The organism is Photobacterium sp., from assembly GCF_033720175.1.
Taxonomy (GTDB): Bacteria; Pseudomonadota; Gammaproteobacteria; order Enterobacterales; family Vibrionaceae; genus Photobacterium.
In genome coordinates, this window is record NZ_JAWWDA010000018.1 from 1 (window position 1) to 57671 (window position 57671).

A 57671-nucleotide genomic window follows, 5' to 3' on the forward strand; every position below is an offset into this window, starting at 1 on the left:
GGATTCGAACCTCCGACCGCCTGGTTCGTAGCCAGGTACTCTATCCAGCTGAGCTACGCGCGCACAATAAATTTGGTTTACAACAACAAGCTGTCAAAAACATCTCATTGCTTTTAAATGATGGTGCGCGCGGGAGGATTCGAACCTCCGACCGCCTGGTTCGTAGCCAGGTACTCTATCCAGCTGAGCTACGCGCGCACTGTAAAACTGTTTCCGCAATCCTTAACAAGGAATGGCGGTGAAGGAGGGATTCGAACCCTCGATACGGGATAAACCGTATACTCCCTTAGCAGGGGAGCGCCTTCAGCCTCTCGGCCACCTCACCGTCTTGCGGGGGGTCATATTACTGCCAAGCCAAAATAAGTCAAATACTTTATTGCCCAAAAACGACAATCGCAGCACGCATGGATACTTAATAGTCAATACGACAACTAAACCAACGTAACTACCGAAATATCTGGCGTATTTTCAGTAAATCAGGATTGGAGGATGGAGGGTTACTGGATTTCTTCAGACACAAAAAAGGCCAGCGAGAATAGCCGACCTTTCTTTATTAGTAGTTACCAGAACCTTGAGTACCAGCTTCTTTTTCCGCTTGAATTCGCATATAGATTTCTTCACGGTGAACAGATACTTCTTTCGGTGCATTAACACCAATGCGAACCTGATTACCTTTAACGCCTAGTACGGTGACAGTTACTTCGTCACCAATCATTAGCGTCTCACCTACGCGACGAGTCAAAATTAGCATTCGTGTGCTCCTTGAGTTATCTCGATTTTATAAGAATTTAACGTTTATTATCCAACAATATTTACGAGCCCGTTTTAATAAGCCCGTAAATGGTCACTGCTCAAGAAACAGCGAGAAGTGGTCGATTATCCAGACTTTCTGGCTCAACCACAAACCTTTTGTGGACCACATCTACAGCTAATTGATGATCACCCTCATTTATCAACAGAGAAAGACAATGAGCAGATCGTTTTTTCTGATGAACCAGAACGCCAGCTTCCGCGAGTACAGTACAAACATGATCAACTTTGTCCTGCACGTTATCGCCGACTACCGATAAGGTAGAAACGGCTGCCACCTGGTGCATCTTTTTATCCAGCACGAGTTTTAGGCGCGCCAAATCTTCATTTGCTGTAACGATTTGTGTTAAATCCGCAGTAACCGCCTTACACCAGCACTGCATACCGAACAGGTTAAGCTGTTCCTGTAATTCAGAGATTGGCATATCAACATCAAGCAGCGTCTGCTGATTTTTCAGCGCTATCCCCACGACATCAGATGCAGCAGAGGACTCGAAACTTACCAGTGTTCCCTCCCCTTCTTCAAACGAAGAAAGTACCCTGAGTGGAACACCATGCTGTCTTGCATATTCAACTGACTGTAATTGTAGCACTTTCGCACCGTTTCGCGCCATTGATGTCATATCATCGAAATGAACGACATCCAGGCGACGAGCTTGCGGTACTAAACGCGGATCGCATGTATATACGCCATCCACGTCGGTAAAGATCTGACACTCATCGGCGTTTAAAGCGCCTGCCAGTGCAACAGCCGTGGTATCCGAACCTCCGCGGCCTAGGGTTGTTATATCCCCTTCATCAGTAATGCCTTGAAAGCCAGCGACTATCACAATCTGGTCTTGCTCAAGCAATTGTTGAATATGACTAGGATCAATATGGATAATGTTCGCATCATTATATTGACTGTCAGTTTTTATTCCTGCCTGCCAACCGGTCAACGATACCGCACTATGACCCATTTTATTCAACATCATTGCGAGCAAAGCCATTGAGACTTGTTCACCCACTGACATGAGAACGTCAAGTTCTCGCTCTGCAGGCACAGCATCGATCTGCTGTGCAAGGCCTAGGAGACGATTAGTCTCGCCAGACATGGCAGAAACAACCACAACCAGTTGCTTGCCTTCTTCTTTGGCTTCAATGACTCGTTCGGCCACAGCTTGGATACGTTCTATCGATCCAACTGATGTTCCACCAAACTTTTGCACTATCAGCGACTTACACGCGTTCTGCGTCACTTTACTTCACCGTCCTGGGGCTAATACCCCGTTACCATACATATTGCTAAAGGGCGCCTTACAGGCGCTCAGCGATCCATGTCTGTGCTGACTCTAGCGCAGCAGGAAGAGCACTTGCATCAGTACCACCTGCCTGTGCCATGTCCGGACGACCGCCACCTTTACCACCTACTTGCTGGGCTACCATGTTGACAAGCTCACCGGCTTTTACTTTGCCGATCAGGTCTTTGGTGACGCCTGCGATTAAACCAACTTTGTCGCCACTGACGTTGCCCAATACAACAATACCGCTACCGAGCTGGTTCTTTAGATCATCAACCATGCCTCGTAGTGCTTTGTTGTCGGCACCGTCCAATTTAGAGATCAGTACTTTTACGCCGTTGATCTCTTGCGCCTGATTGATAATGTCTGCACTTTCTTGCGCAGCCAGTTTATCTTTCAGTTGCTGAATTTCTTTTTCCAGTTGCTTGCTATGCGTAACCAGCGCGCTCACTTTGGTTACGACGGATGACACGTCTGACTTCACTAAGCCAGCCGTTTCAGAAAGCAATGCTTCTTGCGCATGCAGAGCATCAATTGCCGCCGCGCCAGTGACTGCTTCAATACGGCGGATACCTGCCGCAATACCACCTTCAGAAGTGATCTTGAACAGGCCAATATCGCCGGTATTCTTCGCGTGAATACCACCACAAAGCTCGGTCGAGAAATCGCCCATGCTCAGTACGCGTACTTCATCATCATACTTTTCGCCAAACAGGGCCATGGCGCCTTTCTGTTTCGCCGATTCGATATCCATGATGTTGGTATCAATACGGTGGTTCATCCGAATTTGTTCGTTCACCACGCGTTCAATCTCACGCAACTGCGCAGGCGTTACCGCTTCAAGATTTGAGAAATCGAAACGCAATGATTCCGGCTTCACCAGAGAACCTTTCTGAGCAACATGCTCACCAAGGAGGTTACGCAGTGCTGCGTGCATCAAGTGCGTCGCTGAGTGGTTCAGGCTAATCGCCATACGGCGCTGCGCGTCAACGTGCGCCGTTAGCTTATCGCCAACCTTCAGGGCACCTTCAACCATTGCACCTTTATGACCAATCGCTGTACCAAATTTCTGGGTGTCAGCGACGTTAAACTGTGTGCCTTCAGCCGTCATAACACCAGCATCACCACACTGACCACCAGCCTCGGCGTAGAATGGTGTGTTATCGAGTATAATCAGTGCGTCATCACCGGCATTAATACTGTCAACAGCTTCACCGTCACGGTAAATCGCAATAACGCAGGCTTGGGCTTCGGTGGCGTTGTAACCACAGAACTCAGTTTCAACATCAACTTTGATTGCGGTATTGTAATCGACACCAAACTGTCCCGCTTCACGCGCGCGCTGGCGCTGAGCTTCCATCGCATCGTTAAAGCCATTTTCATCGATCGTAAAGCCACGCTCACGAGCGACATCGTTGGTTAAATCTGCCGGAAAACCGTAGGTGTCATACAGTTTAAACACCGTTTCACCATCAAGCTCTTTGCCGCTTAAACTATCTAAAGCGTCATTCAAGATTGTCAAACCACGGTCAAGTGTGCGACCAAAGTTTTCTTCTTCAATTTTCAGTACTTTTTCAACAATCGCTTGCTGCTTCTTCAGCTCTTCACCGGCAGTGCCCATGATTTCAGCTAATGGACCCACCAGCTTGTAGAAGAAGGCGCCGTTAGCGCCCAGCTTATTACCGTGACGTACCGCACGGCGAATGATACGACGCAGAACGTAACCACGGCCTTCATTTGACGGCATAACACCATCAACAATCAGGTATGCGCAAGAACGGATGTGGTCAGCAACCACGCGAAGAGATTGGTTAGACAGATCCTCATAACCAATCACTTCAGCCGATTTTTTAATCAGGGTCTGGAAGATGTCGATCTCGTAGTTCGAGTGGACGCCCTGCATAATTGCAGCAATACGCTCGATACCCATACCCGTATCAACAGAAGGCTTTGGAAGCGGCTCCATCGTGCCGTCAGCCTGACGGTTGAACTGCATGAATACGTTGTTCCAGATCTCGATGAAACGGTCACCATCTTCTTCAGGAGTGCCTGGACGGCCACCCCAAATATGTTCACCATGATCATAGAAGATTTCAGTACAAGGACCACATGGTCCCGTATCGCCCATTTGCCAGAAGTTATCTGACGCGTACGGTGCCCCTTTATTGTCGCCGATACGGACAATTCGATCGGCTGGAATACCCATTTGTTTATTCCAGATCTCAAACGCTTCGTCATCAGTTTCGTAAATGGTTACCAACAGGCGATCCTGAGGCAACTTTAGCTCTTCCGTTAAGAACTCCCAAGCATACTTAATGGCATCTTGCTTGAAATAATCACCAAAACTGAAGTTACCCAGCATTTCAAAAAAAGTATGGTGGCGGGCAGTAAAACCTACATTCTCAAGGTCATTGTGCTTACCACCGGCACGTACACAGCGCTGAGCTGTCGTCGCTCGAGTGTAGCTGCGCTTTTCAAGCCCCAGAAAAGTATCTTTAAATTGGTTCATACCTGCATTGGTGAACAACAGTGTTGGGTCGTTCGCAGGTACAAGAGAAGAGCTTTCCACGATTTGGTGGCCTTTGCTCTCAAAAAACGCTAGAAACGCACGGCGAATCTCATCAGTGCTCATGTACATTGGGAAATCCTGAATAGATGCTTTTATAGAAACCAGAAAAATCGCATTTACGCGACTGTATCGGACTAAGATAAATTTTTTGGCGGCCATTGTAAAACAACCACAGCGAATACAGGAAATGTTATGTTACGAATTAAGGAAAATTACTCGTCTGTGGCAGCCAAAGCATAGTTGATTTGGTCAAAATCGAAGCCGCGATACTGCAAAAAACGAAATCGACGTGCTTTTTCTTTCGGAGAATCGATGACCGTTTCACCAAATTTTCGCTGCGCGACCTCTTTACCGTGTTCGTACCAGTCAATATCGGACTCATCAATAGCATGATTGACGATATCTTCCCCGACCCCCTTCATTTTCATTTCTTGTTTGATCCGCAATGCACCCCAGCCTTTGGCAACACCGTTACGCACCATCATGGCGGCATACCGGGTATCGTTAAGCCAGCCATATTCCTGACAATGGCTGATCGCCAGATCTATTTCCTGAGCCTCAAAACCGCGGGTTGTCAATTTACGGCGTAATTCAGTTTCGGCATGATCCCTGCGTGACAGGTAACCAACCGCCGCCTCTTGGGCTGATTGCTTATTCGTTTTATTTCTCATGCAGACTATTCTCCAACGGAAAAAACGGGCCTTGTACCTAGTACAAAGCCCGTTTTTAAATTCTTTTCACATTCATCGCATGCTGATGCAGCGGCTACTCTAGGTAATTAAAATGCTTCTTTTTCTTCTGCGGTCTCTTCTTTTTTGCTGTCAGCAGATTCCAATGTTGCCGGTGCTAATAACATCTCGCGCAACAGTTTATCGATTTCTTCTGCAATTGCCGGGTTTTCAACCAGGTGCTTGCATGAGTTTGCTTTACCCTGGCCAATCTTATTGCCTTTATAGCTGTACCAGGCACCGGCTTTTTCTACCAGCTTGTGCTTCACACCTAAATCAATCAGCTCGCCATTGCGGTTGAAGCCTTGGCCGTAAAGAATTTGTGTCTCAGCCTGCTTAAACGGCGCCGCAATTTTATTCTTAACCACTTTGATGCGAGTTTCATTACCGACCACTTCATCGCCATCTTTAATCGCGCCGGTACGGCGAATATCCAGACGTACAGAAGCATAGAATTTCAGGGCATTACCGCCTGTGGTGGTTTCAGGGTTACCAAACATCACACCGATCTTCATTCGGATTTGGTTGATGAAAATACACATGCAATTTGAGGTCTTTAAGCTACCCGTGAGCTTACGCATGGCTTGGGATAGCATTCTCGCTTGCAAGCCCATGTGCGAATCGCCCATCTCACCTTCAATTTCTGCTTTTGGCGTTAGAGCAGCAACGGAATCGACCACAATCACATCGACAGCACCTGAGCGAGCTAGGGCATCAACGATTTCTAAAGCTTGCTCACCAGTATCTGGCTGAGAAACCAAGAGCTGGTCGATATCAACCCCCAGCTTTTGAGCATAGATTGGGTCTAGAGCGTGTTCAGCATCGATGAATGCACAGGTCTTGCCTGCTCGTTGCGCAGACGCAATGGTTTCCAGCGTTAATGTCGTTTTACCCGATGATTCTGGACCGTAAATTTCAACTACGCGACCCATTGGCAAACCGCCAGCACCCAGCGCGATATCCAGCGACAGGGAGCCAGTTGAAATCGTATCGATATCCATCGTACGGTTATCGCCCAACTTCATGATGGAGCCTTTACCGAACTGCTTTTCAATCTGGCCTAACGCTGCGGCAAGAGCCTTCTGTTTGTTGTCGTTCATTCGACTCTCCAACGGATGCTTAAATTAAATACTGAAGTAAACTTATGTCGGTTAGTATACTGTCTATTCATACAGTGTCTAGCACTGTATGAAAATTTTTTCTCTTGCTGTCTGTACCCCGCTCACCCGGAGATTTGCTTAGCCCAGAGCCTGTAAACGCTGCAGCATGCCAGATAAGGATTTTTCAATCGCTTGCTGCCTAACGGCATTGCGATCGCCGTCAAACAAACAGGTCTCAAGCTGCAACCAACCGGTACTGTCCGCCCAGGCGAAACAGACCGTCCCTACCGGTTTGGTTTCTGTGCCGCCGCCAGGACCGGCAATACCGCTGATCGCCACACTGATCGTGGCATTAGAATTGTTCAGTGCCCCAGTGGCCATTTCCCTGACCACGGCCTCGCTGACGGCCCCATGTTCAGCCAGTGTTTCACCCTGAACTCCTAGCATTTGCTGTTTGGCTTCATTGCTATAGGTGACAAAAGCGCGATCAAACCAGCCTGAGCTGCCGGCAATATCGGTGATGGCGGTCGACACGCCACCACCGGTACATGATTCAGCCGTTGTCGCAACCCAACCTCTGCGTTCTAACGCTTCGCCCAAACGCTCAGCAAGCTGCTGTATTTTTTCCATATATCGCTTCCCTTTTTCTAACAATAGAATCGAGTATAGAGAGACCAGAAACCAGAATCGAGAAACTTGAACCTCGCCACTCGCGATTCATATCTCGATTGCTACTTTGCCACCCTGCCCGATTCACGTATCCTTAGCTATCAGAATTTAACCCGGCAATTTTTGACCCAGCATCAACAGCAGGTTAATCCGGCACCAACAGCAGGCAATATCGTGACAGTGAAAGGTTTAGAGACACACACTCCAATGATGCAGCAATTTTTACGAATTAAGGCTGAAAACCCTGATATTCTGTTGTTCTATCGTATGGGCGATTTCTACGAACTATTTTTTGATGATGCTAAGCAAGCCTCTCAATTACTCGATATTTCTCTGACAAAGCGCGGCTCCTCCAACGGCCAGCCAATTCCGATGGCCGGTGTGCCTTACCATGCTGTTGAAGGATATCTGGCAAAACTGGTTCAGCAAGGCGTTTCTGTCGCGATTTGTGAGCAAATCGGCGATCCGGCAACCAGCAAAGGGCCGGTTGAACGTCAGGTAGTCCGTATTGTTACGCCTGGTACGGTCAGTGATGAAGCGTTATTAAATGAACGCCGGGATAACCTGATTGCCGCGATTTACCACAACAGTCAGGGCTTTGGCTACGCCACCCTGGATATCACCTCCGGCCGCTTTATGCTTTCAGAGCCGGATACAGAAGAAGCCATGCAGGCAGAGCTACAACGCACCAGCCCTGCCGAGTTGCTCTACCCGGAAGACTTTGCCCGACCACAAATCGTTGAGCCGATAAAAGGCACGCGCCGTCGCCCGGTGTGGGAATTTGACCTCGCTACCGCGCGCCAACAGCTGACCATGCAATTTGGTACCCGTGACTTAGTCGGTTTTGGCGTCGAGCCGGCTGAACGCGGTCTCTGTGCTGCCGGCTGCCTGCTGCAGTATGTTAAAGACACCCAGCGCACCGCGCTTCCTCATATTCGCGCGATCACCTTAGATCGCAAAGATCATGCCGTGATCCTGGATGCGGCAACCCGTCGCAATCTGGAGCTGACCCAAAATCTGGCGGGGGGATTTGACAATACATTGGCTTCGGTACTCGATCATACCGCTACCCCGATGGGCAGCCGCCTGTTAAAACGCTGGCTGCACCAGCCAATCCGCGATCCTCAGCAGCTCAACAACCGCCTCGATGCCATTGCCGAATTTAAAGATAGCGGGATGTTTGCCGATGTCGCGGGCGTGCTACGCCATATGGGCGATCTGGAACGTATTCTGGCTCGCCTGGCACTGCGTTCTGCACGCCCTCGCGATTTGGCCCGTATGCGTACCGCGCTTCAGCATCTGCCGGAACTGGCCGATCTATTGACTGAAATTGACCAGCCCCGGATCGGTGAATTAGCCCAGTTTGCCGCCCCCATGGATGAGCTGTGCGGGCTGCTGGAACGTGCCATCATCGAAAATCCTCCGGTTATCATCCGAGACGGCGGCGTGTTGGCTCCGGGCTATAATGCCGAGCTCGATGAATGGCGCGATCTGGCTGACGGCGCAACCAAGTATCTCGACGATCTGGAGGCGCGCGAGCGTGAGCATCACGATATTGACAGCCTGAAAGTCGGCTTTAATCAGGTTCATGGCTTTTTCATTCAGGTGAGCCGTGGCCAAAGCCACCGGGTGCCAAGTCATTATGTTCGCCGCCAGACGCTGAAGAATGCCGAACGTTATATTATCCCTGAGCTGAAAGAGCACGAAGATAAGGTACTCAACTCTAAATCGAAAGCCTTAGCACAAGAGAAAAAGCTGTGGGAGGAGCTGTTTGATCTGTTGCTGCCACATCTGGAGCAACTGCAAAACGCAGCCAATGCCCTGTCGGAACTGGATGTACTGACTAACCTGGCCGAACGTGCCGATACCCTCAATTACTGCCGCCCGCAGTTGATGACAGAAACGGGCATTGAAATTACCGCAGGCCGCCACCCGGTGGTTGAGCAGGTGCTTAAAGAACCGTTTATCGCGAATCCTATCTCACTGCATCAGGATCGCCGGATGTTGATCATTACCGGCCCGAACATGGGGGGTAAATCCACTTACATGCGCCAGACGGCACTCATTGCATTGATGGCCCATGTGGGCTCGTTTGTGCCTGCTGAAGCGGTGAAGATTGGTCCGTTAGATCGTATCTTTACCCGTATTGGTGCGTCGGACGATCTGGCCTCCGGCCGTTCGACCTTTATGGTCGAAATGACCGAGACCGCCAACATCCTGCATAATGCAACCCCCAGCAGCCTGGTATTAATGGATGAAATAGGCCGCGGCACCAGCACTTATGACGGCTTATCTCTGGCGTGGGCCAGTGCTGAATGGCTGGCAGAAAAAATTGCCGCCATGACGCTGTTTGCCACCCATTACTTTGAGCTGACGGAACTACCCTCACTGCTTTCAGGGCTGGCCAACGTCCATTTAGATGCCGTTGAGCATGGTGATGAGATAGCCTTTATGCATGCCGTTCAGGAAGGCGCGGCCAGCAAATCCTACGGATTAGCCGTCGCGAGTTTAGCCGGAGTACCCAAATCGGTGATCAAGCGGGCAAAAGTGAAGTTGCAGCAACTGGAAGCGAGTGGTCATCAGCAAGCGGTAAGCTCGCCATCAGCCGTACCGAAAGAGGAAAATCAGCTGACGCTGATCCCCGAACCAAGTGAAGCGGAAGAAGCATTAGCCAACTTGAACCCTGATGAAATGACACCGCGTCAGGCGCTAGATGAGCTGTATCGCCTGAAAGCATTGTTATAAGCCCGGGATAAGAAGCGAGTAAAGTGACCCTAGATCCTAGGCACTCGATTCCGCCATAGAAAAAGGACGCCCCGGCGTCCTTTTTTAATCCGCTACTATTGTGGTTGAATTACAACTCCTGATTAAAGAGCGATTCAATATTTAAACCCTGATGGGTCAGCATGTCACGTAAACGACGTAAACCTTCGACCTGGATCTGGCGAACACGTTCGCGGGTTAAGCCTATCTCACGGCCAACATCTTCCAGGGTCGAAGCTTCATAGCCCAGCAGCCCAAAGCGGCGAGCTAACACTTCTCGCTGCTTAGGATTCAGCTCTTGCAACCAGTTGATAATCGAGGTTTTGATATCATCATCCTGCGTCGATGTTTCAGGGCTACCGCCTTTCTCATCAGGGATAATATCCAATAATGCTTTTTCTGAATCGCCGCCAATAGGGTTATCCACCGAGCTGACACGTTCATTCAAACGCAGCATTCGGTTAACGTCATCAACCGGCTTCTCCAGCTGAAAAGCGATATCTTCGGCTGTCGGCTCATGATCCAGTTTCTGCGCCAGCTCACGGGCAGTTCGGAGGTACACATTGAGCTCTTTGACAACATGAATAGGCAAACGGATGGTGCGGGTCTGGTTCATGATCGCGCGTTCAATGGTTTGGCGGATCCACCAGGTCGCATAGGTTGAGAATCGGAAGCCTCGCTCGGGATCGAACTTTTCTACGGCTCGGATCAGCCCCAGATTTCCTTCTTCAACTAAATCCAGTAAAGCCAGACCACGATTACTGTAACGACGGGAAATTTTGACCACCAGACGCAAGTTACTTTCAATCATGCGCTTACGTGCGACTTCGTCCCCTCGTAATGCCCGGCGGGCATACAGCACTTCTTCTTCGGCTGTCAACAGGGGAGAAAAGCCAATTTCTCCGAGGTAGAGCTGCGTTGCATCAAGGGCTTTTTTCGTCGCCCCATATTTTGAAATATCGACATCTTCGTTGCTAATATCTTCTACAGACTCAGATTTTATAACCACAGCAGGGGTGTCTGAATCGATATCTTCATCAAAATTAAAAGTTTCGATATTAGCGGCTGTGTTGCTTCTACTCATAGCGCCTCCCAGATGGCGAGTTAGCAATACTAGGCAAGACATACAACTTCATTATCTCATTTTTACTTTTTCGGCAAATACCTCAGAGGATCCACGGATTTGCCTTTATAACGAATTTCAAAGTGCAGACGGACACTGCTAGTTCCCGAGCTTCCCATCGAAGCAATCTTCTGCCCGGCTTTTACTGTCTGTTGCTCTTTAACCAACACCTTGTCATTGTGCGCATAAGCACTGAGATAATCATCACTATGCTTAATGATCACAAGATTTCCATATCCCCTGAGTGCATTTCCGGCATATACAACTTTGCCTCCGGCTGATGCACTCACAGACTGTCCACGCCGGCCTGAAATATCGATACCTTTATTCCCATTATCAGAACTGGAAAAGGTTGCGATAACCGAACCTTTGCTTGGCCATGCCCATTGGTCCACCTTGTTGGTATTCTTTGTGTTATTTGTGACAACTTTGTTGCTTTTTGTGTTTTGAGAGTACTCCTTTGTGCGATCCTGATCAACATTTTTATTGGCTATTTTTTGCTCAGAATTTATCTGTTTCACAGGAGCCTTGCTCTGCGGCTTGGGGCTTGGTTTTACCTTGGGAGCGCTATTGGTTGTTTTTACTGGGGGTTTAATAACGGCAACCGTACCGGCATGGCCATATTCCGGTGCCACATACTTAGGTTTCCATAGCTGGAGTTTTTGTCCGGGAAAGATGGTATAAGGGAATGACATCTTATTCTGGGCAATAATGTCCTTCACCTCCCGCCCCGTTACATAAGAAATAAAGTAAAGGGTATCGCCTTTTTGAACTTCGTAGTAACTGCCGCGGTGACTGCCGCGATCGAGTTGTGAATAATCTTTTCCGATACTCGAAACCGGTGCTGGCACGTGACTGCTGCAGGCAGACAATAGCAACAGACAAGCGGCTGCTATTGACAATGAGTGCGATAAGTTCTTGCTCACTCGCACTTCCATGGCTTTACGCTAAGTCCCCAGCCACCAGTGGAACAAATCGAACGGCTTCAATGTCCTGATAAGAAAACGTATCACCGGTACGGGTGATCTGTTTCAGGACCTGATACTCATCACCGACAGGAATGACTAACCGGCCACCATCAGCCAGCTGCTTAAGTAATTCCTCAGGAATAGTTTCTGCGGCAGCGGTAACAATAATGGCATCAAAAGGCCCTTTGTTATGCCACCCCAGCCAACCATCCCCATGTTTAGTCGAAATATTATGCAGATCGAGCTGTTTTAAGCGACGTTTAGCCTGCCACTGCAGTGCTTTTATTCGCTCCACGGAGTAAACATGGTTAACCAGGTGTGCCAGAACTGCCGTCTGATAGCCCGAGCCGGTGCCAATTTCCAGGACTCTGGAGTTAGGGTTGAGATCCAGTAACTCTGTCATTATAGCCACGATATAAGGCTGTGAAATCGTCTGCCCGCTACCAATGGGTAAGGCATTATTTTCGTAAGCCTTATGGGAAAATGCCTCATCAACGAATAGTTCTCTGGGAACGGCTTCAATTGCATTCAGCACTTGCTCATTTTGGATTCCCTGCCGTCGCAACAAGGCCACCAAACGGTGACGTTCTTCCACATAACGCATCCTTATTTTATCTCCACTTCTTTCATCCATAGCTCAACACTGTCGATGGCATTATGAGCCGTTAAATCAACTTGCAGCGGGGTAATAGACACCGATTTTTGTTCGATGGCATGAAAATCCGTACCGGGACCTGCATCCTGGCCAAGCCCCGGCGGACCAAGCCAGTAAAGAGTTTTACCACGAGGATCCGTATCTTTGACCATCTGCTCTGCACGGTGCCGTGCCCCCAGTCGCGTGACTTGCCAACCGGTTAATTCCGCCAAAGGAACATCCGGCACATTTATATTAAGGATCTGATTGTTGAGCAACGGCTTATCAATCAAATTGCGAACCAGCTCTTTGACCACCTGCGCTGCCGTGTCAAAGTATACGGAACCCACCAGCGATACCGCTATTGCCGGCACACCAAGGAAATGCCCCTCCGTCGCTGCCGCTACCGTACCGGAATATAAGACGTCATCCCCCAGATTGGCACCATGGTTAATACCGGCAACCACGATATCCGGGCGGTATTCCAGCCACTCATTCAGGGCAAAGTGGACACAATCGGTCGGTGTACCTTCAACAGAGATCCGACCTGGTCCTTCTTCGCGAATACGCAGCGGATTATCAAGTGATAGGGAGTTTGAAGCCCCGGAGCGATTTCGATCCGGGGCGACCACGGTAACCTCCCCCAGCTCACCCAATACAGAGGCAAGCGTATTAATGCCTTCGGCAAAAATACCGTCATCATTACTGATTAAAATTCGCATGGTCGCCATCCTCTCGTTCACGCTCCATTATTAGCTCGCGTACCACAGAGGTTGCGAAACAACCCGCCGGCAGGGCGAATGCCAGCACGAGATCATCACCATCGAATTGCCATTCCATCTCTTGTGGCTTTAACAATAACGGACGACGCTCATGACGCATACGGTTATCACGGATCAATTTAAGCAGCAATGGCTCTTGTTCAATCACCGATAATTCAAATGCTTCTGCATCAGCCTGAGTCGGTAAGGCATTATCACCCACTAAGGGGGCCGTAATATTTACGCGCCCCTCATCAATGCTCGTTTGTAGTTCAGGGCTAATCGTTTCAGCCAGGAAGCCATTCTCTTCCCCCATATTTTGCAAACTGTCACCCAGCATCAGCGAGTGAACGTTGCCCTGCTCAATTCGCGTCGACAGTACCATGTTGAATAGCCAAGAACGTGCCGCGGATAAATAAAAGCTGCGCTTACTCTTGTCTCGAACTCGAAATTCGTCATTCCCCCAGCTACGCGCCTTCACCACATTATTACCGCTATGCCCAAATCGCTGCTCACCATAATAGTTGGGCACGCCGTGGCACTTCACCTGCTCTAATTTGGCGGCCAGTTCATCCGGCTTATCAAGTTCAAGCAAGCGCAACTGGAACCAGTTGCCGACTAAATCGCCCGGACGCAGTTTTTTATCGTGGCGGGTGGTTTCCAAGACTTCAACTCCCGGATGCTCTGCCACAAACAAAGTTAAATCAGGATCTGGCTTTCCGGGCAGATGAACACTTAACCACTGCTCCGTTACCGCATGACGATCTTTGAGGCCGGCCCAGCTCACATCTCGCGATTTGACGCCACATGCTTTCGCCAGCTCATTGACCACAAACTTGGTGTTTTCACCTGTCTTGCGGATCTTCACCATAAAGTGTTCGCCTTGCCCGGCAAAATCAAAACCTAAGTTTTCTTTGACTACAAAGTGGTCAGGCTGGACTTTGATCCGCCCCTGACACGTTGGTTTTTCATATAACCAACAAAAATTGTCCATGACATTAGACATCGTTATACCTTTTGAATTAAGACCACAGCTTCGCAAGCAATGCCTTCTTTGCGTCCCGTAAAACCGAGACGTTCAGTGGTTGTCGCCTTAACATTAATATTCTCAATTTCCGTTTCCAGATCGTCGGAAATTGCCTGGCACATCTCATCAATATACGGTGCCATTTTCGGTGCCTGGGCAATGATGGTGACATCCAGATTGCCCAGCCGGTAGCCTTTTGCTTTTACTTTACTGTAGACGTCACGCAGTAAGAAACGGCTATCAGCCCCTTTCCACTCAGCATCCGTATCCGGGAAGTGGCGGCCAATATCCCCGGCACCAATGGCACCCAGCAAAGCGTCACACACAGCATGAAGCGCAACGTCACCATCAGAATGGGCAATTAAGCCCTGATCATAAGGGATAGCAACCCCGCCAATGATCACCGGGCCGTCGCCGCCAAACTTATGCACATCAAAACCATGTCCAATTCGCATCAGGGCTGCTCCTTAATCAGTTGTTCCAAATAAAAGCCGGCAAGAGCTAAATCTTCAGGCTGGGTTACTTTCAGGTTATCGGCCCGCCCTTTAACCAGCAGTGGGGAATACCCACAATATTCCAGAGCTGACGCTTCGTCGGTAATAACCGCACCCTCTTTGAGCGCTTGTTGCAATGACTCCCGTAATTGCTTCACTCTAAACATCTGCGGGGTAAGTGCATGCCAGAGGTTGTCACGATCGACGGTTTCAGCAATAACTGGCAGGCTGTTGTGATGCAGAACATTACTTTGCTGTTTATTAACAGGCGACCGGCTGCCGCGCTTCATGGTATCGCGTACAGGGGCCGCCAGAATCGCACCATCTTCACTTTGCAGCGCAGCCGCCACCAACCGCACCAGATCCGCTAATCGTACACATGGCCTTGCCGCGTCATGTACCAGCACCCAGCTGTTCTCATCGACAATGGCAGCAAGACCGGCAAACACCGAATCTGCTCGCTCAGCCCCCCCCTCAACAACCTGAATCCGAGGATCGCTGGCAAGCGGCAGCGAAGGAAAATAGGGATCACCGTTACTGATCGCAATAATTATCCGTTCAATCTGCGGGAGGCTGAACAGGCGATCAACGGTGTGCTCCAAAATCGTTTTACCTGCAATGGCTAAATATTGCTTAGGCCGGTCAGCCGCCATACGGCTACCGACCCCGGCAGCAGGTACGACGGCGGTAAGTTGTTGGGTCATGGCAAGGTTTCGTTAAGAGTTAATAATTTGGGCTGCTTTCACCCACAATGCGAAAAAATGTTTCACTCGGCTTAATCATACCAAGTTCATTTCTGGCGCGCTCTTCTACCGCTTCCTGACCACGGTGAAGATCATGGATTTCGGCATACATCTGCTGGTTGCGCTGGACAAGTTCAGCATTTGCTTTCTGTTGTATTTTTACATTGCCTTCTACTGCTAAATAATCCATCAGGCCATTCTTCCCGAGCCAGAAGTCATATTGCAGCCAAACTAAAACAGCCAGCAGCATCACGGTTAACAGACGCATGCATGTCCCCACTTTCGCGTTAAATACGTTAGACCAGTTGTATTATACTGATTAGTATTAGGGTAAGTATTCATTCCTCTCGTTCGTTTCACCCTCTTCAGGGCAACGAGTCAGGGGGAATGGATACTCTTTAAAAATATCCAACTTGTAATAATCCCACAAACCATTGTTGGTGACTAGCGTTAGGCTTTTAGTCTGCGTTATTCAGATATAAAAAGTTCTTCAGACATAAAAAAACCGCCTCAAAAGAGGCGGTTTCAGAAGAATAAGGGTTAATTACCCAAAGTCAGTGCTTAATAATTAAGCTTGACCTTTAACTTCTTTAAGGCCGTTGAAAGGTGCTTTCGCGCCTAGAGCTTCTTCGATACGAATTAGCTGGTTGTACTTAGCAACACGGTCAGAACGGCTCATAGAACCAGTTTTGATTTGGCCTGCAGCAGTACCTACCGCTAGATCAGCGATAGTTGCATCTTCAGTCTCGCCTGAACGGTGAGAGATAACAGCCGTGTAACCAGCGTCTTTAGCCATCTTGATTGCAGCTAGAGTTTCAGTTAGAGAACCGATCTGGTTGAACTTGATCAGGATAGAGTTAGCTACGCCTTTCTCGATACCTTCAGCAAGGATCTTCGTGTTTGTAACGAATAGATCGTCACCAACGATTTGAAGTTTGTCGCCTAGCAGTTCAGTCTGGTGCTTGAAGCCAGCCCAGTCTGATTCGTCAAGACCGTCTTCGATAGATACGATTGGGTATTGGTTAGCAAGGTCTTGTAGGTAGAAGTTAAACTCTTCAGAAGTGAAGATTTTGCCTTCGCCTTTCATGTTGTAGTGGCCAGCTTCTTTGTCGTAGAACTCAGATGCAGCACAGTCCATTGCCAGAGTAACGTCTTTACCCAGCTCGTAACCTGCAGCTTCAACAGCTTCTTTGATTGCAGCTAGTGCAGCAGCGTTAGACTCTAGGTTAGGAGCAAAACCACCTTCATCACCAACAGCAGTGCTTAGGCCTTTAGCCTTAAGTACTTTAGCAAGGTTGTGGAATACTTCAGCACCGATACGCAGTGCTTCTTTAAGCGTTTTCGCGCCAACTGGCTGGATCATGAACTCTTGGATATCAACGTTGTTATCAGCGTGCTCGCCACCGTTGATGATGTTCATCATTGGAAGAGGCATAGAGAATACGCCAGCTGTGCCGTTTAGCTCAGCAATGTGCTCGTATAAAGGCATGCCTTTAGCTGCAGCAGCTGCTTTAGCATTCGCCAGAGAAACAGCCAGGATTGCGTTAGCACCAAACTTAGACTTGTTTTCAGTACCGTCTAGGTCGATCATTACCTGATCAATAGCCGCTTGGTCTTTTGCATCTTTACCAAGTAGAGCTTCAGCGATTGGGCCGTTTACCGCTTCAATTGCTTTAAGAACACCTTTACCTAGGAAACGAGACTTGTCGCCGTCACGTAGCTCAAGAGCTTCACGTGAACCCGTTGATGCGCCAGAAGGGGCTGCAGCCATACCGACGAAACCACCTTCCAGGTGAACTTCAGCTTCAACAGTTGGGTTGCCACGTGAATCGATGATTTCACGACCTAGAACTTTAACGATCTTAGACATTGTGTTTCCTCTTGCTTTATCTTCAATTTAAAAGCTAAAAAACAGCTGTAGCTATCATCACTACAGCTATCCGTAATCCTTACTTATTTAAGCTCACCACGCAGGTTTTGGCCTGCTGCCTTCACGAAACCTTCAAATAAAGGATGACCATCGCGAGGTGTTGATGTGAACTCAGGGTGGAACTGAGCAGCCACGAACCACGGATGGTTCGGGATCTCGATAATTTCGACTAATTTCTTATCTGCTGACAGACCAGAAATTTTAAGTCCCGCTTTCTCTAATTGAGGAAGCAGGTTGTTATTGACTTCATAACGGTGACGGTGACGCTCATGAATTGTAGCATTACCGTAAAGCTCACGCGCTTTAGAGCCGTTTTTCAGGTGGCATAGCTGAGAACCAAGGCGCATTGTGCCGCCTAAATCTGATGTCTCTGTACGCTTCTCTACCTGACCTTCACCATCAACCCACTCGGTGATTAGACCAACAACCGGGTACTTGGTTTCAGGATTAAATTCAGTCGAGTGTGCATCTTTAAGACCCGCAACGTTACGTGCGAATTCAATAAGAGCAACCTGCATACCCAGGCAAATGCCCAGATAAGGAATTTTGTTTTCACGGGCATATTGTGCAGTCAGGATCTTACCTTCAACACCACGACCGCCGAAGCCGCCAGGAACCAAAATGGCATCTAGCCCTTCGAGCACTTCCGTGCCTTTAGATTCAACGTCTTGTGAATCAATATATTTAATTTTCACAGACAGGCGGTTTTTGAGGCCTGCGTGCTTCAATGCTTCGTTAACCGATTTGTAAGCGTCAGGCAGTTCAATGTACTTACCGACCATACCGATTGTTACTTCATCAGTAGGGTTTGCTTCTTCGTAGATCACCTGCTCCCATTCCGCCAAATCCGCTTCCGGCGCTGTAATACCAAAGCGTTTGCATACCAGATCGTCAAGACCTTGTGCTTTGATTAGCTGAGGGATTTTGTAGATTGAATCTACGTCTTTCATCGAGATAACCGCTTTTTCCGGCACATTACAGAACAGTGCGATCTTAGCGCGCTCATTGGCCGGAATAACACGGTCTGAACGACAAATTAAGATATCAGGCTGAATACCGATAGAAAGCAGTTCTTTGACTGAATGCTGAGTCGGCTTCGTTTTCACTTCACCGGCCGCTGCCAGGTAAGGAACCAACGTCAGGTGCATGAACATGGTACGTTCACGGCCTTGCTGCACGGCTAACTGGCGAATCGCTTCCATAAATGGCAGTGATTCGATATCGCCGACAGTACCGCCCACTTCAACAATAGCGATATCATGACCTTCAGCACCAGCAATCACGCGATCTTTAATCTCGTTCGTGATATGCGGGATTACCTGAATAGTGGCACCGAGGTAGTCACCACGACGCTCTTTACGCAACACCTCTTCGTATACACGACCAGCCGTAAAGTTATTACGCTTGGTCATTTTTGTACGGATGAAACGCTCATAGTGACCTAAATCGAGGTCGGTCTCTGCACCGTCTTCCGTAACGAATACTTCGCCGTGTTGGATCGGGCTCATTGTGCCTGGATCAACGTTGATGTAAGGGTCTAGCTTCATCATGGTCACTTTAAGACCACGCGCTTCAAGAATAGCTGCCAGAGAGGCTGCAGCAATACCTTTACCAAGTGAGGATACGACCCCGCCCGTAACAAAAATGTAATTCGTTGTCATGTTTAACCTGGAAGATTGGTTATAGAGGATTTAAAAAGCTATCTGGACGGGAAATTAGTATACCAGACACATTTTTTTCCACAACGTGAAAACTATCACAGCACTCATCGTTTTTTTTTGTTTCAAATCAATTATACTTATAGCGATTACGTTTCGCGTGATAAAGCCGAGAAAACAACACCAACAAAAAAAAGAAAATGGGACATTTTTTTCACCTATCGTCCCTGTTTTGCCATTAATCACTCTTCTTTTTTAACTTTATCCCATTCGGCATCGAGCATATCCAGAGAGCATTCATCAATGCGCCTCCCTTGTTGCTGCACCTTTCTTTCAACTTCGCGAAAACGTCGCTCAAATTTTTTATTGGCTCGCTGCAGTGCCTGTTCGGGTTTAACCTGCAAATGACGGCTCAAGTTCACCACCGAAAACAGTAAATCCCCCATTTCTTCTTCAACCTTACTGTGATCAACTGACACCTGAATGACTTCATCCATCACTTCATCAAGCTCTTCCTTCACCTTATCAACCACCGGCCCCACAGAATCCCAGTCAAAGCCGTGCTTTGCGCAACGCTTCTGAATTTTATCAGCACGACTCAGCGCCGGCAGAGCCAGCGGAATATTGGCCAGCAGACTGCTATCCTGGCCTTTCGCATCACGCTCTTTGGCTTTTTCAGCTTCCCAGTGGGCGTTGATCGCCGCATCGTCAGCAAAATCAGTCTCACCAAACACATGCGGATGGCGGCGGATCAGCTTTTCATTCAAGCCATTCACCACGTCATTAAAATCAAATAACCCTTGCTCTTTGCCCATCTGGCTGTAAAAAATAATCTGGAACAGTAAATCCCCCAGCTCTTCCCGTACATCGTTCCAGTCTTGCTGTTCAATCGCATCAGCGACTTCATAAGCTTCTTCAATGGTGTGGGGCACAATCGAGGCAAAGGTCTGCTTACGATCCCACGGGCACCCTTGGCTTGGATCCCGCAATGTCGCCATAATCTCAATAAGCTGCTCAATCGGTGTTTGCTGTTTATCGCTCATAGTCACTATTCTTTTTTGCTCTGATGTTAAAAAAACGGGAAGCACAATGGCTTCCCGGTTCTAGTTTCTAGTATCGAGGTTCTAGGCTCTCATTTCTAGATACTCGATTCTCGCTTCTCGATATTCGGCTCCCGTTAATACAGACGCTTGGCCTCGGCGACATCCTTCACCTGCTCAATCCGCTTCAGAACCTTGCTCAACACATCCAGATCGGTCAGTTCTAAATCAAAGTCCATCACCGACATCTGTTTCTTGTAGTCGATCCGACTCTTCACACCCGCCACTTTGGCTTTTTCATTGGCAAAGGTATTGGTCAGATCTTTGATCAAGCCATTGCGCTCAGACGCGGTGACCCGCACCGTAATATTATAGTTACCGACAAATCCTCCGCCCCATACGGTATGGATTATACGCTCCGGTATATGGTGACGGAGCTCTTCCAGCTGTTCGCAGTCATTACGGTGCACCGAAATACCTCGTCCCTGGGTAACAAAACCAACGATTTTATCGCCAGGGATCGGCTGGCAACAGCGAGCTAGGTGGGTCATCAGGTTATCCACCCCTTCAACCACAACAGCATCACGTTGCGGTTTTTTCGCACTGGTGCTGGTTTTCGCTCCCGCCTCTGTCAGTTTGTCTAACAGCTGCTGATCTTCTTCTTCTGCGGTCGGCTTATTAACCATAGTGTTGATATGGTTAACAACCTGGTTGATACGCAAATCGCCACTGCCGATACCCACAAACAACTCATCGAGTGATTTGGCATTAAAGCGTTTTAAGGCATATGCCTCTGCGTCTTTGAGTGTTGCGCCGACTTTGTGCAGTTCGACTTCAAGCATTTCACGCCCGGCAACCATGTTCTTGTCACGATCTTGCTTGCGGAACCAGGCATGGACTTTGGCTCGGGCGCGGCTTGAGGTAACAAAACCAAGGTTGGGGTTCAACCAGTCACGTGACGGGTTGGGCTCTTTCTGAGTGATAATCTCGACCTGCTCACCCATTTGCAAGTGATAGGTGAAAGGGACAATCCGGCCTTCGACCTTGGCACCAATGCAGCGGTGACCGACTTCCGAGTGAATGTGGTAGGCGAAATCAAGCGGCGTCGCATCAAGCGGCAAATCAACCACGTCCCCTTTCGGCGTAAACGCATAAACGCGGTCATCAAAGACCTGGCTCCGTAACTCTTCCAGCATTTCGCCAGAATCTGACATTTCTTCCTGCCACACCAGCAGCTTACGCAACCAGTTAATTTTTTCGTCGTAGGATGATTTTGCACCGCCAGACGAGCCTTCTTTATATTTCCAGTGCGCGGCAACCCCGAGTTCAGATTCTTCATGCATTTGCTTGGTGCGGATCTGAATTTCAATCGTTTTGCCTTCCGGCCCCAGTACCACTGTATGGATAGACTGATAGCCATTGGGCTTCGGGTTGGCGACATAGTCGTCGAATTCTTTCGGCAGATGACGATACTTGGTGTGCACCACACCTAATGCGGCATAACAGTCTTGGAGCTGATCGGCAATAATACGCACGGCACGTACGTCAAACAGCTCATCGAAGGCCAGATTCTTCTTCTGCATTTTGCGCCAGATGCTGTAGATGTGCTTCGGGCGGCCATGCACTTCAGCATTAATGTTGTAAGCCCGCATTGATTCCGCAAGATCTGACACGAAAGAGTCAATATATTGCTCGCGATCGATACGACGCTCAGAGAGCTGTTTGGCAATCTGCTTGTAGGTTTCAGGATGCTGATAGCGGAAAGCGTAATCCTCGATTTCCCACTTAAGCTGACCAATCCCCAGACGATTAGCCAATGGCGCGTAGATATTGGCACACTCACGCGCAGCCGCACGACGCACCTCATCCGGTTCATCTTTTACTTCACGCAGGTTACAGATACGCTCTGCAAGCTTGATGACCACGCAGCGGAAATCATCCACCATCGATAACAACATGCGGCGAATATTATCAACCTGCACTGATTGCGCGGCACCGTCGGTGTTCGCATTCAGCTGCCTGATTGCCGCCATTTGCTCGACCCCTGTCACCATCTGCAGGATCGTGCTGTTGTAATCTTCCTTAACCTGCTCATGAGCATAAACGCCAGCTTCCACCAGCGGGAACAGTAGCGCTGCAATCAGCGTATCTCTGTCCATACTCAGGGTAACCAGGATTTCTACCATTTCGCGGCCACGCCATAACAGCAATGGCGCAGACTCTTCCCCAGTCGTTAGATCGATACATCGCTGATAGGTTTTTTGAATGCGGCCAGACACCTCGGCGTCTTGCTGCAAACTCTCGACCCAAGATGAAAGTTCAAATGTATTATTTCCCTTTAAATGCGCACCGCGAACTGCGACCATTTTTTAATCCTGTTTTTCTCTGTTAAAGAAACACTATTTTTGGGTAGCCGGACTCATTTGGGTAAACAAGGCCATTGACTCCAGGTGTCCGGTATGCGGAAACATATCCAGCATTCCCAAGCGTTCCAACTGATAACCTTTTTGCAGTAATACCTGACTATCGCGCGCGAGCGTAGCCGGATTACATGATACATATACTACCCTTTCAGGCTTAAGATTCACTACATGCTGCATCACACCCGCAGCGCCTGCACGTGCTGGATCCAATAAAATTTTATTAAACGGTTCGCGCGCCCACGCCAGCTTAGTGACGTCATCATCCAGGTTAGCCTGATAAAAGGCTGCATTACTCTGCTTGTTGCACATCGCATTCTCTGTGGCACGATGAACCATTTCTTCGATACCTTCAATACCAACCAGTGCTTTTGCGCGTTTTGCCAACGGTAAACTAAAATTTCCCAACCCGCAAAATAGATCCAGCACACGATCATCTGGCTTAACATCCAGCCAATCGGCGGCTTGACGGACCATTTTTTTATTCACTTCACGGTTGACCTGAATAAAGTCTTTTGGTGAAAAATTCAGCTTCAGTTCATCCAGTTTATAGTACGGTGCATCACCGTAAACACGCTCGATGTCATCCGATGTCGGAGCTAAGAATAGAATAACATTATGCGCTTGAGCAAACTGGCGAATCAACGTCATGTCTTTGTCAGAAAACGGTTTTAAATGACGAATTAAGACCACCCGGCCGTTATCCGCTTCCACCAGTTCGACATGGCCGAGGTGTTTGTGACCTTTCAACTGACTTAGCAGGCTGCGTAATGGCGGTAAAAGTTCATTCAGTGATTGCGCCAGCACCGGACATTGCTCAACGTCAACAATCTCTTTGCTCTGCTTCTTGCGAAAGCCAAACTGCAATTTTCCCGCCCCCGGCTTAATGCTGAATCGGGCGCAGCGACGGTAATGCAGATCACGACCAACAATCGGAGCGACCTGGGGAAAAAATTGCGGCTGTTCAGTGGCGGCAAACTTGCTCATTAGCTCGGTTAATGCCAGTTGCTTAGCCTCGACCTGCCCTGAGTGGGACAAATGTTGTAAGTTGCACCCGCCACACTGGTCATAGATCGGGCAATGCGGTTTAATACGTGCCTGACTATCGGTAAGACGCTTGATGACCTTGGCACGAGCGTACTGCTTTTTGTCTTCAGTAAGCTGAACCAGTGCCTTTTCACCCGGTAATAAGCCGTCAACAAAGACAGATTTACCATTAAGATGACCAATACCAGAGCCAAGGTGATCTAAACGGCTGATTGTAATTTCTTTATGCTTAGTATCGGTTATTTTACGTTTCTGAGGCTTAAAAAAGCGTGCCATAGTGTTTTGACTCACTGAAAAGACATTGGTTGATTGTCGAGCAGCCCTAGTTTCATTAAGCTAAAGGCCACAGGTGGACGACAATTCTCCCACAGAATCGCATTCTTGTAATTAAGAGAACCATGACCAAATATGGACTTCGTGCCAGGGTCTTTACCCTGACATTAGCACCGACATTGATTATAGGCCTATTATTAAGCGCCTTTTTCACGATGAGCCGCTACCGTGATCTGGAACACCAGCTGATATCTACTGGTGCCAGTATTATTGAACCGCTGGCAATTTCAACAGAATATGGCATGACCGATAAAAATCGGGAAGCGGTTCGTCGCCTGATCAGTTATGCCCACCGCAAGCATTCCCAGATCATCCGCAGTATTGCCGTCTTTGATGCCAGCAATGAATTATTTGTCACCTCGAACTTTCATCGTAACTTTGAAATCCTGATGTATCCGGATGATCAACCGATCCCGTTGCTGCTCGATACCCGGCTCAATGATAATTCGTTGATCCTGCGCGCCCCGATTTTAACCGAAGGTCAATTTGGTAACAGCCCGCAATTGAATTACCAGGGCCAGGCCCTCGGGTATATCGCCCTAGAATTAGACTTAAGTGCCCTGCGTCTCCAGCAGTACCAGGAAGTATTCACCGCCTTGATGGTGCTACTACTGGGGTTAACACTGTCTTCTCTGTTTGCTTACCGCCTAATGCAGGATGTTACCAGGCCGATCTCGCACATGGTCAGTGTGGTCGATCGGATCCGACGCGGTCACTTGGATATACGCATCGAAGGAGAACTGCTTGGTGAACTGGATACCTTGAAAAACGGTATCAATGCCATGGCAATATCGCTCTCTGAATACCACATTGAGATGCAGCAGAGCATCGATCAGGCAACGTCCGATCTGCGCGAAACCCTGGAGCAGTTGGAAATCCAGAACGTTGAACTGGATATCGCCAAGAAGCGTGCCCAGGAGGCCGCACGGGTGAAGTCCGAGTTCCTGGCAAATATGTCACACGAACTGCGAACGCCGCTAAATGGTGTTATCGGCTTTACCCGTCAGATGCTGAAAACGCGGCTCAGTTCGAGTCAGCAAGATTACCTGCTAACTATCGAAAAATCGGCAAATAACCTGCTGACCATCATTAACGACATCCTCGACTTCTCGAAACTGGAAGCCGGCAAGTTACTGCTGGAAAATATCCCGTTTGATTTTACCGAGTCACTGGATGAGGTGATGTGTCTGCTGGCACCAAGCGCGCACGAAAAAGGGCTTGAACTCACCCTGAAAATTGATAACCGGATCCCGGCAGGCCTAATTGGTGATCCGCTCCGGATTCAGCAAGTGATCACTAACCTCATCGGTAACGCCGTTAAATTTACCGAACGCGGCAATATCGACGTCTCGGTCGAACTGAAATCCGACAAAGATGAAAATGTCGAACTGCAATTTATGGTACGTGATACGGGTATCGGGATTTCTGAGCGCCAGCAGGCACAGTTATTCCAGGCATTCAGCCAGGCCGATGCCAGTATTTCCCGCCGTTACGGCGGTACCGGGCTCGGCCTGGTGATCACCCAGAAACTGGTAACCCAGATGGGCGGTGAAATTCGTCTCACCAGCCGATTGCACCAAGGCTCGACCTTCTGGTTCTCATTAAAAATGCAAAAAACGGATCTGCCGGTTTCTCAGCCGATTGATACCTCTTCGCTTATCGGTAAAAAGCTGCTGTTAATTGAACCAAACATGCAGGCCGCCTCCGTCGTTCAGCAACGCTTAATTAACGCCGGCATACAGGTGACTTACCGTTCGAGCATGCCGGAAGATGCCGAACACCATCATTTTGCGCTATTGTGCCTAACGCCGGGCGAGCAGCCGCCGATTGCCACTTTACTCGACCGGGTATTCAAGGCTGAACAAATTACCGACAAGGTGATTGTCAGTCTGCCAGCCACAGAGCTGGCATTGTCTGAGCGCCTTATCAATGCCGGGGTATCGGCCTGTTTAGGCAAGCCGCTGGCACACCGTAAGCTGTTTGAAGTGCTCAGCAATGCACCGGATGATCACGTTGAGCAGGATGTACCGTTGCTAGCCGAACCAGCACAGACCATCGAGCCTCTGACCGTGATGGCGGTTGATGATAATCCGGCAAACCTGAAGCTCATCGCGGCACTGCTGAGTGAGCGGGTAGAAACGGTTATTACCGCAACGGGAGGAAGAAAGGCCGTGGAGTATGCTCATCAGAAAGCCTTTGATTTAATCTTTATGGATATTCAAATGCCGGAAATGGATGGTGTCACGGCTTGTCAGGAGATCCACAAAACGGATCTCAACCACACAACGCCGGTGATTGCCGTTACCGCCCATGCGATGGCCGGCGAACGTGAACGGTTGCTCAATGCCGGGATGGATGATTACCTCACCAAGCCGATTGAAGAGCGCATCCTGCAGCAAATACTGGCAAAGTGGACAACGAGTTCTCATGGCACGGGTTCTGCAGCAACGGAAGGCGGCGTTACCGCTGACGTCACTGAAGCCCCCTCCCCGGATCAGGCTGTAACAATTGACAAAAATACCAGCTGGGACTGGGAGCTGGCACTGGCACAAGCCGCTGGAAAAAAAGACCTGGCGAAAGACATGCTGCAAATGCTGCTCGATTTCATGCCCGAAGTGGAAATGCTGGTGAATGAAGCCTTAGACGGCAAAGAGATCGATTTATGGTCGTCGATTCACAAGTTGCATGGCAGCTGTGCCTACAGTGGCGTGCCGCGCCTGAAAAACCTCTGCCATACCATAGAGACTGAGCTTAAAGCCAATGCAACCGTCGAGGACATTGAGCCCGAACTGTACGAGCTGGTCGATGAAATGAACAACGTGGTGAAAGCGTCAAAGGCGTATAGGCACTAGGGACTAATATTTTGAGTACAAAAAAGGAGAGCGATAGAGGCTCTCCTTTTTATTGGTTTGTCAGATGAAAATCTGGGGGCCTGCAAGGCAGGTTCTATGAGCCCTAACGGAGAGTCAAGCTTTTGCTTTTCCTCGCAACTCGAACCTAGTAACTCGACACTGCTTATCCATAGAACCGCTCTGCCGTTATTACGATTCTAAAATCACCGTTGCCACGGCATAACGTTTCTCGTCGGCAATGGTCAGATGAACGTGGTTAACGCCCATCGCCTCGGCCAATTTTGCGGCTTTACCTGACAGACGCAATACTGGCTTACCCAGCTCATCATTACTGACGGTGAAATCCTGAAAAGAGACGCCGCAGGCAATCCCGGTTCCTAAGGCTTTCGATGCCGCTTCTTTGACCGCAAACCGTTTGGCCAGATAACGCCCCTTCAGCTTTAAACCCGCTAAGATTTCCAGCTCAGGCGCTGACAAGACTCGCTCAGCAAAGGCATCACCCGATCGCGCATAGACTTTTTCAACGCGCCCGATATCTGCGATATCGGTTCCCAGGCCGACAATCGCCATGCTTAGCGACGCGCTTCAAGCATGATGGCTTGCATATCGGCCACCGCTTTGTTCAAACCATCAAACACGGCGCGCCCCATGATGGCGTGGCCAATATTCAGCTCATAAATCTCGGGCAGCGCAGCCACAGGCTTCACGTTGTGATAGGTCAGGCCGTGGCCCGCATTGACTTTAATACCCAGATCATCTGCGTAACTTGCAGCCGCAGCAATCTTCTTCAGCTCCGCTTGCTGCTCTTCTTCGCTTTCTGCATCAGCATAATGGCCGGTGTGCAATTCGATATAAGGCGCACCAGCGGCAACTGCCGCATCAATCTGCTTACGGTCAGCATCAATAAACAAAGAGACTTTAATGCCAGCTGCCGTCAGTTTTTCGGTTGCTGCTTTAATTTTGTCCAGCTGACCCGCCACATCCAGACCACCTTCGGTCGTCAGCTCTTCCCGTTTTTCAGGTACCAGGCAGACGAACTCCGGCTGAGTTTCCAATGCAATGCTGACCATTTCATCCGTCACGGCCATTTCAAGGTTCATACGAGTCTGGATCGTTTCACGCAAAATACGGACATCTCGGTCAGTAATATGGCGGCGATCCTCACGCAGGTGAATAGTAATACCATCGGCACCAGCACGCTCAGCAACTTCTGCTGCGTGAACAGGATCAGGGTATCGAGTACCTCGGGCGTTGCGTAGAGTGGCAATATGATCGATATTCACGCCGAGTAGTATGTTCTTCATTTTTGGGTACTCCTTCCTCTAGGGATAAATAATTCCCTGCTTTTTAATGGTTTCCCGCCAAGATAAGGTTTCAGGGCCATCCGTGTAAAGCGTTTTGCTGCCTTGAGTTGATCCGGGGTTTCAAAATGTCGGGCGGCTATCGCTTTCAGCTGGCTACCGGTAAAGGTCAGCTGGCCTGTCATGATTGATGCAATAAAACCTTTTTGCTCGCGGTAGTTATAGGTCATGGTGTCTTCTACAGGCAAGCCACTACCGGCACAGTGAAGAAAGTCGATGCCATACCCCAGATGATAAAGCAGTGCCAGCTCAAAGCGCCGCAATGCCGGTTCTGGGTTATCAGCTTGCGCCAGCTCGCGCAGCGCATTCAGATAATCCAGAAACAGCACAGGGTAAGGTGTGTCATTCTCGAGAACCCGAGCCACGACTTCGTTAATATACAGGGCAGAATAGAGGATATAGCCGCGCATGGGCAGGCCGATACTGATAGGTTCGGCATGATTCAATGTCCGCATTGAACCGCGGCCGGACCATTTCATAAACAGAGGAGTGAAAGGCTGCAATGTGCCTTTGAGGTTGGAGCGCTTACGGCGCGCTCCTTTCGACAAGATAGTCAGACGACCACTGTCCTCGCTGAACACATCGAGGATCAGGCTCGTCTCACTATACGGGCGAGTATGAAGGACAAAACAGCGTTGCAGCCCCTCCATGGTGTTCCTTACAGGTCGTCAATGTAACCCAGGCTACGCAGTGCACGTTCGTCATCTGCCCAACCCGATTTCACTTTAACCCATAGCTCCAGGTACACCTTACGCTCGAACAGATCTTCCATATCAATACGGGCTTCACGGCCAATGACTTTCATTTTCTCGCCATTTTTGCCGATCACCATTTTCTTCTGGCCCTTTCGTTCAACCAGAATCAAGCCATTAATATCAAAACCATTCGTGCGCGGATTAAAATCAAAACGTTCGATCTCAACCGTCACAGCATAGGGCAACTCTTCACCGGTAAAGCGCATCAGCTTTTCACGGATGATCTCAGAGGCCATAAAACGCTGCGAACGGTCGGTCACATGATCTTCCGGGAAGAAGTATTCACCTTCCGGCAGATGCTCGCGAACAATTTTTTCTACCGCATCAACGTTGGTACCGCTTTTCGCTGAAATTGGCACCACATCAACAAAGTCCATCTTCTTCGACAGCGCTTCAAGGTGCGGGAACAGATCGCCTTTCTCTTTCACGTTGTCGACCTTGTTGATCAACAGTACTGTTGGCAGCTCACTCTTAATAAGCTTGTTCAGTACCATCTCATCATCGTCAGTCCACATTGTGCCATCAACCAGGAAAAGCACTAGCTCAACATCGGTCAGCGAGCTGCTGGCCGCACGGTTCATCAAACGGTTAATGGTGCGTTTTTCTTCAATGTGCAGACCCGGGGTATCAATATACACCGCCTGGTAACCATCACGGGTATCAACACCCATAATACGGTGACGCGTTGTCTGTGGTTTACGTGAAGTGATCGACAACTTCTGCCCAACCAGACGGTTGATTAGAGTCGATTTACCAACGTTTGGTCGGCCTACGATGGCTATAAAGCCGCAATGTTGCTTATCTGTCATGATTCCAACTGCTTAAGAGCAAGTTCTGCTGCTGCCTGCTCTGCCTTGCGCCGACTGCCGCCTTTACCAATTACAGGCTTATCCAAGCCTGTAACATCACATTGCACCGTGAACTCTTGATTATGAGCTTCACCATGTACCTTAACTACAGTATACCCCGGAAGCGGCAAACGACGACCTTGCAAACACTCTTGCAGCCGTGTTTTGGGATCTTTCTGGCCAATCCCCGGTTGAATGGTGTCGAGGCGAGACTGATACCATGCAAGAATAATCTTCCGTACCTGCTCAGTGTCACTATCAAGATAGATCGCACCAATGATCGCTTCAACGCAATCAGCCAGAATAGAGTCACGGCGAAAGCCGCCGCTTTTTAACTCTCCCGGGCCAAGCAGTAAATACTCACCAAGCTCAAATTCACGCCCCAGCTCAGCCAGGGTCTTACCGCGAACTAATGTCGCACGCATACGGCTCATATCCCCTTCATCCACTTCCGGGAATCGGTGGTATAGGTCATCTGCAATGACAAAGCTTAAAATGGAATCGCCCAGAAACTCGAGGCGTTCGTTATGAGTACCGTTAGCACTGCGGTGTGTCAGTGCTAACGTCATCAAATCGCTGTTATTAAATTGATACCCCAGCATACGCTGAAGTCTATTAGCAGGAGATGTCATTTTATCTCGATCAGTTTATGCTACCGATGCGGTTAAAACGCACACCAGTAGGAATCCAGGATGGTAAGACACTCTCGGCACTTCTTTCAAACTCAAAGCTGATCCAGATCACGACCGCCTTTCCGACCAGATTTGCTTCTGGAACAAAGCCCCAGAAACGACTGTCTGAACTGTTATCGCGGTTATCCCCCATCATGAAATACTGGCCTTCAGGTACAACCCACTCGCTGATCCCCGGACGCGGATAGTACTTCAGCGTGTAGTCTCGCTTCAGTGGGTGCACTAAAATCTGGTGATTTACATCACCCAGTTTTTCATCGAGTTGAACAAAACGTGTCATGCCCTGACTGAACTCACTGTCAGTCATATTCGTCAGTGGCACCGGGGTACAGGTTGCAGAACCTTTCGGGGCAATACAAAGCTGCTTGCTGGAACTGTAACGAATCGTATCGCCAGGCATACCAACAACACGTTTAATGTAGTCAACATTGGGTTGAGGCGGGTACTTAAAGACCACGCTATCACCACGCTCTGGCTCACCGGTTTCAATCAACTTGTGACGGAATACCGGATCGCGAAGACCGTAAGCGAATTTTTCAACCAAGATGAAATCTCCCACGAGCAACGTCGGCATCATAGAGCCGGATGGGATCTGGAACGGCTCATAAATAAATGAGCGAAATACCATAATGAGCGCAATCACCGGAAACATCGAGCTGGCTGATTCCACCCAGCTCGGTTGCGGCGCAATGGCTTCAAGGGTTTTAGCAGCTACTTGATCGCCAGCATTAGCTGCTGCCGCATCAATTTTTAATTGACGTTTCGGTGCCCAGATAAATTTATCCAACGCCCAAATAATCCCGGTCAACAGCGTGGCCAGAACCAGAATTAACGAAAAAGTATTTGCCATTTTATTCCCTATGAATGTCTCAACTCATCACAAACGGGTTGGTCCGTGAAACAGAAATGCCGATTTAATGAATATAAATCAGCACTTTGTTTGACATCAAACCCGCTTGCGATGAGATAAACGTTATTACTTATTTTTTACCTACGTGCAAAATAGCCAGGAACGCTTCCTGAGGCAGTTCGACATTGCCGATCTGCTTCATACGCTTTTTACCTTCTTTCTGCTTCTGTAGCAGTTTCTTCTTACGGCTGATATCGCCACCGTAACATTTAGCAATCACGTTTTTACGCAACTGCTTAACGGTTGCACGGGCAATGATCATGCCGCCAATCGCCGCTTGAATCGCGATATCAAACATCTGACGAGGAATGAATTCCTTCATCTTGTCGACTAACTCACGACCGCGACCATTTGCATTGTCTTTATGCGTAATGATTGCCAGTGCATCAACACGTTCGCCATTGATCATTACATCAACACGTACCATGTTGGATGGCTCGTAACGCTGGAAGCTGTAATCCAGTGATGCGTAACCACGCGAGGTCGATTTCAGACGGTCGAAGAAATCCAGTACCACTTCTGACATAGGGATATCGTATGTCAAAGCAACTTGGTTACCGTGATAGACCATATCCACCTGCATACCACGTTTTTCGATACACAGCGTGATCACGTTACCCAGGTACTCAGACGGCACTAGGATATTACAGCGTGCAATGGGCTCACCAATGACTGCAATATCATTGACTGCCGGTAGCTTGGACGGGCTATCGACATAAATAATGTCGCCGCGTGTCGTTTCAACTTCATACACTACAGTCGGTGCTGTGGTAATAAGCGCAAGATCGTATTCACGCTCTAAGCGCTCTTGAATGATTTCCATGTGCAACATGCCAAGGAAGCCACAACGGAAGCCAAAACCAAGTGCCGAAGAACTTTCTGGTTCATAGAACAAAGACGCATCATTTAGGCTTAACTTGCCTAGTGCATCACGGAAGTTCTCGTAATCATCAGAAGAGATCGGGAACAGACCCGCATAAACCTGAGGTTTCACTTTCTGGAAACCAGGTAATGGTTCTTCACAGCCATCTTTGGCCGTTGTAATCGTATCGCCAACAGGTGCTCCCAGGATGTCTTTAATACCACAAACAACCCAGCCAACTTCACCGGTATTCAGGGCAGTCGTATCGACTTGCTTCGGTGTAAAGATACCCAGACGGTCAATATTCCAAACCTGACCGGTACTCATCATTTTAATTTTTGCATTTTTCTTTAATGAGCCATTTTTAACTCGAACCAAAGAGACAATACCTAAATAATTATCGAACCATGAGTCAATGATCAAGGCTTGTAGCGGACCGTCAGGGTCACCTTGTGGAGGGGGAATAGCGGCTACGATGTTTTCCAGAACATCTTCCACGCCTAAACCTGTTTTCGCAGAACAACGCGTAGCTTCTAACGCGTCGATACCGACAATGTCTTCTATTTCTTCTGCGACACGTTCTGGATCAGCAGCTGGCAAGTCGATTTTATTCAAAATCGGCACCACTTCTAAGTCCATCTCCATAGCCGTGTAACAGTTAGCTAATGTCTGGGCTTCAACGCCCTGACCCGCATCAACCACCAGCAAAGCACCTTCACAGGCCGCTAGGGAGCGCGATACTTCGTATGAGAAGTCAACGTGTCCTGGTGTATCGATAAAATTAAGCTGATAAGTTTCACCATCTTTCGCCGTATAGTCGAGTGTGACACTCTGGGCTTTGATAGTGATACCGCGTTCGCGTTCGAGATCCATGGAATCTAAAACCTGCGCAGACATTTCACGGTTGGAAAGGCCACCACAGACTTGAATTAGACGGTCGGATAAGGTCGACTTACCATGGTCGATATGTGCAATAATCGAAAAGTTACGAATGTGCTTCATGAATGGCGTGACTAGCTCGTGATTAAAATGAATGGGATCTTTTGATCAAGTTGACGGATTCTACCGAATTTCAGGGCTACTCGCTATCTTTCGATGCGGCATTTATCATCTTATCCACTGACAGAGGCTGCCCCAGCACTCTAATCAAGCTCGGTTCGTAGGCTGAGTCTCCCTCTAAGCGCCTGGCATAATACTTGGCTATCAGCAAGCCAATGCCAGCACTGATAACCGCTGCCAGCACCACACCAACTTCGCTGGTGCCTGATAATTCGACAAACCACCACTGCCCTAACGCTGTCCCCAGCAGTAAAAATAGCAAAGGCACAACATAAACCAACAGAGCAGAACTCAGTATGCTCTGCTCAGACAGACCAATTTCAACTACCTGCCCGATCGTCAGCGACTTTTGCGTGGTGATTTTTACCTGATGAGCTCGTCCCGGCACCACTTTACTCACGATGCCCGTTCCACAGGTGTCCCGGGACCCGCAATGACCACAGCTGGTCTGTTGCTGGCAACTGACGGTAATACTGCCCGGTTCAACGGCAACGACGGTTGCCAGTGTGTTCATCATGGCGCAGCCTTTTCAGCCGTAGAATCAGCCCCTTTTTTTGAACCGACAAAAGCGATCGACTCTGCAACCCGACGTGCCGTGGCCGGAGGAATATCGCCGACAACAGTCACTTCTTTCTTACCCTGAAGATGGCTATGCAACGTACGGCGCCCTTGTCTTACCAATTGTTCACGTACAGTATAGCTGTCTGCTTCTGAAACATAGATAGAAAAGCTAAATAATCCATCACTGTACATTTTGCTTTCAACTGGCCGTTGAGTCAGGACCAGGCGATGGCGGTTACGAGAGACTGACTCAAACCCCTGAGGTAACCAGTTTACCTGCCAGCTCAGTTCGGCCTGAGGCTGCGGCGGCAACTGAACAACGGCGGGTAAATCAACACTGCGCAGGCTTTGCAGTACCTCACCGACTTTCGGGTTCACAACATATGACACCGCTCGATACTGCTCTAACGGTTCACCGTCGCGATCGAGCAAATCTGCACGCATCACTAAACGGTTGCGATGATCAATCCACAACAAATAAGAATAACGTGCGCCGTCTTTAGGAGCGATACGTACGACATCACAGGCAACGCCCGCCTCGCGAGCCCGCCCCATCGAGATGAAGTCATAATTAGCCGACAACGCGTTAATATCGGACTGCATAATCGGCGGCAGGGGAGCCACCATCTTGTTACTATCGATCGTAAAAGGATCCAGCCCGGGCTCGAAATAACTGATCTCATTGCCACGCTGAATCACCTCACGCGGCGGTCCGCTGAGGTAGATCAGATGTGCGTACGTCTGACCATCTTCTAACGCATGACGATATCGTAGCGGTTCAATACTGTTTTTCTTAATTAAAATGTACGACAACTCGTAACTGAGCTCTCGACTAGCCTCATCCATCTGATGCAACAAAGCCTCTGCTGAAGCGATAGGCTCTTCGGCAAAGGCTTGCAAAGGCATCATCAGGCTGACCAGTGTCACGGCACCGACCAGAATTTTTATCATTAGTCCGCCACAGATGAATTAGTTTCTAACAACGTTCTGTCAATACTGCCATCTTCAGCGTTGAAACGCAGCTGAAGTTCATAGTCTTGCAACATCGCATTAATACGACGGCGCTGCTCCATGAGTTGCGCTTCATTAGGGGCATTGTTATGCGCACCGGTACGGACAGAATCACGGGTTAAGCTGACTGGCTCAGCTTTGCCTGCAAAGGGGATAGTCTGCAGAACGGGTAATTGGGTATTGGTTGCTTCAGCAACCAGACCGTCATCACCGCCATTGTATTGTTGTACGCCGACAATAACCGCTAATGATACGGATGCAGCGATGGCTACCTGACCAAACTGGGTAAACCATGCCGGCAGTGAGCGTTTTGCCTGACGCGGTGTAGGCTGAGATTCAGGCGTTTTCTGTGCGGCTCTTATATCAACAACAGGTGCAGCCACTTCTGGCTCGGCACTTAAGCCTGGAACCCCGGTATGAGCAGGTTCATTTTCTAACGCCAGCGCGACATTTGCAGCAATATTCCATTTTTTGCCTTGCGGAGCATCGCCACGCATCACATCACCAATCAGGCTGAAGTTCTGCCAAGCTTGCTCACTCTCTTTGTCAACGGCCAGCGCATTGATAATGCTCTGATCCAGTTCTTCGCCGTCTAGTAACGCCGAAATTTTTTCTTTATCAGCCATTTTTTTCACCGTTTGGCCCAACATTATCGCTGCATTAGAGGACGGATACGTTTTTCGACCGCCTCTCGTGCACGGAATATTCGTGATCTTACTGTACCCACAGGACAACCCATCACCTCGGCAATATCCTCATAGCTTAAACCATCCAGTTCACGCAAGGAGATCGCGGTTTTAAGATCGTCAGGTAATGCATCAATGGTACTAAAGACAACCCGCTTTAATTCATCAGACAACATTTGGTTCTCAGGGTTCGAAATTTCTTTCAATGCATTGCCATTTTCATAGTATTCCGCATCTTCAGCATTAACATCGGATGCTGGCGGACGGCGCCCCTGAGCGACTAAATAATTCTTCGCAGTATTAACAGCAATACGGTATAGCCATGTATAAAAGGCACTTTCGCCACGAAAAGTCGGCAAGGCGCGATACGCCTTAATGAAAGCTTCTTGCGCAACATCCGGGACATCGCCCGAGTTGCTGACATAACGTGCGACGAGGTTACAAACTTTATTCTGGTACTTAATCACCAGAAGATTAAACGCTTGCTTATCGCCTCGTTGTACTCGTTCTATTAATACCTGATCTGTTTGCTGCTCGCTCATTCGAGCGTGTACTCCTATATCAGTATTGCACTCGTTGTTTCATTAAAGCTTTAGCCTGGCATGGGTTGAATGTCGCTTTCAACACCCTCTACAACCACGGGTCAAATAGCAACAGTATGAAACATTTATGAGCATGAGCACTATCTACGACCCAGAGATAACGGCAAAGTTCCGGACCGGATGAAATAAGATCTCAACAATAGTGCGCGATTTTTTTATCACGATGGCGCATTATACAGCGATAAGTGCGTAACGTTATACCAATTCCATTAATTATCAGAGTAATTAAGAGCCTGTCATCGGTGTTCAAACAAGCTCAGACTTTTTACATTAAGACTATTGGCTCTATATTGTGATTATTTTCTCCTAATTGATGGTAATTGGTATTTGATGGTCACAATGACCAATCCAGATGGAATTTGGTAAGATGTGGCGGATTGCCACAGGGATATGAATCGATATGAACGAAAACAGTGAACATCTTTGTGATGTATTAGTTATTGGTAGCGGTGCTGCTGGTTTATCACTTGCGCTGCGCTTAGCACCACTCGGTAAAGTTATCGTCTTAAGCAAAGGCCCGCGTAGTGAAGGCGCCACCTATTACGCTCAGGGTGGCATCGCCGCAGTCTTTGATGAATCAGACAGCATTGATTCTCACGTTCAGGACACTCAGGTTGCCGGTGCCAATTTGTGCGATGAAGCTATCGTTCGCTTTATTGCCGAAAATGCCAAACACTGTGTACAGTGGCTGATTGATGGCGGCGTGCCTTTCGATCGTGAAGAAAACAACAATGACGATAACAGCCCTCGTTATCATCTCACCCGTGAAGGCGGCCATAGCCACCGTCGAATTTTACATGCCGCTGATGCAACGGGCATGGCCGTACAGAACTCGCTGCAGGAAAACGTTCTTAACCACCCTAATATCGAAGTCTTAGAGCGCCATAACGCACTCGATTTAATTACCCAGCAGAAAATGGGCAACCATGATCACCCTAACCGCGTGCTGGGTGCATACATCTGGAACCGAAATCGCGAAGTGGTTGAAACCGTTCGCGCTAAGTTTGTGGTGTTAGCCACTGGTGGTGCTTCAAAAGTTTATCAGTATACCTCCAATCCGGATGTCTCATCCGGCGATGGCATTGCCATGGCCTGGCGGGCGGGCTGCCGCGTTGCCAACCTCGAATTTAATCAGTTCCATCCAACCTGTCTGTTTCACCCGGATGCCCGTAACTTCCTGCTAACAGAAGCACTTCGTGGCGAAGGGGCCTATTTGCGCCGCCCAGATGGCAGCCGTTTTATGCCTGATTTCGATGAGCGTGGCGAACTGGCACCGCGTGATGTCGTGGCACGGGCAATTGACTATGAGATGAAGCGCCTAGGTGCCGACTGCATGTATTTGGATATCAGTCATAAGCCAGAGGATTTTGTCAAAAAACATTTTCCGATGATTTATGAAAAACTGTTGGGTTACAGCATTGATATTACCAAAGAGCCCATCCCTATCGTCCCTGCCGCCCACTACACCTGTGGCGGTGTCATGGTTGATACTGAAGGCCGTACGGATCTGGATGGCCTGTACGCAATAGGCGAGGTGAGCTATACCGGCTTGCACGGTGCAAACCGCATGGCGTCTAACTCTCTGCTCGAATGTGTGGTGTATGCCTGGGCTGCCGCAGAAAGCATTACTAAGAAACTGGAGCACGTCAGCATGCCCGGCTCACTGCCGAGCTGGGATGAAAGCCAGGTTTGCTGTTCCGATGAAGAAGTTGTCATTCAGCACAACTGGCATGAACTACGCCTGTTCATGTGGGACTATGTCGGCATTGTGCGCTCAACCAAACGGTTAGAACGGGCAATGCGCCGTATTCAGCTCCTCAAGCAGGAAATCGATGAGTACTACAGTAATTTCCGAGTATCCAACAACCTGCTGGAACTGAGAAACCTGGTACAGGTCGCAGAGCTGATCGTTCGCTGCGCCATGGAACGAAAAGAAAGCCGCGGCCTGCATTACACCTTGGATTACCAAGAATCCAAAGCCGATTCAGGCCCGACCATCCTGACGCCTGATCAGCCGTGTTAAGCAACACCGAAACTAGAATAAAAAAATCCCAGCGTTAGCTGGGATTTTTTATTGTCAGGGGCCAACAGATCCTTGTGCCAGCTTAAACCCGATACTCCGCAATAGCCTCATCGAGTGATTTCGCCTGATCGGCCACCGCATAGGCAGCCTGGGCATTTTCGTGGGCAACATCTGAATTGGTATTGGTAATATCACGGATCGACGTCACGTTCTGGCCAATTTCATCAGAAACCAGGCTCTGCTGCTCAACGGCCGCGGCGATCTGGGTACTGGTATCCATGATCAACTGCATATCTGTCATGATCTGGTTAATTCTTACTTCCGCACTGTCTGCCTGAGTAACACTCAGATCCCCTTGCTCACGACAACGCCCGATATGTACCACCACCTGATCCGTCTGTTCCTGCAAAGAGGCAATGATCGTGGTAATTTCTTCGGTTGACTGACGTGTCCGCAGTGCCAGGGAACGTACCTCATCGGCAACCACAGCAAAGCCCCTGCCCTGCTCGCCCGCCCGGGCAGCTTCAATTGCCGCATTCAGAGCCAGCAAGTTGGTCTGCTCAGCAATGGCTTTAATAACATCCAATACCGAACCAATGTTTTCAGACAAGTTCGACAGGCTGGCAACTTCATCACTGGTCTGTGATAAATCGCCAGACAGCGAGCGAATGCGTTCTTTGGTGGCGCTCACCTCGGACAGACCTTCCATTGCACCATGGTGGCTGCGATCTGCGTTCGCGGCAGCAGTTTCAGTATTCGATGCAATTTCACGAATAGTCATCCCCATTTCAGTGATCGCGGTGGCGACTGAATCGGTTTCTGCCTGCTGCTGGTTCATTGCCATCTCGGATTCTTTACTGCGGCGCTGCAACTGCTCTGACGCCACACCAAGCTCGGTGATCGCCCCCTGAACATTGCCCACCAGCTGGCGCAGGCTCGATAACAGATGGTTAAAATTACGTGCCATCTGCGCCAGTTCATCGTCGCCGCTCTCATCAGCAATCAGTGTCAGATCATGGCTATGGGCAATGGTTGCCATCAAATCACTCAGCCCCTGAACCCGGCGCTGAATTGAACGACTGATCAGCCAAGACAACATCAAGAGTGCAATGATAATGATTACCACCGCAATGATAATCAACTGCTTGGTTAGCTTGCTATCCGCCGCAATTTCCTCAGCCAGCTGCTGCTGGACATCAGCGAACACTTTTTCGACCTGATGGGATAGCGCCCGGATTTCACCGCGCAAGCCATCATTGTGGTTCATCCCAATCAGTTCATGTTGTGCAACAATCTGTTCGAAAGTACGATGAAAATCAACAAATATATCGCCAAAATCCTGCTCTAACAGCAGTCCGTTTTTCTCATAATCCGCACGGTATTCGTTCAGATAATTGGCGTCTTTAGTCAGGGTAAACAGCTTCGCGGTCAGTGTTAAGCTATAGATTTCCAATGTATCTAAGTTCTGTTTATCAGCAATCCCTAGCAATTGATCCGCACGGGAAAAAAATGGACGATGCAGTCCTTCGTTATGACTGAGTCCAATCTTCTGATACCCTTTTATCAGCGTTATCATACCGTCATGATAACGTTCCATCGCCCCCGGCAGTGCCTGCAATCCAGAGATGGCGATGGATGCCTCTGCCAGATCTCCCGACATATCGGCCAATTGCGCCTGAAAACGGGTGTAGTTAGCCTGAAATTTCGGCTGGTATTTACTATCCATTCGCAACAGGAAGTCCTTCTCGTTCCGACGCAGATTTAATAGTGTGACTTCCAGCTCGCTGGCAGAAACGGCGGTATGATTCATCGCCATCACGCGTTCGTTGGCGAGCCAGCTCATTTCTAAAATCAACAGTAACGCCGTCACAGAGATAACGGTTAATCCCAGTAGCTTATGTTTTATTTTCATTGCAAATACATTCCGCCTGATTTCATCTACCGCCGACTAACGATAGAGGTACTATAGTTAATCGACCAGACAGGGCTTATCTTTAATAGGTAGCGTTAAATAATAAGGAGAAAAAAGCCATCTATAAAATAAAAAACCAAAAATCAGAGAATTACAACCAATTACATCTGCTAGGTGTTTTGTATTACCGCTTTTTAAGGTGAATGAAAGTCAGCATTGCGACACAATAAACTCAGGGTACGAAAGTCTTTGTCATCACAGGCATCATGACAGATCAGCAACCAACGCTGCTGCGCGGCTTGTTTCACCTTTAGCAAGATAAAAAAACGTGTGATCACTTTGATTTGGATGATTTGCCAGGACTGTCGCTGCCAGGTGACCTGCCCCGACACAGTGATACTGATACGGCCTTGATGCCGAAAACTGTACTGCCATAGCTGAAGCCATTCGAGCCACAAGCATTCAATAATAATAACCGCGGCAATGAAGGGAATCGAAGAGCGCAAGACAGCAAGCAGAAGAAACATTGCCGCACAAAGATATAACAGGCTCAGTGCGGCAATTGTCAGTTTGGACGGACGTAATAAAAGATCAGCGAAGTTTGCTGTTGTTGTGGGCAACAATTTTGTCCACCATTACCGCATGCGCTGGATTTTCACTACGACCGTGACCCATCATCCAGGTGAACAAATCAGGATCGTCACATGTCAGTAATGAGACTAAATCGTGTTGTTCCTGCCCTGACAAATCGTCAAAACACTCTTCAAAAAAAGGCATGATAAGCACATCTAGCTCAAGCATACCACGTCGGCATGCCCATTTAAGGCGTGCTTTTTCATCTGCACTCAACATATACAACCTCAATTATCTGTCTGACCGTTCCTGGCGAAAAGCAGGTTTGCCCTATACCGCGCTAGGATTTGTAACCAATATTAACAGCCGCTTCCCCCCTCGACCATGAGCAAAAACAAGCAAACAACCAAGATGAGACATATGATCAAAAAATAGTACGATACTTCAGTCAGGTATTATTTGCGATAATGACGTCAACAGGCTGACAAATGGTAGCCGGCGATTTAACATAGTGGTCATAAAGTTATTCACCATCTCTTTGTGATGGCCAGTCTCACCCCTGCCGTTTCATTGCCTCACAAGCAAGAAACCGTAATTTGAGCTGCCGTTACAACGTTAATCATGGAATGTCCTATGAGCACCTGGTCTAACGCACTGAATTTCAAAAAAATCCCATTGACAGCACAAGATAACCTGCCAGACCTGGCGTTGGTTAATCTGGATGATTGGGGTCTGATCACCCTGATCGGCGATGATAAAAAATCCTACCTGCAAGGTCAGGTAACCTGTGATGTGGTTTCCTTACCGGCAGATGCTTCAATCTTAGGAGCACATTGTGATGCCAAGGGCAAAATGCGCACAATCTTCCGCTTGTTCAACCACAATAACGGTTATGGTTTTCTACAACGCAAAAGCGTAATGGCCAGCCAACTGCCTGAACTTAAGAAATACGCGGTTTTCTCTAAGGTTGATATCGAGGCAAGCGATGACGTATTACTTGGCTTAACGGGAGACAAGGCACAAACTGTCGTTGATCAACTTTTTACCAGCGAAGGTGAGGTACGCGCTATTCAAGCAGGTACCGCAGTTAAAATTGACGATAACCGTTGGTTGGTTGCTGTCGCCGCAGAGCAAGCAGAAACGGTCGTCAACGCCATTGTTGAAGCCTGCAATGACGTACGGCTATCTGATAGCACGCTGTGGGATCTGTACGATATTCAATATGCGATTCCCCGTATAGATGCCGCAACAGAACTTGAATTCATTCCCCAGGCAATGAACTTGCAAGCCGTCGATGGCATCAGCTTTAAAAAAGGCTGCTACACCGGTCAGGAAACGGTCGCGCGCGCTAAGTACCGTGGCATCAATAAACGTGCAATGTATGTCGTCAGTGGTGAAGCGGCGCAATGCCCGCAGGCAGGTGATGCATTAGAGCGAAACATCGGTGAAAACTGGCGTAAAGGCGGCACGATCATTGCCGGTTATCACTATGCCGATAACCAGGCCGTCGCCCTCGTTGTACTGCCAAACAACCTGGATGCAGATACCCGATTCCGTCTTGCTGCTCAACCAGAATTCATCTGGACGAAGCAGGATCTGCCTTACACGTTGGATGACGAGTAAGTCATGAACACATCCGTTATTGACTACCTAGAAAAAGAAGGGGTCGACTATCGACTTCTTCCCCACACGAAGCCGGCCAAAACCATTGCAGACGCGGCGCAAGAGCGCGGCGTCGCTCCGGAGCAGATGGTGAAATCAATCCTGCTGCGCGACATGAGTGGTTTTCATGTCTTAGCCTGTGTACCGGGCCCCTCTCAGGTTGATCCGACCAAAGTACGTGCGATGTTTGGCTGTCGCCGCATGACCTGTGCCGATGCCACCGATGTCGAAAAAGTGACAGGCTTAGTGATCGGCACGGTGGCTCCGGTCGGATTAAAACACCCCTTGCCGCTCATTTTTGATCATGCGATTAAAAAGCACCATAAGGTCAACATCAGTAGTGGTGACCGCATGGCCGGTGTCGAACTGGAAACAGAAGATTTACTGATGCTGTGCGATCCAATGTTCGCTGACATTTGTCGCTGACAGATTTTATTCACTCACGGCGGCCTTCTCACTGGCAACGACTTAGGGGCCGTTTTCTGTCTGGTTGACCACAATTTACGGCAACTGATTCATTTTGTTACATCCTGATGTGGCGTATCTAATAAAATGATCATTGACCTCTTTTGAATAGTTTTTCATCAATGTAGAATAACCGCTCAATAAATGAATAAATTATATTTATTGAGAAGGATCCTCCATGCCCCAGCAAATGATCAAGCAACAAGCGATCTCCTGTGATCAATGTGACTACCAGATCAACAATGTTCATCCGAAATCTTACGTCATGGATCAACATGGCAACCGCGTTAACGCCAATTCTCTGAGTCACACCTTCGAAAACATCTATGGTGTTAGCGAGCACACCATTAATGCCGTCCTCAACGGTAAAATTAACGATGCCGCTGCCGAAGCACTACACAAAATGATTTTGAATCTGAGTGGTAAGCTTTATACCCATAGCTGCCGGAAATGTGCCGCCCACTTTACGTTAGATCCCGCAAAAGATAAGTATGCCTGTCCGCACTGCTGGTCCCAGAGAATCGCTCAGATTAACGATGGGGATCACTGCCCTAAATGCGGTGAAGGCAAACTGAATTAAATTGGCGTTAATCCGTCCCCCGACCATAAAGGCGCAGACGCGCCTTTATGTATTTTACGCTTTAGAAATCGTCTTGTTGACTTTCCCCTGACTTATCAGCAGTGTATATGCCTGTTGGCAGAAGTGGGAACCAAGTAATATGAAAGATATCAACTGGCGTGGCGTTGACCTCAATTTGCTGGTGGCTTTTTCAGCCCTGATGGAAACCCGGAGCGTAACAAAAGCTGCTGCCAAGCTTTCAATTGGTCAGTCAGCAATGAGCCATAACCTGTCGCGATTGCGACTGCTGCTTAACGACCCGTTGTTTGAGCGTCAGGGTCATCAGATGATCGCCACTCAGAAAGCAGCTGAGTTGGCACCCACCATCGAAAATATCTTAAACCTGGTGACAACTCAGATTTTACAGCCAGGTAGTTTCGATCCTCTGCATTATTCAGGCACTGTCCGGATTGGCTTAACCGACTACGCCGAGCTACTGTTTGCGCCCGCTATCTTTGACGCCATCGCCCAGCTTTCCCCCCAGTGCCAGCTTAGCTTCTGCAATGTGGATCGGAATAACTACAACGATAAGTTTAATGATCAGGACGTTGATATAGTGATCGGCTCTATGACTAACCTGCCAAAAGAATTAGTCAGCCAATATCTTTATACAGAAGATCATGTCTGCCTGTTTGACAGTGAAGCGACCGGACTAACAGCCCCGGTTAGCCTGGCACGTTATATCATCACCCCTCATGCCTTAGTAACGCCGGATGGTAAATTAGCCAGTCAAATCGATAATCAATTGCACGATCAGGGGTTCACCCGCCACATAGCGGTAGGGTCGAGTAACTTCCTGACTATACGCCACCTGTTAAAAGGGCGGAACTTACTCTGCGTGGTGTCACAATTAATGGCACGACTGGATCTCTTCAATGACGAACTCATCCAGTGCCCGGCTCCGGTTGAGATCCCGGACTTTGATATCAATATGTTATGGCAACGTCGAAATAGCAGCCACCCAAAAATCGAGTGGCTGCGCCAAGTGGTCAGCAAGACCATTACTCAACGAGTCGCATCCTTGCGTGGAGAAAAATGATGCAGTGAAAAATCTAAGCGCCTTGGCGGTAATATCATACAGATCTAGCGCCAGGCTCCTGTATTTGATAAAGCCTGTGGGTATCACAAGGTTCGGCACAGTCGCACTCTTTATCAACACCGACGGTAGCCAAACCACCACAACTACCACTGATGGTTTTCTTTTTCACAATCCAGCCTATTGCCATTGCGGTAATTACCAACAAGAAAATAGCCAGTGTTAGTACAAAGAGCATTTACTTGAACCCTCCTATCTTCATTAGACCTTGGAGCGACGGTTTTCTATTCATCATCGTACCAATTTTTGCTGGCTCTACTTTTTTCTTACTGCCACAACCGCACCCGCAATCCCCTTTTTCACGCTTGCAGGGACGCCCCTGCTCTGCTGCCGTTAGCGCTATCTTAGCCACACTGCCTGCGAGCACGGCTTGCACAGAGCTACGTGAAGGTACTTTACTCACGGTAAATCCGGCATTTAATAAACGCCCCAACGAGCGCTGGCCGATATTGCCAAGCACGACTTCAGTCACGCCAAATTCACCTAGTTGACGCTGGAGAATTTTCTTATGCTTGCAGCCAATTGCTTTGCTGCCTCCATTTTCAATACGAGCAATCATCTCCCCTTGCGGATCAAAAACCATAAATGCCGCAGCTTTACCGAAATGAGCGGCGACTTCAGAGCGAGGAGTAATAGCAATAGCAATAGACATATCAGTGTTCCTTTATTTCAGCCTCAGCGCATGGCTGGAAAGTTAATGAAGATAAAGCGGTTATTGCGGGTCGAGGGACGGTTTCTTCTTATTCTGTAATCTCATGCAAGTGCGCAGCTTGCAAATCGATCGCCTGTCCTGTGACCAATGCCTGCGCCACTTTATGACGAGCACGGGATACAATATTTCCCAGCGTCTGACGAGAGACTCCAAGGTGCTTGGCCGCTTCTATTTGGCAGAGGCCATTCATGTCAACCAGACGTATTGCCTCCAATTCATCCGCAGCCAGTTCAATCGACGCCAGCTGTGACATTGGCACGCCATTCGGTTTAAAACAGCTGTATGCCGGACGACAACCAATCCGGCGTTGAATTTTAGGTCTTGCCATCGCACCCTCATTTTTGGCATAAGCTAACAACCCCTGTATTATTAGCCTATGCCAACAACCTTTTATTGATCCAACACAAACAGCGGCATCAATTCTCGAAATTTTTCTGTCCAGAGGAAGCAAGGCTGACATTTATCCGAACAGATACTGAACAACTGGAAAAGGGGATTTCAGAAGATAATGCTATTTAGCAACGAGATGAAAACGAACAATGCACAAAAATCAGACCGGAAAAGAAAGTAACTTTACACTACTGAACGCAGCATAATATGAATAAAAGAGCGTAACATGATAATAAATAACCATTAATCCAGTAAAATAATTGTCTTTAAAATAAGTTCATAAGACAAATTCTTGCTTATCCAGCCCTACACCAACAGAATATTATCCCGAAAGATGATATTTACAACTAAAAATAATCTAATCAATTGAATTTAACATTAGTATTATGCTGACAAAGTCACAGAAGTGTAATGCAAGTTGTTTTATAATACGTCGCGTTAGGAAAACCAGACAAGGTTGAGTTGTTTATGCGCATGTTCAAACGCTACTTGCCGAAGTTAATTGCTAAGCATGTAAGTCGTTTATTTAGTGGAAGAATTTATATTGATGGCCGAGGAGGCTATCATTTCGACAAGGGAATGTTGCTTGTGCCAGTACAAGCTCAACAACGGCATTATCAAACCGTCAATGAGGTTAACCAAGAGATAAAACGTTTGAAGGAAGTCTGCTGAGAGCATTAATGCCCAGCATAAATTTCTTTTTTGCGGATCTCTGTGTATTTAAGCCCACTGGTAGTGGGCTTTTAAATGAACAGGCTATACGCATCGTGATAAAGACACCGATGGCAATTACTCCGATTCATCCACCAGATCCTGGTAGCTCTCAGCGTCGAGTAAATCTTCAAATTCCCCTTCATCTTCTGCTTTTATCTGAAATAACCAGCCATCACCATAAGGATCACTGTTTACCAATTCGGGCGAACTGTCTAAGTCTTCATTCACCGCAATGACCACCCCGGTTAACGGCGCATATACATCAGTGGCTGCTTTCACCGACTCGGCAACCGCGCAGTCTTCACCCGCCTCTGTCTCTGTATCCAGATCAGGTACATCAACAAACACCATATCACCCAACATTGACTGAGCATGGTCGGTAATGCCGACAGTAAAAACGCCATCCCCTTCAGGGCGAACCCATTCATGGGTATTGGTAAATTTCAATTCAGAGGGAACATAACTCATTGTGTAACTTCCTTATGAAAAGACTGCTTATCACTCGATAACTGGTTCGGTTCAAGCAGATGATTTAAGACCCAAACGCCTCACTCCCATGTCAATTCACCATGAAATGCACTGAGAGAACACCTAACAAATCAGTCTGGTACAACTACAGCCTACAGTTTTTGCTGTAACTCACACGGCATCGATTTCCTGTTATTTACTGTAGGTGAAAAAAGCCCTTTTGTGATCAATTTATCTTTTTTATCTGGCAGGTAAAAAAAAACCATCTCAATGGAGATGGCTTCAATAGACAATTTGACATTAATATTTGGCTAATTCCGGTAACTCACCCGATAAACCCAGAGCCCGGCGCATAAACTCGTCTTTGACTCCCGGCGCTTTATCCGCAATCAGCATGCCCAGATCCCGCACCAGCTTTTTAGCCGGGTTACTACCGTCGAACAGATCCCGGAATGTCTGCATTGCAGCGATCATTTTAGCGGCTTCCGCTTTTCGCCAGCGTTCATAATGACGCAAATTGGCTTTATGGCCGATATCCTGCTCTTGCAACCACAACGCCTTGAGTTCTTGAGCCAGACTTGCCGCATCCAGTAAACCAAGGTTAACCCCCTGACCCGCTAAAGGATGAATAGTGTGCGCGGCATCACCGACTAAAGCGACACGGTCTCGAACAAAGTCGCGGGCATAACGCATTTTCAGTGGGAACGCCTGACGTTCACCTTCAACTTGACATAAACCTAAACGGTGATCAAAAGCAGCCGTGAGTGACTTATTAAATTCTTCGTCACTTAACCCACACAACTGCTCAGCCTCTTCCGGTGGAACAGACCAGACAATAGAACATAAATCACTTTCAGCTAACGGCAGAAAGGCCAGTGGCCCTTGCGGCCGGAAAATCTGGCGCGCTGTGTTGCCATGGGCTTCATCACAACGAATATTGGCCACAATGGCGCTGTGGCCGTAATCCCAGTGAGTCAGTGGAATATCCAGCTGATGACGAAGCCAAGAGTTAGCGCCATCCGCACCGACCACCAGCTTGGCCGTCAGATTTTTACCCGATTCCATGCTGAGCCAGGCTTCGCTCTCACCGAAAGCAATATTCTGACAGCGTTCCGGTGCCAGCACAGTGACATTGCTCAACTGCTTAACGCGATCCAGCAGCGCTAACTGAATGACCCGGTTTTCGACGATATACCCTAGATTCGGCTGGGCTAAACGTTCGGCATCAAATTGAATGCTGGCGAAGCTATCTTGCTCCCAGACCTCCATTTTTCGGTAAGGAGTCAGACGACGGGCTTCAATCCCCGACCAGGCTCCGGTCCGGCGAAGAATACGCTCGCTGGCTCGGCTTAATGCGGAAACACGTAAATCCGGTAATGAAGCAAGCTCAGGTTCAGGCAACTGACCTTCAATCACGGCAACACGCAGCTCGGTGTCCGCTAACGCAGCGGCCAGGGTCAGGCCAACCATTCCCCCACCAATAATGGCAACATCAACACTCTGCATCATTATACCAATTCCATTAATTATCTTTCTACCTGTCCCATCGCACGCCTTAGCAGCGGTGCCTTTAACGTATCAAAAAGGTTCATTATCATCAGGCCGGTATTACGGCCAGCAACGAGAGGAAAACTGTCATTGGCAAAGAGGCTCACCAGCCCTGATGTCATGGCAATTGTCGCCTCGCGATCCGGCATGCGACGCTGGCGGTAGCGACTTAACATCGCAGCACAACCTACATCTTCGCCCAGATCGAGAGCCCGTACGATCTCTTCGGCCAGTGACATGACATCACGCAGTCCTAAATTAAACCCTTGCCCCGCAATCGGATGCAGCGTTTGCGCAGCATTACCCACCACGGCGACACGGTGCGAGGTCAGTGACTGCGACTGGCGCAGCAATAACGGATAGGCTGCACGCTCGCCGGTTTTAACTAACTGGCCTAAACGCCAGCCAAAAACCTGCTGCAATTCTGCCAGGAACCGCCCATCGTCCCACCCCATGACTGCGGCCTGATGCTCGGGCTTAATGCACCATACCAGTGAACTCCGCCCTTCCGACATCGGCAACATCGCAACCGGGCCAAAAGGGGTAAAACGCTCAAAAGCTCGACCCTGGTGTGCTATTGCGGTGGTTATATTGGCAATCACGGCCACTTGTTCAAAGTCGTGTTCGATCCGGGGAATGCCTAACAGTTCACAACACCCCGACAAGGCACCATCAGCGGTCACCAGTAGCCGGGTTTGCAACTGCTCTCCCGACCCAAGGGTGAGATTGACTTGCTGCTGAGTACGTGAGATGTCGGCGATCGTCGCCGGGCAATAGAGATCGGTCTGATCCTGTTGCTTAAGCTGCTGATGAAATACCGTGCCGGTATCAGCCAGTTCAACCACATAACCGAGCGCATCAACCGCCAACTCTTTGGCATCCATACGAACCATACCCGCATGGCCGCGATCAGAAACATGGATATGAGAAATCGCGGTCGCGGCATTAGCCAGTTTAGGCCAGACCCCGATTTTATCCAGCAGATTGGCAGAGCCTAAAGATAACGCGATACTGCGCGCATCATAGCCCGGGTGCTGATCCAGTGTCGGTTTGACGGCTTCAACAACCGCAATACGCAACCCCTGAACACTATCGCAACGATTGCCACAGAGTTTATTCAGTGCAATTGCCAATGCCGCACCGGCCATCGCGCCCCCGGCAATTACAACATCATACTGTTTCACATCCAGTCCCTTAGCGTTAGTTAATGCTGCGTCGGTTTTTCACCCTGACCAATACCAGGGATAGTCGGTTCTTCAACCGCTCCCGGACGCTGGCTCAACTCAACCAGACAGGCCAACACACATTCAGGCACATAGGCAACCACATTATCGAACAACTGCGCCTGCTCTGCCATGTCTTCGTCTTCATCGATACCTAACTGGGCGATCTCTTCCAGCACCGACACGGCTTCCGTCACTTCCGGTGACAGCTTGGCTTTTTCCAGCCCCATCAAACCCAGGCCTGAAATAAAATTAGTCGTCCATTCACTCAATGCTTCGGCGCGCAGCATCAGCTCAGCGTCTTCAGCAGGCAGCAGTAGAGAAATGTTGAATTCGTAATGAGCCAGTTCAGCAGCCGTTGAGGTAAACAATATTGTTGCTACCCCCCCCAGCTCGGTGGAGGCGGCATCAAATACCGTCCGAACTGCCACTTTCGCACCATCAGTTAAAGGTTGACCCTCGTTGGCGTAGTCGCTTACCGGACCGATCCAGCTTTCATCGTCTACCGCCAGGCCTCCGCAGATCATACCGCTCAGCAGGCCGTGAAGCTCTGACGGTGAAGCCGCTAAACCGTGATCTTTTAATGCTGTATCAACAGCTTCATATAGAGGGATTTTAACTTCGCTCATGGGGGGTTCACCTTCGTCTCATTGGTGCTAATCTTAATTGTGTTATGCTACCACTTAGCCTCAAATCAGGCTAATACCCTTTGGGGAAAGCTTGGGCTATGTTTGCAGTTGCAGCAGATTGCAGCAGACTGGTTAATTTCTGATTAGTCAGTGACTCATCCCCCTAAAGCGTGATGAGTGGACTTGCATGTTGAAAAGGCTTTTCCTATATTATCTTCCTATTGCAAGCGGAATGCTAAGCAGACAGTATTCTTGCACGGAGCTGATTAGAGATTTATGAGTACTCAGGCAGTTGAAATTCAAGTTTTAGGCAGGTTCTTAAAGGTTAACTGTCCATTAGGTCAGGAAGATGCGCTGCGAGAAGCGGCGGCAGATTTTGATCAGCGTCTGAAAGATCTGTCTGAACGCACAAAGGTAACAAACACCGAGCAACTGCTGATGTTTGCCGGTTTAAACGTGTGCAGTGAAATGCACAGCGAGCGTAGAGAACACAACGGCAGTGCTTCAAATTTATCCAATAGAATCAGCACGCTAGCAGAAACATTGGATAAAGCATTGCAAAATCAACCAAAGCGTTGATAATGAATTGACCCTGGGGTGTACGTCAGCGTATTAACGTCCCCGAGCCGATAAGCAAAAAAACAGGATTAGCTGTCTATTAGCTATTGAGCATGCTCAGCCTGACTGAGAAGCCTGCGGTTGATGTTGCTGATCCACCTTGAACATCTGGTTCAAGGGCCACAATGCGCAACGGCACCCTGGGGCATCCCCTCTACCTCGATCGTAACGAGAATTGAGATTCTAGACGCTCTTCCACTAGATACTCGCTCTATAATTACCCGAACTACCTCTGTCATTGGATGACCTATGAGTTCACCTGTTCAACCCTCATCTTCTCGCCAGCACATTCGCCAGCATATTCGCCTGCGTCGCCGTGGCCTCAGCCCTCAGCAACAACAGCATGCCGCGCACGATCTGCTGATACTATTCCAACAGGTGGCAAGTGTTATCGACGCCCATCATATTGCCCTGTATTTATCTAATGACGGTGAAATCAATACTCAGCCACTGATTGACTGGCTGTGGCAGCACGGCAAAGCGGTTTATCTGCCTGTTCTGCATCCATTCAGCAAAGGCCAGTTACTGTTTCTGCACTATACGCCAGAGACACGGATGACGCTGAATAAATATCACATCCAAGAGCCGGTATTAGATATTCGCCTGGTCAAGCCGGTAAGTGAACTGGATCTGATCTGCACCCCGCTGGTCGCCTTTGATAATACCGGTCAGCGGCTGGGAATGGGGGGCGGTTATTATGACCGCACGCTCAATCGCTGGCATCATGAGAAACAAGGCCCGCGCCCGCTGGGGCTGGCTCATGATTGCCAGCAGGTCGAAAACCTGCCGTTCGAAGCCTGGGATGTTCCGCTACCAGAAATTATTACGCCTTCCTGCCATTTTTCCTGGTAATGGACGAATACTGACGTCTCCTCAGCCAATCCCAATCGAACCACGCAAACGTTTGGTATTTATGTGCCACAGCCTTCACCGCTAACTCTATGTTATTAATAGAATTATGATTTATGAGTTAGATAACAGCGATCTCAGTCAAAATTTGCCCTGACGTATCATCCACTCTTCGCTATAATCAGCGCTCCGCGCAACGTGATACCAAACTGAACAAGTCTCTGCTCGAGCAGAGACTTGTTCAGTTTGGTATTAGCCATTACTAGGAGACAGGCATGACACAAGATGAAATGAAAAAAGCGGCTGGCTGGGCTGCACTGGAATACGTTACAAAAGGCAGCATTGTCGGTGTAGGGACTGGCTCAACCGTTAATCACTTCATCGATGCACTAGAAACCCGCAAAGAAGAGATCAAAGGAGCGGTTTCGAGCTCTGTCGCCTCCACTGAACGTCTGGAACAAATCGGTATTCCGGTTTTTGATGCCAATGACGTTGACGGCCTCGATATTTATGTTGATGGTGCCGACGAAATCAATGAACAATATGACATGATCAAAGGCGGCGGCGCGGCACTGACTCGCGAGAAAATCGTTGCTGCAATGTCTAAAAAATTCATCTGCATTGTTGATAATACTAAACAAGTAGACGTTCTGGGTCAGTTCCCTCTGCCCGTTGAAGTGATCCCAATGGCACGTTCATATATCGGTCGTGAGCTGGTCAAGCTTGGTGGCGATCCGGTATACCGTGAAGGTGTTGTGACGGATAACGGCAATATTATTATTGACGTGCATAACATGGCAATCACTGACGCGAAGGCGATGGAAGACAAAATCAATGCCTTGCCAGGTGTGGTGACTGTCGGTCTGTTTGCTCACCGCGGAGCGGATGTTCTGCTGGTTGGCTCGCCAGATGGTGTTAAAAAATTCGAAAAATAAGCAAGCATACCCGCAGCTTATGTTATTAGATTACGAAACGGCATAATATATGCCGTTTTTTATTGTCTTTTTTGTAATATTCTTACCCTTACTGGTTATTATTTGATACTTTAATGAACAGCATGTAGCAATCGTTTGAGTGTAAGCCTCAGGCTACTGGCAAGCAGGAAAAGGATATTACCCGCAGCCCGCTATATAATACCGTAAATCCTTTTCCGTTCCGCTTCGCCGGTTGCCCAACCTGAGCTCCTGCCACTCATGTTTTAAAGGATGAGAACCCAATGGCTAAAGTTTCACTGGATAAAGAAAAGATTAAAATTCTCTTATTGGAAGGCCTCCACCCTTCTACAATTGAGGTTTTACAGCAGGCTGGTTACACCAATATTGAATACCATAAAGGTTCACTTGCCGGTAGCGAACTGCTTGATGCGATCAAAGACGCCCACTTTGTCGGTATTCGCTCGCGTACTCAGCTAACGGAAGAAGTCTTTGACTCAGCCAAGAAGCTGATGGCTGTGGGTTGTTTCTGTATCGGTACCAATCAGGTTGATCTTGCAGGAGCTAGCAAACGGGGTATTCCGGTTTTTAACGCCCCCTTCTCAAATACCCGAAGTGTCGCCGAGTTAGTACTGGGAGAAATACTGCTGCTGCTTCGCGGTATTCCGGAAAAAAATGCCAAAGCCCACCGTGGTGAATGGCAGAAGTCTGCCGATCATTCTTATGAAGCGCGCGGCAAACGGTTAGGCATCATTGGTTACGGCCACATCGGTACGCAGCTGGGTATTCTGGCAGAAAACCTCGGCATGCGAGTCTATTTCTACGATATCGAAAACAAACTCTCACTGGGTAACGCCACGCAGGTTCGCTCAATGACCGAGCTGCTCAACAAGTGTGATGTGGTCAGCCTGCATGTGCCGGAAACCCCTGATACTCAGGATATGATGGGCGCTGATGAGTTTGCTCGCATGAAACCAGGGGCTATTTTCATCAATGCCGCGCGTGGCACTGTGGTTGAAATCGATGCGCTCTGCAGCGCGCTGGAAAGCAAGCACCTCGCGGGCGCTGCAATTGACGTCTTCCCGGTAGAGCCGAAAACCAACAAAGACCCGTTCATATCGCCACTGGCACAATTTGACAATGTATTGTTGACACCGCATATCGGTGGCTCAACCCAGGAAGCGCAGGAAAACATCGGGCTTGAAGTCGCCGGTAAGTTAGTGAAATATTCCGATAATGGTTCAACACTGTCAGCAGTTGGCTTCCCTGAAGTGTCACTGCCTGAGCACCGCGACTGTTCGCGTCTGCTGCACATTCATGAAAACCGCCCGGGGATCCTGAATCAGATCACCACGATCTTCGCCGCAGAAGGGATCAACATTGCTGCGCAGTACCTGCAAACAGGTGCCCAGATCGGTTATGTGGTTATTGATGTGGAAACCAAGCGCTCGGAAGAAGCCCTCCGAAAGCTGAAAGCTATCGACGGCACCATTCGTGCCCGTATTCTGCATTAATATCAAAACGACAGAATCGAGAGCCTAGTTTCGAGGTTTGAGATTCGAGATCCTAGTTTCGAGATATGAGAAAGGAGAGCATTTGCTCTCCTTTTTGTGTTTTAGTCCTATGGTCCTATGGTCCTATGGTCCTATGGTCCTATGGTCCTATGGTCCTATGGTCCTATGGTCCTATGGTCCTATGGTCCTATGGTCCTATGGTCCTATGGTCCTATGGTCCTATGGTCCGGCAGACTCTTCGAGTCAGATTTTGAAGTCAAGCTTTTGATTTTCCTCGTGACTAGAAACTAGAAACTAGAATCTCGCAACTCAAAATATCTTCTACTCCTCAAGCTTAAACACCACTTCCACCCGATCCCGAATCGTCATGTGAGCATCTTGATAGGTTGCCGCCGTTTCTCCGGCGGCGTCCATGGCCATTGCCCTCATCATTATCGGACGTGGGCTAGCGGCGTGGTACGTGATCTTCCACACCCCTTCAATGCTCTCACCAAATCCCTTAGCAAGCGATTCAGCTTTTTCCCGGGCATCTTTAATCGCAGCCTGACGTGCCTGCTCGATGAACTCCGCTTCATTGCTGACTTTCAGCTCGATGTGATTAATCCGATTAATACCATCACCCAAAGCGCCATCTAAATATTCGTTCAACTTCTCTAGCAACTTGACGGTTACCGTTATATGGCGACTGGCACGATAGCCCGTTAGCTCTGGCTGTTTATCTTTTGGATAATGGTATTGTGGGTGCAGCGTAATATTCGCACTCGTAATATCTGTGCGATCCACACCTTGCTGCTTCAGGCGTTCGTTAAAGGCGGTGACAGCTTTATCTACCGCCAGCTTGGCTTCTTTTGCCGTCTGCCGGGTTTCGACAACTTCAACCGTGAACACTGCCATATCAGGCTGGGCCATGACTTCGCCCATCCCTGTGGTTTCCAGATGCGGAAAATCAACATCCGCAGCCATTACTCCCGCAGAGATCAATGAACTGGCGCCGACTAATACCACCGCGAGTAAATGTTTCTTCATATTGCTTTCCTACTCTCTTGTTATTGAAGATATTATTGATGGCGAATATTCGATAATGCGTTACGTGTATGGGTTCGACAACAGAACTCACCAAATTATCCCCCTTGTTCTCTTTTTTGAATGCCGTTTTATTGAGCAGTCAATATCAACGGCCGATGATATGTATGACTGGGTGTTTGAAAGCCATGATCGCGTCGTTTTTGCTATCGGTACGGTAAAATGAGGTTCTACCTTGTTAAAATCAAAGGTAAAGCGCAGTATTGATCTCGCCGTTGCCGCTATGATGCTCTCATCGCCAGCCACTAAAAGGACTATTTAAACAATATGTTGCCTGAACAATTGGAAGCTATCTATCGCAAAAATCTTGCCCTGTTCAGCAAAGCCGGTGTCGGTTATCGGCAATGGCAACATGCGCCGATCCTGGATTTTGCAACCGATGAGCGTATTGCTAAAGAACTGGGCTGGACAGCAGCACCAACCAAAAGCCTGTTCATGAAAATTAAGGGAGGGGGTTATTGTTTGCTCCTGACCCATCGCGACCGTCGTTTGAACAGTAAGCTGGTTAAGCAGGTGCTGGGTAAAAGGGTGTCGGTATGCAGCAATGAGGAGATGGCAGTTGAGATTGGCTGTGTGCCCGGAGCGGTGTGCCCGTTTGGCTTGCCGGAGCATATTACCTTGCTCGTCGACCCGGTGGTTTATGAGCATAAAGAGCTGATGTTTACCCCCGGAAAACCGGACTATACCTTTGCCTTTGATAGCGCTGAACTGAATAAACTGCTCATGCACTTAACGAATCCAGTGATCACTCTGCCAGCGGTTGAACAGGCTTAAACCATATTCACTGTCCGTGTCGCGGCGATTAATGATTCCAGAAAAAAATGGAGCCCACCCGGCTCCATTTTGGTTTATCAGATCTTAGCCTTCCAGCTTATTCAAATGCACATCCATTTGAGGGTATGGGATTGTAATATCTTCTTTATCAAGCTCTTCTTTAATCGCTTGTAGCAAATCGAAGTATACGCGCCAGTAATCAGCGGTTTTAACCCATGGCCGAACCACTAAGTTAACAGAGGAATCCGCCAGTGCCACGACACCGATGGTGGGTGCAGGATCTTTTAATACCCGCGGCTCAGCGGCAACCACACGTGCGAGCACTTCTTTGGTTTTCTTCAAATCCGCGTCATAAGAGACCCCGATAACAAAATCAATTCGGCGGGTTGCATGGCGTGAATAGTTCGTAATGGGGCTACTGATAACCGCCCCATTCGGTACCACAACCATTTTGTTATCTGGCGTACACAGTACCGTTGAGAATATTTGAATCGACTCAACCGATCCCGCCACGCCACCAACTTCAACGTAATCACCGGACTTGAACGGACGGAACCCGACAATCAGCACACCCGCGGCAAAGTTAGATAGTGAGCCTTGCAGTGCTAAGCCAATCGCCAAACCCGCGGCACCGATAACCGCAACGACAGATGCCGTCTGAACGCCTAAACGACCAAGTGCTGCAATCAGAACAATTACAAACAGCAGATAGCGCACGAGCGAATGCAGAAACTCAACAACCGCCTCGTCCATGCTCTTTTTACGCAGCACTTTCGCCACGCCGTTGGCGATTCCTTTAACAATAAGATTACCAACGAATAGGATCAGAATCGCCGAAATCAGGTTAACCCCGTACTGGATCAACAGATCCTGATTATCGGTCACCCAGGTTCCGGCATTCAGTACGCCATTTGTTAACTGATTATCGGCCAGGGTATCAACAACCTTGTCTGTAACACTCTCACTCATTATTACTCTCTCTTTATTTATCCCGACAGAATTAACACTCCCCCGATATCCTCGACATTCTCATTAAAGATTGAAAGGCTATTGATAGGAATCGATTTTTTCTACCTGTTAATATATACCAATTTATTTCTCCGGATAATAAAAAAGCCCGCAATGCGGGCTTTTAAATAATCTCAATGTCCAACGCCTAAGCGTGGATTACACCGTTCCGTAATAAATTACAGTACGTCGATTGCGTTAAGGTCTGAGAATGCTTTCTCAAGACGAGTAACCATAGACTCTTGACCAGCACGTAGCCATACGCGTGGATCGTAGTACTTTTTGTTTGGCGCAGCTTCGCCAGTTGGATTACCGATTTGACCCTGTAGGAAATCATGGTTAGCTGCTTCGTATTGACGAATACCGTCCCAAGTCGCCCACTGAGTATCAGTATCGATGTTCATTTTGATAACACCGTAGCCGATTGACTCTTGGATTTCTGCTTCAGAAGAACCAGAACCACCGTGGAATACGAAGTTCAGAGCGTTAGGTGCGATACCGAACTTCTCTGCACAGTATGCTTGAGAGTCACGCAGGATAGTTGGAGTAAGCACAACGTTACC

Annotated in this window: 56 protein-coding genes, 2 tRNA genes and 1 other RNA gene (1 of these 59 running past the window's edge); 14 read left to right on the forward strand and 45 right to left on the reverse strand. The window is 48.6% G+C overall.

Annotation, left to right across the window (positions count from 1 at the left end; all coding sequences use genetic code 11):
• Positions 1-121: 121 nt before the first annotated feature.
• The 8 genes from R3289_RS17285 to pncC all read right to left on the reverse strand — a co-directional run bounded on the left by R3289_RS17285 (position 122) and on the right by pncC (position 7117).
• Positions 122-198: transfer RNA gene (locus tag R3289_RS17285), tRNA-Arg, on the reverse strand.
• Between the two features lie 35 nt (positions 199-233).
• A tRNA-Ser gene (locus R3289_RS17290) sits at positions 234-325 on the reverse strand.
• Between the two features lie 228 nt (positions 326-553).
• Positions 554-751: a carbon storage regulator CsrA gene (gene csrA / locus R3289_RS17295; RefSeq protein WP_107283806.1), complete on the reverse strand. Its 198-nt coding sequence runs from the start codon at positions 749-751 to the stop codon at positions 554-556.
• Positions 752-851: 100 nt separating this feature from the next.
• Positions 852-2048 carry an aspartate kinase gene (locus tag R3289_RS17300; protein WP_318926938.1) on the reverse strand — a complete coding sequence of 399 codons (1197 nt, stop codon included), beginning with the start codon at positions 2046-2048 and terminating at the stop codon, positions 852-854.
• A 58-nt stretch (positions 2049-2106) separates the two neighbouring features.
• The gene (alaS, locus tag R3289_RS17305; RefSeq protein ID WP_413466718.1) at positions 2107-4818 is read right to left on the reverse strand and encodes an alanine--tRNA ligase; all 2712 of its coding nucleotides are present in this window, start codon (positions 4816-4818) and stop codon (positions 2107-2109) included.
• A gap of 53 nt (positions 4819-4871) precedes the next feature.
• Complete coding sequence (recX, locus tag R3289_RS17310; protein ID WP_318926940.1) at positions 4872-5330, reverse strand: recombination regulator RecX; 459 nt, start codon at positions 5328-5330, stop codon at positions 4872-4874.
• Positions 5331-5437: 107 nt separating this feature from the next.
• The gene (gene recA / locus R3289_RS17315) at positions 5438-6487 is read right to left on the reverse strand and encodes a recombinase RecA (protein ID WP_318926941.1); all 1050 of its coding nucleotides are present in this window, start codon (positions 6485-6487) and stop codon (positions 5438-5440) included.
• Between the two features lie 138 nt (positions 6488-6625).
• Positions 6626-7117, reverse strand: a complete 492-nt coding sequence (gene pncC, locus R3289_RS17320; protein WP_318926942.1) for a nicotinamide-nucleotide amidase — start codon at positions 7115-7117, stop codon at positions 6626-6628.
• 246 nt (positions 7118-7363) lie between these two features.
• On the opposite strand from pncC, the gene mutS reads away from it, so the two are divergent.
• Positions 7364-9901 (forward strand): DNA mismatch repair protein MutS, encoded by a 2538-nt coding sequence (mutS, locus tag R3289_RS17325; protein WP_413466720.1) that lies wholly within the window; start codon positions 7364-7366, stop codon positions 9899-9901.
• Between the two features lie 109 nt (positions 9902-10010).
• Here the strand turns inward: mutS and rpoS are convergent, their stop codons facing one another.
• From rpoS to rlmD, 13 genes are all read right to left on the reverse strand, one after another.
• The gene (rpoS, locus tag R3289_RS17330) at positions 10011-11003 is read right to left on the reverse strand and encodes an RNA polymerase sigma factor RpoS (protein WP_318926943.1); all 993 of its coding nucleotides are present in this window, start codon (positions 11001-11003) and stop codon (positions 10011-10013) included.
• A gap of 62 nt (positions 11004-11065) precedes the next feature.
• Positions 11066-11980, reverse strand: a complete 915-nt coding sequence (locus tag R3289_RS17335; protein ID WP_413466719.1) for a peptidoglycan DD-metalloendopeptidase family protein — start codon at positions 11978-11980, stop codon at positions 11066-11068.
• Between the two features lie 4 nt (positions 11981-11984).
• Entirely contained in the window at positions 11985-12614 is a 630-nt protein-coding gene (locus R3289_RS17340; RefSeq protein WP_318926945.1) for a protein-L-isoaspartate(D-aspartate) O-methyltransferase, read from the reverse strand.
• A gap of 2 nt (positions 12615-12616) precedes the next feature.
• Entirely contained in the window at positions 12617-13366 is a 750-nt protein-coding gene (gene surE, locus R3289_RS17345) for a 5'/3'-nucleotidase SurE (RefSeq protein ID WP_318926946.1), read from the reverse strand.
• A complete protein-coding gene (gene truD, locus R3289_RS17350; RefSeq protein WP_318926947.1) occupies positions 13347-14411 on the reverse strand; it encodes a tRNA pseudouridine(13) synthase TruD in 1065 nt (354 codons plus the stop codon). Before truD ends, surE begins: the two co-directional genes overlap by 20 nt.
• A gap of 2 nt (positions 14412-14413) precedes the next feature.
• Positions 14414-14887, reverse strand: a complete 474-nt coding sequence (ispF, locus tag R3289_RS17355; protein ID WP_318926948.1) for a 2-C-methyl-D-erythritol 2,4-cyclodiphosphate synthase — start codon at positions 14885-14887, stop codon at positions 14414-14416.
• Positions 14887-15630, reverse strand: coding sequence for a 2-C-methyl-D-erythritol 4-phosphate cytidylyltransferase (gene ispD, locus R3289_RS17360; protein WP_318926949.1), 744 nt, complete (start codon positions 15628-15630; stop codon positions 14887-14889). The genes ispF and ispD overlap by 1 nt, the downstream gene beginning before the upstream one ends.
• 19 nt (positions 15631-15649) lie before the next feature.
• Positions 15650-15937 (reverse strand): cell division protein FtsB, encoded by a 288-nt coding sequence (gene ftsB, locus R3289_RS17365; RefSeq protein WP_318926950.1) that lies wholly within the window; start codon positions 15935-15937, stop codon positions 15650-15652.
• Positions 15938-16237: 300 nt separating this feature from the next.
• The gene (eno, locus tag R3289_RS17370) at positions 16238-17539 is read right to left on the reverse strand and encodes a phosphopyruvate hydratase (protein WP_318926951.1); all 1302 of its coding nucleotides are present in this window, start codon (positions 17537-17539) and stop codon (positions 16238-16240) included.
• An 83-nt stretch (positions 17540-17622) separates the two neighbouring features.
• The gene (locus tag R3289_RS17375; protein WP_318926952.1) at positions 17623-19260 is read right to left on the reverse strand and encodes a CTP synthase; all 1638 of its coding nucleotides are present in this window, start codon (positions 19258-19260) and stop codon (positions 17623-17625) included.
• 239 nt (positions 19261-19499) lie between these two features.
• Positions 19500-20300, reverse strand: coding sequence for a nucleoside triphosphate pyrophosphohydrolase (gene mazG / locus R3289_RS17380; RefSeq protein ID WP_318926953.1), 801 nt, complete (start codon positions 20298-20300; stop codon positions 19500-19502).
• Between the two features lie 134 nt (positions 20301-20434).
• Positions 20435-22663, reverse strand: a complete 2229-nt coding sequence (gene relA, locus R3289_RS17385) for a GTP diphosphokinase (RefSeq protein ID WP_318926954.1) — start codon at positions 22661-22663, stop codon at positions 20435-20437.
• 33 nt (positions 22664-22696) lie between these two features.
• The gene (gene rlmD, locus R3289_RS17390) at positions 22697-24040 is read right to left on the reverse strand and encodes a 23S rRNA (uracil(1939)-C(5))-methyltransferase RlmD (RefSeq protein WP_318926955.1); all 1344 of its coding nucleotides are present in this window, start codon (positions 24038-24040) and stop codon (positions 22697-22699) included.
• A gap of 122 nt (positions 24041-24162) precedes the next feature.
• On the opposite strand from rlmD, the gene barA reads away from it, so the two are divergent.
• A complete protein-coding gene (gene barA / locus R3289_RS17395; protein WP_318926956.1) occupies positions 24163-26949 on the forward strand; it encodes a two-component sensor histidine kinase BarA in 2787 nt (928 codons plus the stop codon).
• Between the two features lie 189 nt (positions 26950-27138).
• On the opposite strand, the gene acpS is transcribed toward barA, so the two are convergent.
• The 11 genes from acpS to rpoE form a co-directional block, all read right to left on the reverse strand.
• Complete coding sequence (gene acpS / locus R3289_RS17400; RefSeq protein ID WP_318926957.1) at positions 27139-27519, reverse strand: holo-ACP synthase; 381 nt, start codon at positions 27517-27519, stop codon at positions 27139-27141.
• A 2-nt stretch (positions 27520-27521) separates the two neighbouring features.
• On the reverse strand, positions 27522-28253 hold the full coding sequence (gene pdxJ / locus R3289_RS17405) for a pyridoxine 5'-phosphate synthase (protein ID WP_318926958.1): 732 nt from the start codon (positions 28251-28253) through the stop codon (positions 27522-27524).
• Positions 28250-28960 carry a DNA repair protein RecO gene (gene recO / locus R3289_RS17410; protein ID WP_318926959.1) on the reverse strand — a complete coding sequence of 237 codons (711 nt, stop codon included), beginning with the start codon at positions 28958-28960 and terminating at the stop codon, positions 28250-28252. Before recO ends, pdxJ begins: the two co-directional genes overlap by 4 nt.
• Positions 28961-28968: 8 nt before the next feature.
• Positions 28969-29874 carry a GTPase Era gene (gene era, locus R3289_RS17415; protein ID WP_318926960.1) on the reverse strand — a complete coding sequence of 302 codons (906 nt, stop codon included), beginning with the start codon at positions 29872-29874 and terminating at the stop codon, positions 28969-28971.
• Positions 29871-30545 (reverse strand): ribonuclease III, encoded by a 675-nt coding sequence (rnc, locus tag R3289_RS17420; RefSeq protein ID WP_318926961.1) that lies wholly within the window; start codon positions 30543-30545, stop codon positions 29871-29873. Before rnc ends, era begins: the two co-directional genes overlap by 4 nt.
• Positions 30546-30555: 10 nt before the next feature.
• Positions 30556-31455 carry a signal peptidase I gene (gene lepB / locus R3289_RS17425; RefSeq protein WP_318926962.1) on the reverse strand — a complete coding sequence of 300 codons (900 nt, stop codon included), beginning with the start codon at positions 31453-31455 and terminating at the stop codon, positions 30556-30558.
• 130 nt (positions 31456-31585) lie between these two features.
• Complete coding sequence (lepA, locus tag R3289_RS17430; RefSeq protein ID WP_318926963.1) at positions 31586-33379, reverse strand: translation elongation factor 4; 1794 nt, start codon at positions 33377-33379, stop codon at positions 31586-31588.
• Positions 33380-33455: 76 nt separating this feature from the next.
• Positions 33456-33953: a SoxR reducing system RseC family protein gene (locus tag R3289_RS17435; protein WP_318926964.1), complete on the reverse strand. Its 498-nt coding sequence runs from the start codon at positions 33951-33953 to the stop codon at positions 33456-33458.
• Entirely contained in the window at positions 33950-34948 is a 999-nt protein-coding gene (gene rseB, locus R3289_RS17440) for a sigma-E factor regulatory protein RseB (protein WP_318926965.1), read from the reverse strand. The genes R3289_RS17435 and rseB overlap by 4 nt, the downstream gene beginning before the upstream one ends.
• A complete protein-coding gene (locus tag R3289_RS17445; protein ID WP_318926966.1) occupies positions 34948-35634 on the reverse strand; it encodes an RseA family anti-sigma factor in 687 nt (228 codons plus the stop codon). Before R3289_RS17445 ends, rseB begins: the two co-directional genes overlap by 1 nt.
• 23 nt (positions 35635-35657) lie before the next feature.
• Positions 35658-36236, reverse strand: a complete 579-nt coding sequence (gene rpoE / locus R3289_RS17450; RefSeq protein WP_318926967.1) for an RNA polymerase sigma factor RpoE — start codon at positions 36234-36236, stop codon at positions 35658-35660.
• Positions 36237-36696: 460 nt separating this feature from the next.
• On the opposite strand from rpoE, the gene nadB reads away from it, so the two are divergent.
• On the forward strand, positions 36697-38319 hold the full coding sequence (gene nadB, locus R3289_RS17455) for an L-aspartate oxidase (protein WP_318926968.1): 1623 nt from the start codon (positions 36697-36699) through the stop codon (positions 38317-38319).
• Positions 38320-38401: 82 nt separating this feature from the next.
• On the opposite strand, the gene R3289_RS17460 is transcribed toward nadB, so the two are convergent.
• From R3289_RS17460 to R3289_RS17470, 3 genes are all read right to left on the reverse strand, one after another.
• Entirely contained in the window at positions 38402-40231 is a 1830-nt protein-coding gene (locus R3289_RS17460; RefSeq protein ID WP_318926969.1) for a methyl-accepting chemotaxis protein, read from the reverse strand.
• Positions 40232-40425: 194 nt separating this feature from the next.
• Positions 40426-40854, reverse strand: a complete 429-nt coding sequence (locus R3289_RS17465; RefSeq protein WP_318926970.1) for a protein YgfX — start codon at positions 40852-40854, stop codon at positions 40426-40428.
• Positions 40823-41083, reverse strand: coding sequence for a succinate dehydrogenase assembly factor 2 (locus tag R3289_RS17470; RefSeq protein WP_318926971.1), 261 nt, complete (start codon positions 41081-41083; stop codon positions 40823-40825). The genes R3289_RS17465 and R3289_RS17470 overlap by 32 nt, the downstream gene beginning before the upstream one ends.
• 354 nt (positions 41084-41437) lie before the next feature.
• Between R3289_RS17470 and ygfZ the strand changes: the two genes are divergently transcribed.
• The 4 genes from ygfZ (at position 41438) to R3289_RS17490 (ending at position 44589) form a co-directional block, all read left to right on the forward strand.
• Positions 41438-42427 (forward strand): tRNA-modifying protein YgfZ, encoded by a 990-nt coding sequence (gene ygfZ / locus R3289_RS17475; RefSeq protein ID WP_318926972.1) that lies wholly within the window; start codon positions 41438-41440, stop codon positions 42425-42427.
• Between the two features lie 3 nt (positions 42428-42430).
• The gene (locus tag R3289_RS17480) at positions 42431-42892 is read left to right on the forward strand and encodes a YbaK/EbsC family protein (RefSeq protein ID WP_318926973.1); all 462 of its coding nucleotides are present in this window, start codon (positions 42431-42433) and stop codon (positions 42890-42892) included.
• Between the two features lie 217 nt (positions 42893-43109).
• Complete coding sequence (locus R3289_RS17485; RefSeq protein ID WP_318926974.1) at positions 43110-43511, forward strand: hypothetical protein; 402 nt, start codon at positions 43110-43112, stop codon at positions 43509-43511.
• A 139-nt stretch (positions 43512-43650) separates the two neighbouring features.
• Positions 43651-44589 (forward strand): LysR substrate-binding domain-containing protein, encoded by a 939-nt coding sequence (locus R3289_RS17490; RefSeq protein WP_318926975.1) that lies wholly within the window; start codon positions 43651-43653, stop codon positions 44587-44589.
• A 34-nt stretch (positions 44590-44623) separates the two neighbouring features.
• Here the strand turns inward: R3289_RS17490 and nqrM are convergent, their stop codons facing one another.
• From nqrM to R3289_RS17505, 3 genes are all read right to left on the reverse strand, one after another.
• On the reverse strand, positions 44624-44824 hold the full coding sequence (nqrM, locus tag R3289_RS17495) for a (Na+)-NQR maturation NqrM (RefSeq protein WP_318926976.1): 201 nt from the start codon (positions 44822-44824) through the stop codon (positions 44624-44626).
• Complete coding sequence (locus R3289_RS17500; protein ID WP_318926977.1) at positions 44825-45298, reverse strand: NifB/NifX family molybdenum-iron cluster-binding protein; 474 nt, start codon at positions 45296-45298, stop codon at positions 44825-44827.
• An 88-nt stretch (positions 45299-45386) separates the two neighbouring features.
• Complete coding sequence (locus R3289_RS17505; protein WP_318926978.1) at positions 45387-45686, reverse strand: DUF134 domain-containing protein; 300 nt, start codon at positions 45684-45686, stop codon at positions 45387-45389.
• Between the two features lie 530 nt (positions 45687-46216).
• Here R3289_RS17505 and R3289_RS17510 point away from each other — a divergent pair.
• Complete coding sequence (locus tag R3289_RS17510; RefSeq protein WP_318926979.1) at positions 46217-46420, forward strand: DUF1107 domain-containing protein; 204 nt, start codon at positions 46217-46219, stop codon at positions 46418-46420.
• A gap of 117 nt (positions 46421-46537) precedes the next feature.
• On the opposite strand, the gene gcvH is transcribed toward R3289_RS17510, so the two are convergent.
• The 4 genes from gcvH to R3289_RS17530 form a co-directional block, all read right to left on the reverse strand.
• The gene (gcvH, locus tag R3289_RS17515) at positions 46538-46930 is read right to left on the reverse strand and encodes a glycine cleavage system protein GcvH (RefSeq protein WP_318926980.1); all 393 of its coding nucleotides are present in this window, start codon (positions 46928-46930) and stop codon (positions 46538-46540) included.
• A 300-nt stretch (positions 46931-47230) separates the two neighbouring features.
• Positions 47231-48439 (reverse strand): FAD-dependent 2-octaprenylphenol hydroxylase, encoded by a 1209-nt coding sequence (locus tag R3289_RS17520; RefSeq protein WP_318926981.1) that lies wholly within the window; start codon positions 48437-48439, stop codon positions 47231-47233.
• A gap of 17 nt (positions 48440-48456) precedes the next feature.
• Positions 48457-49662, reverse strand: a complete 1206-nt coding sequence (gene ubiH / locus R3289_RS17525; RefSeq protein WP_318926982.1) for a 2-octaprenyl-6-methoxyphenyl hydroxylase — start codon at positions 49660-49662, stop codon at positions 48457-48459.
• A gap of 20 nt (positions 49663-49682) precedes the next feature.
• Positions 49683-50330, reverse strand: coding sequence for a UPF0149 family protein (locus R3289_RS17530; protein ID WP_318926983.1), 648 nt, complete (start codon positions 50328-50330; stop codon positions 49683-49685).
• Positions 50331-50606: 276 nt separating this feature from the next.
• Here R3289_RS17530 and zapA point away from each other — a divergent pair, with 276 nt between their 5' ends.
• The 5 genes from zapA to serA all read left to right on the forward strand — a co-directional run bounded on the left by zapA (position 50607) and on the right by serA (position 54243).
• Positions 50607-50909 carry a cell division protein ZapA gene (zapA, locus tag R3289_RS17535; RefSeq protein ID WP_318926984.1) on the forward strand — a complete coding sequence of 101 codons (303 nt, stop codon included), beginning with the start codon at positions 50607-50609 and terminating at the stop codon, positions 50907-50909.
• Positions 50910-50916: 7 nt separating this feature from the next.
• Positions 50917-51099, forward strand: a non-coding RNA gene (gene ssrS / locus R3289_RS17540) — 6S RNA.
• A 98-nt stretch (positions 51100-51197) separates the two neighbouring features.
• Entirely contained in the window at positions 51198-51800 is a 603-nt protein-coding gene (locus R3289_RS17545) for a 5-formyltetrahydrofolate cyclo-ligase (RefSeq protein WP_318926985.1), read from the forward strand.
• Between the two features lie 272 nt (positions 51801-52072).
• A complete protein-coding gene (gene rpiA / locus R3289_RS17550) occupies positions 52073-52732 on the forward strand; it encodes a ribose-5-phosphate isomerase RpiA (RefSeq protein WP_318926986.1) in 660 nt (219 codons plus the stop codon).
• A 281-nt stretch (positions 52733-53013) separates the two neighbouring features.
• Positions 53014-54243 (forward strand): phosphoglycerate dehydrogenase, encoded by a 1230-nt coding sequence (gene serA, locus R3289_RS17555; protein WP_318926987.1) that lies wholly within the window; start codon positions 53014-53016, stop codon positions 54241-54243.
• A gap of 321 nt (positions 54244-54564) precedes the next feature.
• Here the strand turns inward: serA and R3289_RS17560 are convergent, their stop codons facing one another.
• Positions 54565-55269: an oxidative stress defense protein gene (locus R3289_RS17560; RefSeq protein ID WP_318926988.1), complete on the reverse strand. Its 705-nt coding sequence runs from the start codon at positions 55267-55269 to the stop codon at positions 54565-54567.
• A 324-nt stretch (positions 55270-55593) separates the two neighbouring features.
• On the opposite strand from R3289_RS17560, the gene R3289_RS17565 reads away from it, so the two are divergent.
• Positions 55594-56100, forward strand: a complete 507-nt coding sequence (locus tag R3289_RS17565) for a YbaK/EbsC family protein (protein ID WP_318926989.1) — start codon at positions 55594-55596, stop codon at positions 56098-56100.
• An 84-nt stretch (positions 56101-56184) separates the two neighbouring features.
• Here the strand turns inward: R3289_RS17565 and mscS are convergent, their stop codons facing one another.
• Positions 56185-57069, reverse strand: coding sequence for a small-conductance mechanosensitive channel MscS (mscS, locus tag R3289_RS17570; protein ID WP_318926990.1), 885 nt, complete (start codon positions 57067-57069; stop codon positions 56185-56187).
• A gap of 218 nt (positions 57070-57287) precedes the next feature.
• Positions 57288-57671 carry the final stretch of a class II fructose-bisphosphate aldolase gene (gene fbaA / locus R3289_RS17575; RefSeq protein WP_318926991.1) on the reverse strand. The gene runs 693 nt beyond the window's last position, so the window shows 384 of its 1077 coding nt (coding positions 694-1077); its start codon lies off the right edge, out of view — the gene reads right to left on this strand; the stop codon is at positions 57288-57290.

Excerpts from the sequence above, each read along its gene's own strand:
- csrA (WP_107283806.1), bottom strand. The coding sequence starts at position 751 with ATGCTAATTTTGACTCGTCGCGTAGGTGAGACGCTAATGATTGGTGAC.
- alaS (WP_413466718.1), bottom strand. The coding sequence starts at position 4,818 with ATGGCCGCCAAAAAATTTATCTTAGTCCGATACAGTCGCGTAAATGCG.
- recX (WP_318926940.1), bottom strand. The coding sequence starts at position 5,330 with ATGAGAAATAAAACGAATAAGCAATCAGCCCAAGAGGCGGCGGTTGGT.
- recA (WP_318926941.1), bottom strand. The coding sequence starts at position 6,487 with ATGAACGACAACAAACAGAAGGCTCTTGCCGCAGCGTTAGGCCAGATT.
- pncC (WP_318926942.1), bottom strand. The coding sequence starts at position 7,117 with ATGGAAAAAATACAGCAGCTTGCTGAGCGTTTGGGCGAAGCGTTAGAA.
- mutS (WP_413466720.1), top strand. The coding sequence starts at position 7,364 with ATGATGCAGCAATTTTTACGAATTAAGGCTGAAAACCCTGATATTCTG.
- rpoS (WP_318926943.1), bottom strand. The coding sequence starts at position 11,003 with ATGAGTAGAAGCAACACAGCCGCTAATATCGAAACTTTTAATTTTGAT.
- R3289_RS17335 (WP_413466719.1), bottom strand. The coding sequence starts at position 11,980 with ATGGAAGTGCGAGTGAGCAAGAACTTATCGCACTCATTGTCAATAGCA.
- R3289_RS17340 (WP_318926945.1), bottom strand. The coding sequence starts at position 12,614 with ATGCGTTATGTGGAAGAACGTCACCGTTTGGTGGCCTTGTTGCGACGG.
- surE (WP_318926946.1), bottom strand. The coding sequence starts at position 13,366 with ATGCGAATTTTAATCAGTAATGATGACGGTATTTTTGCCGAAGGCATT.
- truD (WP_318926947.1), bottom strand. The coding sequence starts at position 14,411 with ATGTCTAATGTCATGGACAATTTTTGTTGGTTATATGAAAAACCAACG.
- ispF (WP_318926948.1), bottom strand. The coding sequence starts at position 14,887 with ATGCGAATTGGACATGGTTTTGATGTGCATAAGTTTGGCGGCGACGGC.
- ispD (WP_318926949.1), bottom strand. The coding sequence starts at position 15,630 with ATGACCCAACAACTTACCGCCGTCGTACCTGCTGCCGGGGTCGGTAGC.
- ftsB (WP_318926950.1), bottom strand. The coding sequence starts at position 15,937 with ATGCGTCTGTTAACCGTGATGCTGCTGGCTGTTTTAGTTTGGCTGCAA.
- eno (WP_318926951.1), bottom strand. The coding sequence starts at position 17,539 with ATGTCTAAGATCGTTAAAGTTCTAGGTCGTGAAATCATCGATTCACGT.
- R3289_RS17375 (WP_318926952.1), bottom strand. The coding sequence starts at position 19,260 with ATGACAACGAATTACATTTTTGTTACGGGCGGGGTCGTATCCTCACTT.
- mazG (WP_318926953.1), bottom strand. The coding sequence starts at position 20,300 with ATGAGCGATAAACAGCAAACACCGATTGAGCAGCTTATTGAGATTATG.
- relA (WP_318926954.1), bottom strand. The coding sequence starts at position 22,663 with ATGGTCGCAGTTCGCGGTGCGCATTTAAAGGGAAATAATACATTTGAA.
- rlmD (WP_318926955.1), bottom strand. The coding sequence starts at position 24,040 with ATGGCACGCTTTTTTAAGCCTCAGAAACGTAAAATAACCGATACTAAG.
- barA (WP_318926956.1), top strand. The coding sequence starts at position 24,163 with ATGACCAAATATGGACTTCGTGCCAGGGTCTTTACCCTGACATTAGCA.
- acpS (WP_318926957.1), bottom strand. The coding sequence starts at position 27,519 with ATGGCGATTGTCGGCCTGGGAACCGATATCGCAGATATCGGGCGCGTT.
- pdxJ (WP_318926958.1), bottom strand. The coding sequence starts at position 28,253 with ATGAAGAACATACTACTCGGCGTGAATATCGATCATATTGCCACTCTA.
- recO (WP_318926959.1), bottom strand. The coding sequence starts at position 28,960 with ATGGAGGGGCTGCAACGCTGTTTTGTCCTTCATACTCGCCCGTATAGT.
- era (WP_318926960.1), bottom strand. The coding sequence starts at position 29,874 with ATGACAGATAAGCAACATTGCGGCTTTATAGCCATCGTAGGCCGACCA.
- rnc (WP_318926961.1), bottom strand. The coding sequence starts at position 30,545 with ATGACATCTCCTGCTAATAGACTTCAGCGTATGCTGGGGTATCAATTT.
- lepB (WP_318926962.1), bottom strand. The coding sequence starts at position 31,455 with ATGGCAAATACTTTTTCGTTAATTCTGGTTCTGGCCACGCTGTTGACC.
- lepA (WP_318926963.1), bottom strand. The coding sequence starts at position 33,379 with ATGAAGCACATTCGTAACTTTTCGATTATTGCACATATCGACCATGGT.
- R3289_RS17435 (WP_318926964.1), bottom strand. The coding sequence starts at position 33,953 with ATGATGAACACACTGGCAACCGTCGTTGCCGTTGAACCGGGCAGTATT.
- rseB (WP_318926965.1), bottom strand. The coding sequence starts at position 34,948 with ATGATAAAAATTCTGGTCGGTGCCGTGACACTGGTCAGCCTGATGATG.
- R3289_RS17445 (WP_318926966.1), bottom strand. The coding sequence starts at position 35,634 with ATGGCTGATAAAGAAAAAATTTCGGCGTTACTAGACGGCGAAGAACTG.
- rpoE (WP_318926967.1), bottom strand. The coding sequence starts at position 36,236 with ATGAGCGAGCAGCAAACAGATCAGGTATTAATAGAACGAGTACAACGA.
- nadB (WP_318926968.1), top strand. The coding sequence starts at position 36,697 with ATGAACGAAAACAGTGAACATCTTTGTGATGTATTAGTTATTGGTAGC.
- R3289_RS17460 (WP_318926969.1), bottom strand. The coding sequence starts at position 40,231 with ATGAAAATAAAACATAAGCTACTGGGATTAACCGTTATCTCTGTGACG.
- R3289_RS17470 (WP_318926971.1), bottom strand. The coding sequence starts at position 41,083 with ATGTTGAGTGCAGATGAAAAAGCACGCCTTAAATGGGCATGCCGACGT.
- ygfZ (WP_318926972.1), top strand. The coding sequence starts at position 41,438 with ATGAGCACCTGGTCTAACGCACTGAATTTCAAAAAAATCCCATTGACA.
- R3289_RS17480 (WP_318926973.1), top strand. The coding sequence starts at position 42,431 with ATGAACACATCCGTTATTGACTACCTAGAAAAAGAAGGGGTCGACTAT.
- R3289_RS17485 (WP_318926974.1), top strand. The coding sequence starts at position 43,110 with ATGCCCCAGCAAATGATCAAGCAACAAGCGATCTCCTGTGATCAATGT.
- R3289_RS17490 (WP_318926975.1), top strand. The coding sequence starts at position 43,651 with ATGAAAGATATCAACTGGCGTGGCGTTGACCTCAATTTGCTGGTGGCT.
- nqrM (WP_318926976.1), bottom strand. The coding sequence starts at position 44,824 with ATGCTCTTTGTACTAACACTGGCTATTTTCTTGTTGGTAATTACCGCA.
- R3289_RS17500 (WP_318926977.1), bottom strand. The coding sequence starts at position 45,298 with ATGTCTATTGCTATTGCTATTACTCCTCGCTCTGAAGTCGCCGCTCAT.
- R3289_RS17505 (WP_318926978.1), bottom strand. The coding sequence starts at position 45,686 with ATGGCAAGACCTAAAATTCAACGCCGGATTGGTTGTCGTCCGGCATAC.
- R3289_RS17510 (WP_318926979.1), top strand. The coding sequence starts at position 46,217 with ATGCGCATGTTCAAACGCTACTTGCCGAAGTTAATTGCTAAGCATGTA.
- gcvH (WP_318926980.1), bottom strand. The coding sequence starts at position 46,930 with ATGAGTTATGTTCCCTCTGAATTGAAATTTACCAATACCCATGAATGG.
- R3289_RS17520 (WP_318926981.1), bottom strand. The coding sequence starts at position 48,439 with ATGATGCAGAGTGTTGATGTTGCCATTATTGGTGGGGGAATGGTTGGC.
- R3289_RS17530 (WP_318926983.1), bottom strand. The coding sequence starts at position 50,330 with ATGAGCGAAGTTAAAATCCCTCTATATGAAGCTGTTGATACAGCATTA.
- zapA (WP_318926984.1), top strand. The coding sequence starts at position 50,607 with ATGAGTACTCAGGCAGTTGAAATTCAAGTTTTAGGCAGGTTCTTAAAG.
- R3289_RS17545 (WP_318926985.1), top strand. The coding sequence starts at position 51,198 with ATGAGTTCACCTGTTCAACCCTCATCTTCTCGCCAGCACATTCGCCAG.
- rpiA (WP_318926986.1), top strand. The coding sequence starts at position 52,073 with ATGACACAAGATGAAATGAAAAAAGCGGCTGGCTGGGCTGCACTGGAA.
- serA (WP_318926987.1), top strand. The coding sequence starts at position 53,014 with ATGGCTAAAGTTTCACTGGATAAAGAAAAGATTAAAATTCTCTTATTG.
- R3289_RS17560 (WP_318926988.1), bottom strand. The coding sequence starts at position 55,269 with ATGAAGAAACATTTACTCGCGGTGGTATTAGTCGGCGCCAGTTCATTG.
- R3289_RS17565 (WP_318926989.1), top strand. The coding sequence starts at position 55,594 with ATGTTGCCTGAACAATTGGAAGCTATCTATCGCAAAAATCTTGCCCTG.
- mscS (WP_318926990.1), bottom strand. The coding sequence starts at position 57,069 with ATGAGTGAGAGTGTTACAGACAAGGTTGTTGATACCCTGGCCGATAAT.